The sequence below is a fragment of the Cupriavidus sp. 01L43 genome (assembly GCF_056399925.1).
The window spans coordinates 733,014-787,632 of the sequence record NZ_JBFTSH010000002.1 but is presented as its reverse complement, the minus strand read 5'-3'; the positions used below and the strand labels follow the sequence as shown (position 1 = coordinate 787,632).

At 67.1% G+C, this 54,619-nt stretch carries 58 protein-coding genes (2 of these 58 only partly in view); 25 read left to right on the top strand and 33 right to left on the bottom strand.

Annotation, left to right across the window (positions count from 1 at the left end):
- Positions 1–220, bottom strand: the start of a protein-coding gene (mltB, locus tag AC1DP9_RS06820; RefSeq protein WP_092301901.1) for a lytic murein transglycosylase B. Its footprint begins 887 nt before the window's first position; 220 of the gene's 1,107 nt are visible here — the first part of the coding sequence; it begins with the start codon at positions 218–220; its stop codon lies beyond the left edge, outside the window.
- A 130-nt stretch (positions 221–350) separates the two neighbouring features.
- On the opposite strand from mltB, the gene AC1DP9_RS06815 reads away from it, so the two are divergent.
- The 7 genes from AC1DP9_RS06815 to AC1DP9_RS06785 all read left to right on the top strand — a co-directional run bounded on the left by AC1DP9_RS06815 (position 351) and on the right by AC1DP9_RS06785 (position 7,816).
- A complete protein-coding gene (locus AC1DP9_RS06815; protein WP_092301903.1) occupies positions 351–1,274 on the top strand; it encodes a histone deacetylase family protein in 924 nt (307 codons plus the stop codon).
- 183 nt (positions 1,275–1,457) lie between these two features.
- Positions 1,458–2,492, top strand: coding sequence for a methionine ABC transporter ATP-binding protein (locus tag AC1DP9_RS06810; RefSeq protein WP_477106902.1), 1,035 nt, complete (start codon positions 1,458–1,460; stop codon positions 2,490–2,492).
- Positions 2,482–3,135 (top strand): methionine ABC transporter permease, encoded by a 654-nt coding sequence (locus AC1DP9_RS06805; RefSeq protein WP_092301909.1) that lies wholly within the window; start codon positions 2,482–2,484, stop codon positions 3,133–3,135. The genes AC1DP9_RS06810 and AC1DP9_RS06805 overlap by 11 nt, the downstream gene beginning before the upstream one ends.
- A gap of 39 nt (positions 3,136–3,174) precedes the next feature.
- Complete coding sequence (locus tag AC1DP9_RS06800) at positions 3,175–3,972, top strand: MetQ/NlpA family ABC transporter substrate-binding protein (RefSeq protein WP_092301912.1); 798 nt, start codon at positions 3,175–3,177, stop codon at positions 3,970–3,972.
- 235 nt (positions 3,973–4,207) lie between these two features.
- Positions 4,208–4,957: an electron transfer flavoprotein subunit beta/FixA family protein gene (locus tag AC1DP9_RS06795; RefSeq protein ID WP_092301915.1), complete on the top strand. Its 750-nt coding sequence runs from the start codon at positions 4,208–4,210 to the stop codon at positions 4,955–4,957.
- A gap of 17 nt (positions 4,958–4,974) precedes the next feature.
- A complete protein-coding gene (locus tag AC1DP9_RS06790; protein WP_092301918.1) occupies positions 4,975–5,910 on the top strand; it encodes an electron transfer flavoprotein subunit alpha/FixB family protein in 936 nt (311 codons plus the stop codon).
- A 121-nt stretch (positions 5,911–6,031) separates the two neighbouring features.
- On the top strand, positions 6,032–7,816 hold the full coding sequence (locus AC1DP9_RS06785) for an acyl-CoA dehydrogenase (protein ID WP_477106901.1): 1,785 nt from the start codon (positions 6,032–6,034) through the stop codon (positions 7,814–7,816).
- A 78-nt stretch (positions 7,817–7,894) separates the two neighbouring features.
- Here AC1DP9_RS06785 and AC1DP9_RS06780 read toward each other — a convergent pair whose 3' ends face one another.
- On the bottom strand, positions 7,895–9,199 hold the full coding sequence (locus AC1DP9_RS06780) for a D-amino acid dehydrogenase (protein ID WP_477106900.1): 1,305 nt from the start codon (positions 9,197–9,199) through the stop codon (positions 7,895–7,897).
- Between the two features lie 109 nt (positions 9,200–9,308).
- Here AC1DP9_RS06780 and AC1DP9_RS06775 point away from each other — a divergent pair, with 109 nt between their 5' ends.
- Both AC1DP9_RS06775 and AC1DP9_RS06770 read left to right on the top strand, forming a co-directional pair.
- Entirely contained in the window at positions 9,309–9,803 is a 495-nt protein-coding gene (locus tag AC1DP9_RS06775; RefSeq protein ID WP_092301927.1) for an Lrp/AsnC ligand binding domain-containing protein, read from the top strand.
- A 16-nt stretch (positions 9,804–9,819) separates the two neighbouring features.
- Positions 9,820–10,995, top strand: a complete 1,176-nt coding sequence (locus AC1DP9_RS06770; protein WP_477106899.1) for a PA0069 family radical SAM protein — start codon at positions 9,820–9,822, stop codon at positions 10,993–10,995.
- A gap of 281 nt (positions 10,996–11,276) precedes the next feature.
- Here the strand turns inward: AC1DP9_RS06770 and AC1DP9_RS06765 are convergent, their stop codons facing one another.
- A complete protein-coding gene (locus AC1DP9_RS06765; RefSeq protein WP_477106898.1) occupies positions 11,277–11,771 on the bottom strand; it encodes a TM2 domain-containing protein in 495 nt (164 codons plus the stop codon).
- 310 nt (positions 11,772–12,081) lie between these two features.
- Positions 12,082–12,489: a hypothetical protein gene (locus tag AC1DP9_RS06760; RefSeq protein ID WP_441645051.1), complete on the bottom strand. Its 408-nt coding sequence runs from the start codon at positions 12,487–12,489 to the stop codon at positions 12,082–12,084.
- 327 nt (positions 12,490–12,816) lie between these two features.
- Here AC1DP9_RS06760 and rpsP point away from each other — a divergent pair, with 327 nt between their 5' ends.
- From rpsP to AC1DP9_RS06735, 5 genes are all read left to right on the top strand, one after another.
- The gene (rpsP, locus tag AC1DP9_RS06755; protein ID WP_092301938.1) at positions 12,817–13,068 is read left to right on the top strand and encodes a 30S ribosomal protein S16; all 252 of its coding nucleotides are present in this window, start codon (positions 12,817–12,819) and stop codon (positions 13,066–13,068) included.
- Positions 13,069–13,129: 61 nt separating this feature from the next.
- Positions 13,130–13,807 carry a ribosome maturation factor RimM gene (rimM, locus tag AC1DP9_RS06750; protein WP_092301941.1) on the top strand — a complete coding sequence of 226 codons (678 nt, stop codon included), beginning with the start codon at positions 13,130–13,132 and terminating at the stop codon, positions 13,805–13,807.
- A gap of 28 nt (positions 13,808–13,835) precedes the next feature.
- A complete protein-coding gene (gene trmD, locus AC1DP9_RS06745) occupies positions 13,836–14,618 on the top strand; it encodes a tRNA (guanosine(37)-N1)-methyltransferase TrmD (protein ID WP_092301944.1) in 783 nt (260 codons plus the stop codon).
- Between the two features lie 77 nt (positions 14,619–14,695).
- Complete coding sequence (gene rplS, locus AC1DP9_RS06740; RefSeq protein ID WP_092301947.1) at positions 14,696–15,085, top strand: 50S ribosomal protein L19; 390 nt, start codon at positions 14,696–14,698, stop codon at positions 15,083–15,085.
- Positions 15,086–15,213: 128 nt separating this feature from the next.
- Complete coding sequence (locus AC1DP9_RS06735) at positions 15,214–15,894, top strand: CoA pyrophosphatase (RefSeq protein ID WP_092301950.1); 681 nt, start codon at positions 15,214–15,216, stop codon at positions 15,892–15,894.
- 33 nt (positions 15,895–15,927) lie between these two features.
- Here the strand turns inward: AC1DP9_RS06735 and AC1DP9_RS06730 are convergent, their stop codons facing one another.
- On the bottom strand, positions 15,928–16,776 hold the full coding sequence (locus AC1DP9_RS06730) for a sulfurtransferase (RefSeq protein ID WP_441593610.1): 849 nt from the start codon (positions 16,774–16,776) through the stop codon (positions 15,928–15,930).
- 195 nt (positions 16,777–16,971) lie between these two features.
- Between AC1DP9_RS06730 and dnaE the strand changes: the two genes are divergently transcribed.
- Together dnaE and AC1DP9_RS06720 are read left to right on the top strand one after the other, a co-directional pair.
- Positions 16,972–20,481: a DNA polymerase III subunit alpha gene (dnaE, locus tag AC1DP9_RS06725; RefSeq protein ID WP_477106897.1), complete on the top strand. Its 3,510-nt coding sequence runs from the start codon at positions 16,972–16,974 to the stop codon at positions 20,479–20,481.
- Positions 20,474–21,724 (top strand): glycosyltransferase, encoded by a 1,251-nt coding sequence (locus AC1DP9_RS06720; protein ID WP_477105078.1) that lies wholly within the window; start codon positions 20,474–20,476, stop codon positions 21,722–21,724. Before dnaE ends, AC1DP9_RS06720 begins: the two co-directional genes overlap by 8 nt.
- Here the strand turns inward: AC1DP9_RS06720 and AC1DP9_RS06715 are convergent.
- Positions 21,654–22,439, bottom strand: a complete 786-nt coding sequence (locus AC1DP9_RS06715; RefSeq protein ID WP_477106896.1) for a glycosyltransferase family 2 protein — start codon at positions 22,437–22,439, stop codon at positions 21,654–21,656. The genes AC1DP9_RS06720 and AC1DP9_RS06715 overlap by 71 nt on opposite strands.
- Positions 22,440–22,535: 96 nt before the next feature.
- On the opposite strand from AC1DP9_RS06715, the gene msbA reads away from it, so the two are divergent.
- The gene (msbA, locus tag AC1DP9_RS06710) at positions 22,536–24,302 is read left to right on the top strand and encodes a lipid A export permease/ATP-binding protein MsbA (RefSeq protein WP_092301962.1); all 1,767 of its coding nucleotides are present in this window, start codon (positions 22,536–22,538) and stop codon (positions 24,300–24,302) included.
- Positions 24,303–24,339: 37 nt separating this feature from the next.
- On the opposite strand, the gene AC1DP9_RS06705 is transcribed toward msbA, so the two are convergent.
- From AC1DP9_RS06705 to phnG, 9 genes are all read right to left on the bottom strand, one after another.
- Positions 24,340–24,852 carry a hypothetical protein gene (locus tag AC1DP9_RS06705; protein WP_092301965.1) on the bottom strand — a complete coding sequence of 171 codons (513 nt, stop codon included), beginning with the start codon at positions 24,850–24,852 and terminating at the stop codon, positions 24,340–24,342.
- Positions 24,853–25,026: 174 nt separating this feature from the next.
- A complete protein-coding gene (locus tag AC1DP9_RS06700; protein WP_477106895.1) occupies positions 25,027–25,599 on the bottom strand; it encodes an MOSC domain-containing protein in 573 nt (190 codons plus the stop codon).
- Complete coding sequence (locus AC1DP9_RS06695) at positions 25,599–26,807, bottom strand: alpha-D-ribose 1-methylphosphonate 5-triphosphate diphosphatase (RefSeq protein ID WP_092301971.1); 1,209 nt, start codon at positions 26,805–26,807, stop codon at positions 25,599–25,601. Before AC1DP9_RS06695 ends, AC1DP9_RS06700 begins: the two co-directional genes overlap by 1 nt.
- A 15-nt stretch (positions 26,808–26,822) precedes the next feature.
- Positions 26,823–27,560 carry a phosphonate C-P lyase system protein PhnL gene (gene phnL, locus AC1DP9_RS06690; RefSeq protein ID WP_477106894.1) on the bottom strand — a complete coding sequence of 246 codons (738 nt, stop codon included), beginning with the start codon at positions 27,558–27,560 and terminating at the stop codon, positions 26,823–26,825.
- A 5-nt stretch (positions 27,561–27,565) separates the two neighbouring features.
- A complete protein-coding gene (gene phnK / locus AC1DP9_RS06685) occupies positions 27,566–28,342 on the bottom strand; it encodes a phosphonate C-P lyase system protein PhnK (protein WP_477106893.1) in 777 nt (258 codons plus the stop codon).
- On the bottom strand, positions 28,339–29,235 hold the full coding sequence (locus AC1DP9_RS06680) for an alpha-D-ribose 1-methylphosphonate 5-phosphate C-P-lyase PhnJ (protein ID WP_143093951.1): 897 nt from the start codon (positions 29,233–29,235) through the stop codon (positions 28,339–28,341). Before AC1DP9_RS06680 ends, phnK begins: the two co-directional genes overlap by 4 nt.
- A complete protein-coding gene (locus tag AC1DP9_RS06675) occupies positions 29,232–30,377 on the bottom strand; it encodes a carbon-phosphorus lyase complex subunit (protein ID WP_477106892.1) in 1,146 nt (381 codons plus the stop codon). Before AC1DP9_RS06675 ends, AC1DP9_RS06680 begins: the two co-directional genes overlap by 4 nt.
- Position 30,378: 1 nt before the next feature.
- The gene (phnH, locus tag AC1DP9_RS06670) at positions 30,379–31,014 is read right to left on the bottom strand and encodes a phosphonate C-P lyase system protein PhnH (RefSeq protein WP_477106891.1); all 636 of its coding nucleotides are present in this window, start codon (positions 31,012–31,014) and stop codon (positions 30,379–30,381) included.
- A gap of 1 nt (position 31,015) precedes the next feature.
- A complete protein-coding gene (phnG, locus tag AC1DP9_RS06665) occupies positions 31,016–31,492 on the bottom strand; it encodes a phosphonate C-P lyase system protein PhnG (RefSeq protein ID WP_092301986.1) in 477 nt (158 codons plus the stop codon).
- Between the two features lie 192 nt (positions 31,493–31,684).
- Between phnG and phnF the strand changes: the two genes are divergently transcribed.
- From phnF to phnN, 4 genes are all read left to right on the top strand, one after another.
- Entirely contained in the window at positions 31,685–32,419 is a 735-nt protein-coding gene (gene phnF, locus AC1DP9_RS06660) for a phosphonate metabolism transcriptional regulator PhnF (protein ID WP_092301989.1), read from the top strand.
- Between the two features lie 96 nt (positions 32,420–32,515).
- The gene (locus AC1DP9_RS06655; RefSeq protein ID WP_477106890.1) at positions 32,516–33,748 is read left to right on the top strand and encodes an alpha-D-ribose 1-methylphosphonate 5-triphosphate diphosphatase; all 1,233 of its coding nucleotides are present in this window, start codon (positions 32,516–32,518) and stop codon (positions 33,746–33,748) included.
- Complete coding sequence (locus AC1DP9_RS06650; RefSeq protein WP_477106889.1) at positions 33,745–34,485, top strand: DUF1045 domain-containing protein; 741 nt, start codon at positions 33,745–33,747, stop codon at positions 34,483–34,485. The genes AC1DP9_RS06655 and AC1DP9_RS06650 overlap by 4 nt, the downstream gene beginning before the upstream one ends.
- Entirely contained in the window at positions 34,482–35,081 is a 600-nt protein-coding gene (gene phnN / locus AC1DP9_RS06645; RefSeq protein ID WP_477106888.1) for a phosphonate metabolism protein/1,5-bisphosphokinase (PRPP-forming) PhnN, read from the top strand. The genes AC1DP9_RS06650 and phnN overlap by 4 nt, the downstream gene beginning before the upstream one ends.
- Positions 35,082–35,146: 65 nt before the next feature.
- Here the strand turns inward: phnN and AC1DP9_RS06640 are convergent, their stop codons facing one another.
- The 12 genes from AC1DP9_RS06640 to AC1DP9_RS06585 form a co-directional block, all read right to left on the bottom strand.
- The gene (locus tag AC1DP9_RS06640) at positions 35,147–35,692 is read right to left on the bottom strand and encodes a phosphonate degradation HD-domain oxygenase (RefSeq protein WP_477106887.1); all 546 of its coding nucleotides are present in this window, start codon (positions 35,690–35,692) and stop codon (positions 35,147–35,149) included.
- Complete coding sequence (gene phnE, locus AC1DP9_RS06635) at positions 35,689–36,510, bottom strand: phosphonate ABC transporter, permease protein PhnE (protein WP_092292169.1); 822 nt, start codon at positions 36,508–36,510, stop codon at positions 35,689–35,691. Before phnE ends, AC1DP9_RS06640 begins: the two co-directional genes overlap by 4 nt.
- 78 nt (positions 36,511–36,588) lie before the next feature.
- Positions 36,589–37,569: a phosphonate ABC transporter substrate-binding protein gene (gene phnD / locus AC1DP9_RS06630; RefSeq protein ID WP_092292171.1), complete on the bottom strand. Its 981-nt coding sequence runs from the start codon at positions 37,567–37,569 to the stop codon at positions 36,589–36,591.
- 87 nt (positions 37,570–37,656) lie between these two features.
- On the bottom strand, positions 37,657–38,505 hold the full coding sequence (gene phnC, locus AC1DP9_RS06625; RefSeq protein ID WP_441593618.1) for a phosphonate ABC transporter ATP-binding protein: 849 nt from the start codon (positions 38,503–38,505) through the stop codon (positions 37,657–37,659).
- A 129-nt stretch (positions 38,506–38,634) separates the two neighbouring features.
- Positions 38,635–40,098, bottom strand: coding sequence for a ribonuclease G (gene rng / locus AC1DP9_RS06620; RefSeq protein ID WP_477106886.1), 1,464 nt, complete (start codon positions 40,096–40,098; stop codon positions 38,635–38,637).
- 82 nt (positions 40,099–40,180) lie between these two features.
- A complete protein-coding gene (locus AC1DP9_RS06615; RefSeq protein WP_477106885.1) occupies positions 40,181–40,795 on the bottom strand; it encodes a Maf family protein in 615 nt (204 codons plus the stop codon).
- A gap of 43 nt (positions 40,796–40,838) precedes the next feature.
- On the bottom strand, positions 40,839–41,318 hold the full coding sequence (gene rlmH / locus AC1DP9_RS06610) for a 23S rRNA (pseudouridine(1915)-N(3))-methyltransferase RlmH (protein ID WP_092292181.1): 480 nt from the start codon (positions 41,316–41,318) through the stop codon (positions 40,839–40,841).
- 58 nt (positions 41,319–41,376) lie between these two features.
- Entirely contained in the window at positions 41,377–42,132 is a 756-nt protein-coding gene (gene rsfS, locus AC1DP9_RS06605; protein ID WP_092292183.1) for a ribosome silencing factor, read from the bottom strand.
- Positions 42,133–42,176: 44 nt separating this feature from the next.
- Positions 42,177–42,884, bottom strand: a complete 708-nt coding sequence (locus AC1DP9_RS06600; RefSeq protein WP_092292185.1) for a nicotinate-nucleotide adenylyltransferase — start codon at positions 42,882–42,884, stop codon at positions 42,177–42,179.
- Between the two features lie 11 nt (positions 42,885–42,895).
- Complete coding sequence (gene hemF, locus AC1DP9_RS06595) at positions 42,896–43,807, bottom strand: oxygen-dependent coproporphyrinogen oxidase (protein ID WP_250025105.1); 912 nt, start codon at positions 43,805–43,807, stop codon at positions 42,896–42,898.
- A 136-nt stretch (positions 43,808–43,943) separates the two neighbouring features.
- Entirely contained in the window at positions 43,944–45,212 is a 1,269-nt protein-coding gene (purD, locus tag AC1DP9_RS06590; RefSeq protein ID WP_092292189.1) for a phosphoribosylamine--glycine ligase, read from the bottom strand.
- Between the two features lie 82 nt (positions 45,213–45,294).
- Entirely contained in the window at positions 45,295–46,020 is a 726-nt protein-coding gene (locus tag AC1DP9_RS06585; RefSeq protein ID WP_092292191.1) for a YebC/PmpR family DNA-binding transcriptional regulator, read from the bottom strand.
- A gap of 168 nt (positions 46,021–46,188) precedes the next feature.
- Between AC1DP9_RS06585 and AC1DP9_RS06580 the strand changes: the two genes are divergently transcribed.
- Positions 46,189–47,715 carry a helicase HerA-like C-terminal domain-containing protein gene (locus tag AC1DP9_RS06580; RefSeq protein WP_092292193.1) on the top strand — a complete coding sequence of 509 codons (1,527 nt, stop codon included), beginning with the start codon at positions 46,189–46,191 and terminating at the stop codon, positions 47,713–47,715.
- Between the two features lie 78 nt (positions 47,716–47,793).
- Here AC1DP9_RS06580 and upp read toward each other — a convergent pair whose 3' ends face one another.
- Together upp and AC1DP9_RS06570 are read right to left on the bottom strand one after the other, a co-directional pair.
- Entirely contained in the window at positions 47,794–48,444 is a 651-nt protein-coding gene (upp, locus tag AC1DP9_RS06575; protein ID WP_092292195.1) for a uracil phosphoribosyltransferase, read from the bottom strand.
- A 158-nt stretch (positions 48,445–48,602) separates the two neighbouring features.
- Positions 48,603–49,580 (bottom strand): Bug family tripartite tricarboxylate transporter substrate binding protein, encoded by a 978-nt coding sequence (locus tag AC1DP9_RS06570; protein WP_092292197.1) that lies wholly within the window; start codon positions 49,578–49,580, stop codon positions 48,603–48,605.
- Positions 49,581–49,826: 246 nt separating this feature from the next.
- Here AC1DP9_RS06570 and AC1DP9_RS06565 point away from each other — a divergent pair, with 246 nt between their 5' ends.
- The 3 genes from AC1DP9_RS06565 (at position 49,827) to AC1DP9_RS06555 (ending at position 51,995) form a co-directional block, all read left to right on the top strand.
- A complete protein-coding gene (locus AC1DP9_RS06565; RefSeq protein WP_092293267.1) occupies positions 49,827–50,714 on the top strand; it encodes a DMT family transporter in 888 nt (295 codons plus the stop codon).
- Between the two features lie 76 nt (positions 50,715–50,790).
- A complete protein-coding gene (locus AC1DP9_RS06560; RefSeq protein ID WP_477106884.1) occupies positions 50,791–51,579 on the top strand; it encodes an SDR family oxidoreductase in 789 nt (262 codons plus the stop codon).
- The gene (locus AC1DP9_RS06555) at positions 51,576–51,995 is read left to right on the top strand and encodes a methylglyoxal synthase (RefSeq protein ID WP_092293269.1); all 420 of its coding nucleotides are present in this window, start codon (positions 51,576–51,578) and stop codon (positions 51,993–51,995) included. Before AC1DP9_RS06560 ends, AC1DP9_RS06555 begins: the two co-directional genes overlap by 4 nt.
- Before the next feature lie 19 nt (positions 51,996–52,014).
- On the opposite strand, the gene AC1DP9_RS06550 is transcribed toward AC1DP9_RS06555, so the two are convergent.
- From AC1DP9_RS06550 to AC1DP9_RS06535, 4 genes are all read right to left on the bottom strand, one after another.
- On the bottom strand, positions 52,015–52,308 hold the full coding sequence (locus AC1DP9_RS06550) for a YkvA family protein (protein WP_092292201.1): 294 nt from the start codon (positions 52,306–52,308) through the stop codon (positions 52,015–52,017).
- Positions 52,309–52,455: 147 nt separating this feature from the next.
- Positions 52,456–53,598 (bottom strand): BMP family ABC transporter substrate-binding protein, encoded by a 1,143-nt coding sequence (locus tag AC1DP9_RS06545; RefSeq protein ID WP_092292203.1) that lies wholly within the window; start codon positions 53,596–53,598, stop codon positions 52,456–52,458.
- Positions 53,599–53,670: 72 nt separating this feature from the next.
- Positions 53,671–54,591, bottom strand: coding sequence for an ABC transporter permease (locus AC1DP9_RS06540; protein WP_092292205.1), 921 nt, complete (start codon positions 54,589–54,591; stop codon positions 53,671–53,673).
- Positions 54,592–54,609: 18 nt separating this feature from the next.
- A protein-coding gene (locus AC1DP9_RS06535; RefSeq protein WP_092292207.1) for an ABC transporter permease crosses the window boundary here: on the bottom strand, positions 54,610–54,619 show its 3' end. It continues 1,085 nt past the right edge of the window; the window shows 10 of its 1,095 coding nt (coding positions 1,086–1,095); its start codon lies off the right edge, out of view — the gene reads right to left on this strand; its stop codon occupies positions 54,610–54,612.

The following is a 54,619-nucleotide window of genomic DNA, read 5'->3' as shown; positions in this document are numbered from 1 at the left end:
CCGCGCGCGGGAAGCCGTGGCGGGCCACCATGTCGTCGATGAACGCACGGGTTTGCGGATGATTTCGATAGCGGCCCGGTTCGATTTCTTCTTCCCGGACGGCCACGCGACGCTTGCCGGCAGCCATCAGTCGAGGAGAAACGCCGCACAGGCCCAATGCGGCAGCGGTGAGTGCGGCGCCCAGCAGCGGGCGGCGCATGGAGCGCTGTTTGTCGGTCATGTTGTCCTTTGCAAGTCGCACCGAGTATAGCGGATGCCTCCCGGCGCCAGCGACCCCGCCGGCCCACGGATGATGTGGCACGTCATGTGCTAACGTATCGATTGGAGACAAACTTGACCCGGAAACGACAATGCCAACGGGCTATTACACACATCCCGCATTCCAGCTGCACGAGATGGGACATTTCCATCCGGAATGCCCGGAACGGCTGCAGGCGATCGAGGATCACCTGATCTCGCACGGGCTGGACGGGCTGCTGGACCGCCGCGACGCGCCGGCCGCCACCGAGGAGCAGATCGAGCGCGTGCACCGGCCCGACTACGTCTCCCAGTTGGCGTCCGTGAGCCCCGCGAGCGGCTACCACGCGATCGATCCCGATACCACGATGAACCGCCACACGCTGACCGCCGCCACGCACGCGGCCGGCGCCGCCGTGGCCGCCACCGACGCCGTGATGGCCGGCGAACTGGAAAACGCGTTTTGCTGCGTGCGCCCACCGGGCCACCACGCCGAGCCGGACCGCGCCATGGGCTTCTGCTTCTATAACAACGTGGCGATTGCCGCCCGTCACGCGCTGGTCGCGCATGGTCTGGAGCGCGTGGCCGTGATCGATTTCGATGTCCACCACGGCAACGGCACCGAGGCGGCATTCCGCAACGACCCCCAGGTGCTGATGTGCAGCTTCTTCCAGCACCCGTTCTATCCGTATAGCGGCACGGAGCACATTGCGCCGAACATGTCGAATATCCCGCTGCCCGCCTATACCAACGGCATGGCCGTGCGCGAGGTGGTGGAGACGATCTGGCTGCCACGCCTGAACGAGTTCCGGCCCCAGATGCTGTTCATCTCGGCCGGTTTCGATGCCCACCGTGAGGACGACCTCGGCCAGATGGGCCTGGTCGAGCAGGACTACGCCTGGATGACGGAACGGCTGATGGAAGTGGCGCGCGTGCATGCCAAGGGCCGCATCGTGAGCTGCCTGGAGGGGGGCTACAACCTCAGCGCGCTGGGGCGGAGCGTGCTCGCGCACCTGAAGGTGATGATGGAAGGCTAAAAGTGCCGCGTAATTCGCAAAAATGCGATTGACGGTGCTTCTATATGCTCCCAGCGCATAAGGCGATCGAAAAAATCTCGTTTGAGGTATGAAGCGGATCGCATAAAATGCGAGCTTCAGAAAAATAATGCGCGGCAACAACGCTGGAGACCCCACGCTGTTGCCGTTTTCTTTTCTCTTTCCATGATCGAACTGCAAGGACTCTCGCAGCGATTCCCCGGCGGGTCGGGGGAAGTGCATGCGCTGCGCGATGTCAGCCTCTCCATCGCGCCCGGTGAAGTCTTCGGCATCATCGGCCGAAGCGGGGCCGGCAAGAGCACGCTGGTGCGTGCCATCAATCTGCTGAACCGGCCCAGCGCCGGCCGGGTGATCGTCGACGGCCACGATTTGACTGCGATGGATGCCAGCCGCCTGCGCGCGGCGCGCCGCGAAATCGGCATGATCTTCCAGCATTTCAACCTGCTGTCGTCGCGCACGGTCTATGACAACGTGGCGCTGCCGCTGGAGCTGGCCGGCAAGACCAAGGCCGAGATCGCCGCGACGGTGCTGCCGCTGCTGGACCTCGTGGGCCTGTCGGCGCTGCGCGACCGCCATCCCGCGCAGATCAGCGGCGGGCAGAAGCAGCGCGTGGGCATTGCGCGCGCGCTGGCCAGCAAGCCGAAGGTGCTGCTGTCCGACGAAGCCACCTCCGCGCTGGATCCCGAGACCACGCGCTCGATCCTCGACCTGCTCAAGCAGATCAATCGCGAGCTGGGCCTGACCATCGTCATGATCACGCACCAGATGGAGGTCATCAAGCAGGTCTGCGACCGCTTGGCCGTGCTCGAAGCCGGGCAGGTGGTGGAAAGCGGCCGTGTGATCGACGTCTTCCTGCGCCCGCAGCACGAAGTCACGCGCGCGATGATCGGCGACGTGATTGCCCAGGAACTGCCGGCCAGCGTGCTCAAGCGCGTGGAAAGCCGGCTCGGCAACGGCCGCGACCACGTCTACCGGCTGGCCTTCACGGGCGAGAACGTCGACCAGCCGGTGCTGGCCCAGGCGATCCGCCAGCACGGACTGGACTTCAACATCCTGCACGGCCATATCGACGAGATCCAGGGGCAGGCGTTCGGCTCGCTGGCGATCATGGCCACGGGCGAGCCGGCCGCGGTGCGCGCGGCGATGGAATATTTGCAGACGCAGGGCGTCGTGGTGGAGGAGATCGAACATGTGGTCTGAAATGTTTGACCTGTTCCTGGCGTCGTTCGGCGAGACGCTGTTGATGGTGTCGATCTCGGGCGTGGTGGGCGCGCTGTTCGGCGTGCCGCTGGGCGTGCTGCTGCACCTGACCAACCGGGGCGGCGTGCTGTCGCATCCGCTGTTCAACCGCTCCATCGGCGTGGTCGTGAACGCGGTGCGGTCGATCCCGTTCATCATCCTGCTGGTGGTGGTGATCCCGTTCACGCGCTTTATCGTCGGTTCGTCGATCGGCACGACGGCGGCTGTGGTGCCGCTGACGATCGCGGCGGTGCCGTTCATCGCCCGGCTGGTCGAGGCGGCGCTGCGCGAGGTGGACAAGGGCCTGGTGGAAGCCGCGCAATCGATGGGTGCCACCACGCGCCAGATCGTCTGGAAGGTGCTGCTGCCCGAGGCGATGCCCGGCATCGTGGCCGGCCTGACCATCACCTTCGTGAGCCTGGTCGGCTATTCGGCCATGGCCGGCGCCATCGGCGGCGGCGGGCTGGGCGACCTGGGCATCCGCTACGGCTACCAGCGCTATATCACCGAGGTCATGGTCGCCGTGGTGGTGATCCTGATCGTCTTCGTACAGGCCGTGCAGAGCTTTGGCGACTGGCTCGTGCGCCGCATCAGCCATCGCTGATGGGTTTCAATTCGCAGGGAAACTAGGGGTAAATCAAAAATGCAACGTCGTAATTTGCTGAAGACTGCCGCAGCGGTGGCGCTGGGCCTGGCCGTTTCCACGGGCGCGCTGGCGCAGGAAAAGCCGATCAAGGTTGGCGTGACGGGCGGCCCGCACGCGCAGATCATGGAGCAGGTGAAGAAGGTGGCGGCCAAGGACGGCCTGAACATCCAGGTGGTGGAGTTCAGCGACTACATCCAGCCGAACGCCGCGCTGGCCGCTGGCGACCTCGACGCCAACAGCTACCAGCATCTGCCGTACCTGGAAGCCCAGATCAAGGATCGCGGCTACAAGTTCACGCACGTGGGCTTCACGGTCACGTTCCCGATGGGTGTGTACTCGAAGAAGGTGAAGTCGCTGGACCAGATCAAGCAGGGCGCCCGCGTGGGCGTGCCGAACGATCCGACCAACGGCGGTCGCGGCCTGTTGCTGCTGCAGGCCAAGGGCCTGATCAAGCTGCGTCCGGACGCCGGTCTGAAGGCCACGCCGCTGGACATCGTGGAAAATCCGAAGAAGATCAAGATCGTCGAACTCGACGCCGCCCAGCTGCCGCGCTCGCTCGACGACCTGGACGCCGCCGCGATCAACGGCAACTATGCCGAGTCCGCCGGCCTGTCCCCCACGCGTGATGCAATCGCCACAGAAGGCCCGAAGGGTCCGTACGCGAACCTGATCGCCATCCGCGCGGCGGACAAGGACAAGCCGTGGGTGGCCAAGCTGGTGAAGGCCTACCACTCGGCCGAGGTGAAGCAGTACATCGCCAACACCTACAAGGAGTCGGTGATCACCGCCTGGTAATCATCAATCGGGCGCCGGTCCGGGACGATTTTCGAGGAAATCGTCCAAACCCTGTGCACGCGGGGCATCCTGCGGCACAATGGGCGCAGATTTCTTCAGTTGCCGGGCTAGCCCCGGCAATTCTTTGTCTATAAAATAGTACGATCGTTCGAAAAACTAAAGCTGCGCCACCCCGGTGGTTATAATGGCGAGCGATTCAAATCTTTGGACTATCAGCTATCAGTGGAGTGAGCGCATGAAAGTACTCGTCGCAGTCAAGCGGGTGGTGGACTACAACGTCAAGGTCCGCGTGAAGTCGGATGGCTCGGGCGTCGACCTGGCCAACGTCAAAATGAGCATGAACCCGTTCGACGAAATCGCCGTGGAAGAGGCCGTGCGCCTGAAAGAAGCTGGCGTCGTCACCGAAGTGATCGCCGTGTCGTGCGGCGTCACGCAATGCCAGGAGACCCTGCGCACTGCGATGGCCATCGGCGCCGATCGCGGCATCCTGGTGGAATCGAACGAAGACCTGCAGCCGCTGGCCGTGGCCAAGCTGATCAAGGCACTGATCGACAAGGAACAGCCGCAACTGGTGATCCTGGGCAAGCAGGCCATCGACGATGACTCGAACCAGACCGGCCAGATGGTGGCCGCGCTGGCCGGCCTGCCGCAAGCCACGTTCGCCTCGAAGGTGGTGGTGGCGGATGGCAAGGCATCGGTGACCCGTGAAGTGGATGGCGGTCTGGAAACGCTGTCGGTCAAGCTGCCGGCCGTGGTGACCACGGACCTGCGCCTGAACGAGCCGCGCTACGTGACGCTGCCGAACATCATGAAGGCCAAGAAGAAGCCGCTGGAAACCGTGAAGCCCGAAGACCTCGGTGTGGATGTGGCCCCGCGTCTGTCGACCGTGAAGGTCGTGGAGCCGGCCAAGCGCAGCGCAGGCGTGATGGTGCCCGATGTGGCCACGCTGGTGCAAAAGCTGAAGTCTGAAGCCAAGGTTATCTGAGCGCGGGGAGAGAAAACATGACTGCACTCGTCATTGCTGAACACGACAATCAATCGATCAAGGCCGCCACGCTGAACACCGTGACGGCTGCCGCCCAGTGCGGTGGCGACGTCCACGTGCTGGTAGCCGGCGCCAATGCCAAGGCTGCCGCCGATGCCGCTGCCAAGATCGCCGGTGTGACCAAGGTCCTGCTGGCCGATGCCGCCTATTTCGGCGACGGCCTGGCCGAGAACGTGGCCGAGCAGGCCCTGGCCATCGCCAACGACTACAGCCACATCCTGGCGCCGGCAACGCCGTACGGCAAGAACATCCTGCCGCGCGTGGCCGCCCGCCTGGACGTGGCCCAGATCTCGGAAATCTCCAAGGTCGACGCACCCGACACCTTCGAGCGCCCGATCTACGCTGGTAACGCCATTGCCACCGTGAAGTCGGCCGACAAGATCAAGGTCATCACGGTGCGCGGCACGGCGTTCGACGCGGCTGCCGCCGAAGGTGGCTCGGCCGCTGTCGAGACCCTGCCGGCCGTGGCTGACCTGGGCATCTCGCAATTCGTCTCGCGCGAAGTGGCCAAGAGCGACCGTCCGGAGCTGACCGCTGCCAAGATCATCGTTTCCGGTGGCCGTGGCGTGGGTTCGGGCGAGAACTACACCAAGGTGCTGACGCCGCTGGCGGACAAGCTGGGCGCCGCGCTGGGCGCCTCGCGCGCGGCCGTGGACGCCGGCTTCGTGCCGAACGACTATCAGGTCGGCCAGACCGGCAAGATCGTCGCGCCGCAGCTGTACATCGCGGTCGGTATTTCGGGCGCGATCCAGCATTTGGCCGGCATGAAGGACTCCAAGGTGATCGTCGCGATCAACAAGGACGCCGAAGCCCCGATCTTCTCGGTGGCGGACTACGGCCTGGTGGGCGACCTGAACACCGTGGTGCCTGAGCTGGTGGCAGCACTGGGCTGAGGTCTGGCCCCGCGCCGGCCCGCGTACTGTCTGGTACGGGCGCCGGCGCCACAACAAGAAGAATGAAGCCGTTCCGGGAGCGTCCCGCGAGCGGCTTTTTTACAAGATCCAGGAGACTTCGATGACCTATCGCGCACCGCTCAAGGACATGCTGTTCGTCATGAACGAACTGGCGGACCTGAACGCCGTCAGCCAGATGCCGGGCTATGAGGAAGCCACCCCGGACACGGCGCAGGCCGTGCTTGAGGAAGCGGCCCGGTTCAACGAGGAAGTGGTGGCCCCGCTGAACCGCGCGGGCGATCTCGACCCCAGCAGCTGGAAGGACGGCGTGGTCACCACCACGCCCGGGTTCCGCGACGCGTTCCGCCAGTTCGGCGAGGGCGGCTGGCAGGGCGTGCTGCATCCGAGCGATTTTGGCGGCCAGGGCTTGCCCAAGCTCGTCGCCACGCCGTGCATCGAGATGCTGAACAGCGCCAACCTGTCGTTCGCGCTGTGCCCGCTGCTGACCGATGGCGCCATCGAAGCCCTGCTGACTGCCGGCACCGACGAACAGAAGACGGTCATCCTGCCCAAGCTGATTGCGGGCGAATGGACCGGCACGATGAACCTGACCGAGCCGCAGGCCGGCTCGGACCTGGCCGCCGTGCGCACGCGCGCCGAGCCGCAGGGCGACGGCACGTTCAAGCTGTTCGGCACCAAGATTTTCATCACGTACGGCGAGCACGACATGGCGAAGAACATCGTCCATCTGGTGCTGGCCCGCACGCCGACCGCGCCCGAGGGCGTCAAGGGCATCTCGCTGTTCGTCGTGCCGAAGTTCCTGGTCAACCCGGACGGCACGACCGGTGCGCGCAACGACGTGCACTGCGTGTCGATCGAGCACAAGCTCGGCATCAAGGCCAGCCCGACGGCGGTGCTCCAGTTCGGCGATCACGGCGGCGCCGTCGGCACGCTGGTGGGCGAGGAGAATCGCGGCCTCGAATACATGTTCATCATGATGAATGCGGCGCGCTTCGCGGTGGGCATGCAGGGCATCGCGGTGTCCGAGCGCGCCTACCAGCACGCCGTGGCCTATGCGCGGGACCGCGTGCAGAGCCGGCCGGTCGATGGCTCGGCGCGCGAGGCCGTGACGATCATCCATCACCCCGACGTCAAGCGCATGCTGATGACGATGCGCGCACTGATCGAAGGCGCACGTGCCGTGGCCTACGTGGCCGCCGCGGCCAGCGATGCCGCCCACCAGCATCCGGACGAGGCGACGCGCCGCGAAAACCAGGCGTTCTACGAGTTCATGGTGCCCGTGATCAAGGGCTGGAGCACCGAGCTGTCGATCGACGTGACCAGCCTCGGCGTGCAGGTGCACGGCGGCATGGGCTTCATCGAGGAAACCGGCGCGGCCCAGTACTACCGCGACGCGCGGATCCTGCCGATCTACGAGGGCACCACGGCCATCCAGGCCAATGACCTCGTCGGCCGCAAGACCGTGCGCGATGGCGGTGCCGTGGCGCGCGCGATCTGCGCGAAGATCGCCGAGACCGAGGCCGCGCTCGGCCAGCACAGCTGCGCCTCGTTCCAGGCGGTGCAGGGCCAGTTGAAGCGGGGCCGCGAGGCGCTCGAGGCCGTGGTGGGCTTCGTCGTGGAGAACGCCAAGGGCGATCCGAACGCGGTGTTCGCGGGCAGCGTGCCGTACCTGAAGCTGTGCGGCATTGTGTTCTCGGGCTGGCAACTGGGCCGCGCGATGCTGGCGGCGGATGCCAAGCGTAGCGAAGACCCGGCGTTCTACGAGGCCAAGATCGCCACGGCGCATTTCTTCGGCGAGCACATCCTGTCGCAGGCGTCGTCGCTGCGCGACGCCATCGTGGCCGGCGCCGAGCCGGTCAAGGCGATGTCGGTGGACCAGTTCTGACGCGCAACTTGCGTTGGGGATGAAAAAAGGCGACCCGAAGGTCGCCTTTTTTTCGTCGAAATCCGAGATGAGGATCGATCAAGCCGGCACCGGACGCGGCACGCCGTGCGTGCGCGCGGGCTGGCGGTAGCGGTCCACCGACAGGTCGTCGGCGCGAATCGCTGGCTGCGTGCCCGAGACCAGGTCGGACAGCAGCTTGCCCGAGCCGCAGGCCATGGTCCAGCCGAGCGTGCCGTGGCCGGTGTTGAGCCACAGGCCGCGAATCCCGGCGGGGCCGACCACGGGCGTGCCGTCCGGCGTCATCGGACGCAGGCCAGTCCAGAACGTGGCGCGGCTGACATCGCCGGCGCCGGGGAACAGGTCCGTCACCACGTGTTCGAGCGTGCGGCGCTTGGCCGGATCGAGCGAACGGTCGTAGCCGACGATCTGCGCCATGCCGCCCACGCGGATGCGGTCGTCGAAGCGCGTGATCGCCACCTTGTAGGTCTCGTCGAGCACCGTGGATACCGGGCTGCGCGCGACATCGGTCATCGGCACCGTGATCGAGAAGCCCTTGAGCGGGTACACCGGCAGGTTCGACAGCCCCGGCAGCACATTGCGGACGAACGGCGTGGACCAGCTCCCGAGCGCCACCACCACGGCCTCGGCATACATCGGCTGGCCGCCAACCACGGCACCGGTCACGGCATCGCCCTGGGTCATCAGGCCGTCGATCGAGCGGTTGTAGAGGAACTGCACGCCGAGCGATTCGGCCATGGCTGCCAGCCGTTGGGTAAACAGCTGGCAATCCCCGGTTTCATCGTTCGGCAGGCGCAGGCCGCCGGCCAGCTTGTGGCCTGCGGCGGCCAGCGCCGGTTCGCTCGCGCCGAGTTCCTCGCGCGAAAGCAATTGATAGGGCACGCCCGCTTCCTCGAGCACGGCGATGTCGCGCGCGGCGGCTTCGAGCTGCGCGTCCGTGCGAAACACCTGGAGCGTGCCTTGTTGGCGGCCTTCGTAGGCAATACCGGTCTCGGCCCGCAGCGTGCGGATGCAATCGCGGCTGTACTCGGCCAGTCGCACCATGCGTTCCTTGTTCACGGCATAGCGTGCCGGCGTGCAATTGCGCAGCATCTGCCACATCCACTGGAGCTGGAACAGCGTGCCGTCCGGCTTGATGCTCAGCGGCGCGTGCTCCTGGAACATCCACTTGATGGCCTTGAGCGGCACGCCCGGCGCGGCCCACGGCGACGCGTAGCCCGGCGAGATCTGGCCGGCGTTGGCAAAGCTGGTGCCGAGCGCGGGCGCGGACTCGCGATCCACGACGGTCACTTCATGACCGGCACGGGCCAGGTACCACGCGCTGGTCACGCCAATAACGCCACTGCCAAGCACTAGAACACGCATCTCGATGACTCCGGACCTGCGAAAGAATGGAATAGAAGGATTCGTATCTATACTATTGACTTCAAAGCAGTGTTAGTTACCGATTAAATGAGAAAAACAGGAAAAAGTCATGAGAACGACACGTCAGCCGGTGCGCGGCCTCGATCGGCTGGATCGGAAGATTCTCACGGTGCTCCAGGACGACGGGCGGGTGTCGATGAAAGACCTGGCGGAGCGGGTGGGGCTGACCATCACGCCCTGCATCGAGCGCGTGAAGCGGCTGGAGCGCGACGGTGTCATCATGGGCTACTACGCCCGGCTGAATCCGGGGCTGCTCGGCAGTGCGCTGCTGGTATTTGTGGAGATTTCGCTGGGCAACAAATCGGGCAATATGTTCGAGCAGTTCCGGCGCGAGGTGCTGCGGATTCCCGAGGTGCTGGAATGTCACCTCGTCTCGGGCGACTTCGACTACCTGATCAAGGCGCGGATTCGCGAGATCAGCGAGTACCGCCGTCTGCTCGGCGACATTCTGTTGCAGTTGCCGGGCGCAGCCCAATCTAAAAGCTACGTGGTGATGGAAGAAATCAAGGAGACATTGGCCATCTCGGTGGAAGAGCGCGAGTAAGGCCGTTCGATGCAAGATGGGTGACGAACACGACTTCGGCGGCGACGGAGAGGGCGAGGGCGCCCGCCGTCCGCCCGTGGCCCGCAAGGGGCGCGGCGCCGTCAGCAACCTCCAGGGACGCTTCGAGCGCGACCAGCGCGAGGCGTTCGACGACGGCTGGGCGCCGGCCGACGACGACCCGGCCCCCGCCGATGACGCGCTGCCGCCCAAGCTCGTCACCCAGGTCACGCTCGAGCAGGCCCGCTCGATCCTGTCGCGCAACGCCTCGCCCGACATCCCGTTCGATGTCTCGCTCAATCCTTACCGGGGCTGCGAGCACGGCTGCATCTACTGCTTCGCCCGGCCGACGCACGCCTATCTGGACCTGTCACCGGGGCTCGATTTCGAGACGAAGCTTTATGCCAAGACCAATGCGGCCGAGCGCCTGCGCGAAGAATTGTCCAAGCCGTCGTATCGGTGCGAGACCATCGCGCTGGGCGTGAACACCGACGCCTACCAGCCCATCGAGCGCGAGCAGCGCATCACGCGCAGCCTGCTGGAGGTATTGCACGAGACCGACCACCCGGTGGCGCTGATCACGAAGTCGTCACTGATCGAACGGGATATCGACCTGCTGGCGCCCATGGCCGCCAAGCGGCTCGCGGTGGGGGCTGTGACGATTACGACACTCGACGCCGGCATCGCGCGCACGCTGGAACCGCGCGCAGCCACGCCGGCGCGGCGGCTGCGCACGATTCGTGAACTGACCGATGCGGGGATTCCGGTAGGGGTGAGCGTGGCGCCGATTATCCCGTTCGTCACCGAACCGGACCTCGAGCGCGTGCTGGAAGCCGCCCGGGAGGCCGGGGCGGTCTACGCCAACTACATCGTGCTGCGTCTGCCGTGGGAGGTGAGTCCGCTGTTCCAGGAGTGGCTCGAAGCGCATTTCCCGGACCGTGCCGAGCGGGTCATGAACCGCGTGCGCGAGATGCGGGGCGGCAAGGATTACGATGCCGACTTCGCCTCGCGCATGCGCGGCACGGGGATTTGGGCCGATCTGATGCGTCAGCGGTTCTACAAGACCGCCGAGCGGCTAGGCTTCCGTTACAACCGGTTCGAACTCGATACGTCGCGCTTCAGGCCCCCGCCCAGGCCGACCCGGCCCAACGGGCGTCCGCGCGGTACCGACGACCGGCAGGGTTCGCTGTTCTGAGGCGCCGCCTGCTGATCCTCGATCATGCGGCAGGCCAGCTCCAGCGCGGCCTTCGCACTGGTCGTCGGCAGGCCCGACGACAGGGCCAGCCTGACCGCGATAGCAGCCAGGCGTCCTTCTTCATACGTGGGATGTTCCATCGGGCACTCCTTTGCATCGTCCCGCCATGGCGGGCCATGCTCCATTCCGTGCGTACTCGGACTTACCAGTATGGGTGATTTGCAGAAGCGCGTTTGACCAATGTCATCCCATTGTCAGGTTGCAGCGAAAGTGCGCGCTGACTATTGGGAAAGCGCCTTGGCCGCCTCCACCTGCGACTCGAAGAACGTCTGGAAGCTGATGGCGAGCCCGGCCATGAGCAGGCCGGTGCCGATCAGCAGCGACAGGATGACCAGGATCACCACGGGCCAGCCGGAGCGCGTGGGCTTGCCGTGTGCGTTATAGCGCGCATCCCAGCGGTCGTCGGGGCGTAGCCCGAACACGATGGCGGTCAGGAATGCCGCAATCACCGAGGTGCCGCCCGCCACCGCGAACGTCCAGTTCAACGCGGTGGACCCGGCGCCCGTCACCAGCGACGCAATTCCGATCGCCCCCGCCAGCGTGGCCAGCAGATGCGCCCAGCCGAACTTGTCGGGGAAGCCCTTCAGATAGAAGCGATGCACGCCAAGGCTGCCAAACAGGAACGCCAGGGCGACGGTGATCAGCTTGGACTTGCCCCGGGCCGGGCGGCGCGCATCGGCGCCGAGGGCAGGGGCTTGGCTTGCGGTGGTAGGCATTGTGGAGGCGATGTGGCAGGCACGGAGGCTGACAATCGTCACATTGTACGTGGAGGCTGCGCCCGGTGAGGATATCGGGACAAGACCGGAGTGGCCGGAGCCGGACCAGTGGGTGCCGGGCAGAGGCAGGTCAGTTCGATTGCCGTCTGCGCAACGACGGCACGCTGCGAGGGCGCCGGGGTTGAACCCCGTCTGGAATCGCCGACTGCACCGGGCGGCAGCCTGTGCGGGCACGAGGCCCGCACATCTTGAAAGACCAAGCAAAACGGCCGGAGTTCCGGCCGTTCGAGAAAGGGGAGAGGCGCGGGACTCAGCGCCCGCCATCGCGGCTGCGCGCCTGCCAGCCCGGGCCCATGCCGGATGGACGCATGTCGTTGCTGCGCCCCGGGTTATCATTCACGCTGCTGCGGTCGGACGTCTGCCGTACCGGACGATCCTCGTCGCGGCCCGGCGCACCGGGTGGGCGCCCGCTCAGGCGGTCGTCATTGCGCGCCCGCTGCTCCATGCGTTCGATCTGTGCCCGCACATGATCCCGGCTTTCGGCACGTACGCTCGCCATTTCCCATCCGCCGGCAACGCGGTTGACGCGCGCCGACTGTTCGGCCCGGGCGGTGTGCCAGAAGGCAACTTGCGCGTGGCTGGCGGCAATACTGCCGATCAGGCCCGAGAGGGCCAAGGTACCAGCCACCAGGAGACGCAGGTGGGGGCGGGTAAGCATGCGAGATCCCAAGATCCTTAGCAGGGAAAGAGTCAGGAAGATGGGTTCATGGTACGCAGGCGCCGTGTGACCGCCTATGCCAATCCCGTTACCCGTGTAACCGATTGTTTCGACATTTTTGCCAGCTTTATAACGTCGCGCCGGTGGCGGGGTTTGCGCGGGATTCGCGGTTTACGCGACGGTGCCTGCAGGCCATGTTGCGCCAACGGCGCACCGGTGGCCGCGCCCGGCGCGAATTGCGCGCTAAGTGTTTGTTTGGCATTGGGAACTGGGCTATACTCTTGCGTTTCGTGTTCGCACACCCCCGTTTTTTCGAGGAATAACCCCATGGTCGTAATCCGTCTGGCTCGCGGCGGCAGCAAGAAGCGCCCCTTCTTCAATATCGTTGCCGCTGACTCGCGCAACCGTCGCGATGGCCGTTTCATCGAGCGCGTTGGTTTCTACAACCCGCTCGCCTCCGGCAAGGAAGAAACCCTGCGCCTGGTGCAAGACCGCCTGACGTACTGGCAAGGCGTTGGCGCCCAGCTGTCGCCGACGGTTGCCCGTCTGGTCAAGCAAGCCGCCAAGGCCGCTGCCTGATTGCCGCCAAGGCGCGCGGCCCGTTGTGGCGCGTGCCTGACGCATCGGACGCATCGTCTCAGTGACTGGCAACGCCCCCGGCCGCAAGCCGTTAAATCGGCAAGGTACCGCGGCGCAGGCCGAGGTATCGGGCCAGCCGCCCAAGCCCCGCAAGCTGCCCGCAGCGCTGCTGTTCACCGACAGCCTGCCCGACGATCTCGTCGAAGTGGGCTATGTGGGCGCCGCCTATGGCATCCGTGGCTGGATCAAGGTCCAGCCGCACGCGGACGACGCCTCCGCATTGCTCCACGCCCGCCGCTGGTGGCTGCTTCGTGCGCCGCAGGCCGGCGTGGTGGTGGCGCCGGCACAGCCGGACGAGGCGCTCTGCGTCAAGATTGCCCAGTCGCGCGAGCATAGCGGCACCGTGGTGGCCCAGGCCACCGGCGTAGCGGAACGCAATGTTGCCGAAGCCCTGAAAGGGCGTCGCGTCTGGATCCGGCGCGCGGATTTTCCGCCGCCGGAAGAGAATGAGTTTTACTGGGTCGACCTGATCGGTTGCGCCGTGCTCAACGAACAGGGTGAAACCCTGGGCGAGGTATCCGGCCTGATCGACAATGGTGCCCACCAGATCCTCCAGGTGGCTTACACGCTGCCGGATGGCAAGCCCGGCGAGCGGCTGGTGCCGTTCGTGGACGCGTTCCTGCGCACGGTGGATACCACCACCCGGCGCATCGTGGTGGACTGGGGGCTCGACTACTGAAGTACCGAAGCACACCAAGGGGCCGCGGATGCAGTTCGATGTAATCACGCTGTTTCCCGAGATGTTTCGGGCGCTGACCGACTGGGGCATTACCAGCCGGGCGGCCAAGCAGCAGCGTTACGCGCTGCGCACCTGGAATCCGCGCGACTTTACGGTCGACAATTACCGCACCATCGACGACCGGCCTTACGGCGGTGGTCCTGGCATGGTGATGCTGGCCAAGCCGCTGGACGACGCGATCGACGCGGCGGCCGCGGCGCAGGCGGAAGCCGGTGTGGCAGTCCCGCATGTGGTGCTGATGTCGCCGCAGGGCGCCCCGCTCACGCATGAGAAGGTGATGTCGCTGTCGCAGCGGCCTGGCCTGGTGCTGTTGTGCGGTCGCTATGAGGCGATCGATCAGCGATTGATCGAGCGTCGCGTGGACGAGGAAATCAGCCTCGGCGATTTCGTGCTGTCCGGCGGTGAACTGCCGGCCATGGCGCTGATCGACGCGGTGGTGCGGCATCTGCCCGGCGTGCTGGGTGATGCGCAGTCGGCCGTGCAGGACAGTTTCGTCAACGGCCTGCTCGATTGTCCGCACTACACGCGGCCGGAAGAATATGAAGGTGTGCGGGTGCCCGATATCTTGCTCGGGGGCCATCATGCCGAGATCGAGAAATGGCGGCGCCAGCAGGCGCTGGCCAACACCGCGCGCAAGCGTCCCGATTTGATCGAGGCGGCGCGTGGTCAAGGGTTGTTGTCCAAGGCCGATGAGAAATTTCTGTCGGAGTGGACGGCGAAAGCAGGGCGGGAGTTCGCTCCCGCCAAATGAAAACCCCATCCTCTGCCGGGGCCCGGGACAAGTCCTGGGGCATACAACGCTGGCATGATGGTAATGGAGAAAAAACGATGAACATCATCGAGCAAATCGAGCAGGAAGAGATTGCGCGCCTGACCGCGAACAAGACCATTCCCGCGTTCGCCCCGGGCGACACCGTGATCGTCAACGTGAACGTCGTGGAAGGCACCCGCAAGCGCGTGCAGGCCTACGAAGGCGTCGTGATCGCCAAGCGTAACCGTGGCCTGAACTCGTCCTTCATCGTGCGCAAGATCTCGTCGGGTGAAGGCGTGGAACGTACGTTCCAGCTGTACTCGCCGCTGATCGCCGGCATCGAAGTGAAGCGTCGTGGCGACGTGCGCCGTGCAAAGCTGTACTACCTGCGCGAGCGTTCGGGCAAGTCGGCACGTATTAAGGAAAAGCTGGTCTCGAAGGCTGCGAAGGCTGCTGCCGCCGAGTAAGGCGATGCCGTCCGGCGCCGGGCAACCGGTGCCGTATCGGATTCGGAAAGGACACCTTCGGGTGTCCTTTTTGCTTATATGTGTGCTGCAGCGCGACATGGCGCGCTTCTGTCATACTCAATGGTGTCATGCGCCCCAAATTCGATCCAGAAACCTTGCCGGTCATCGGCACCGACGCCCAACGCGCGCCGCTCTCGGCGCCCCGGATGCGCCCGGACTTTATCCGCCACCGCCTGCTATCGCCGCCAGCCTGGGAACCCGAGCTGACCGATGAGTCGCGCGTCTACGACCGGAGCCGCGGCCTGCGCGAAGCCGCCGTGCTGGTGCCGTTGGTGGACCGCGCCGACGGCCTGACCGTGCTGCTGACCGAACGCAACGCCAACCTCAACGCCCACGCGGGCCAGATCAGCTTTCCGGGCGGCCGGCAGGAGACCTACGATGCGGACCGCATCGCCACAGCGCTGCGTGAGACGAAGGAAGAAATCGGGCTTGATCGGGACTATATCGAGGTGCTCGGCTCGCTCCCTGACTACATCACGGGCACCGGCTATCACGTCAGCCCCATTGTGGGGCTGGTGCGCACCGGCTTCGCGCTGGAGGCCGATGCGGGCGAGGTGGCGGACATCTTCGAGGTGCCGCTCGCCTTCCTGATGGACCCCTCACGCCACGAGCGGCGGCTGCTGCGCTGGGCGGACGGCGAACGTCAGTTTTATTCGATGCCGTACCCGCGCGAGGAAGGCGGCCACCGCTTCATCTGGGGCGCCACCGCGGGCATGCTGCGCAACCTCTATCACCTGCTCGCCGCGTAAGAACTCGGCGTATTACCAGGCGGGACGCAGGCGTCAGGCGGCTGCCTGACCGGCCTGCGTCGCGCAATGCGGGCATTGCTTGCCCACCGCATAGCTGGGCTGTTGCTGTTCCTCAGGCGTAACCACCGCGCGGCAGGCAAAGCACTGCACCGGGCCGGCCGGCTCGAGATTGGGGTTCAGGGCGGTTCGGTAGTCGAACACGAAGCAGTCTCCCTTGTAGTGGCTACCGCCCACTTCCTCGAAGTACTTCAGGATGCCGCCTTCGAGCTGGTAGATGTGCGCCATCCCCACTTCCTGCATGTGGATGGCGGCCTTTTCGCAGCGGATGCCGCCGGTGCAGAATGACACCACCGTCTTGCCCTCCAGCTCGGCCTTGTGGGCGGCGATGGCGGGCGGGAAATCGCTGAATTTCGCAATGTCGTATTCCACCGCGTTCTCGAAGGTGCCCACGGCCACCTCGAACGCATTGCGTGTATCGAGCATCACCACGGGGCGGCCGGCGTCGTCGTGGCCCTGGTCGAGCCAGCGCTTGAGGTCCACGGGCCGCACGGACGGCGCCCGGCCCGCTTCGGGGCGGATCAGCGGCATCTTCATCGTGATGATTTCTTTCTTGGCGCGCACCAGCATCCGCTTGAACGGCTGGTTGTCCGACAGGCTCTCCTTGGGCGCGATGTCCGCAAAGCGGGCGTCGGCGTGGAGCCAGGCCATGAAGGTGTCGATGGCGTCGCGCGGGCCGGCCAGGAACATGTTGATGCCCTCGGGCGCCAGCAGGATCGTGCCCTTGAGGTCCGCCGCCTCGCAGCGCGCGCGCATTTCCGGACGCAGGGTCTCGATGTCGTCCAGCGTGACGAATTTGTAAGCGGAAATATTGACGATCTGCATGGGATGGGTGCTGCCGGACCGCGCGGCGGGCCGCGCGATAACTGCCTGATTGGAAAGGCGAAATTATAGCCGCTTGCGGGCCTGGCCGACACCCTGTTTCCAGGCACTCTGGACCGGGCCAGGCGTCGTCCCAGCCCCTCATTTTCCGAAAAGTCTCAAGTTTTCAGGCGGGGGGAGCCGGTACAATGGCGCCCTATGTCTGCACCCCGCTTCGTACACCTCCGCCTGCATTCCGAATACTCCGTCGTGGACGGCATCGTCCGCCTGGAGGATGCCGTCAAGGCCGCCGCCAAGGATGGCATGGGCGCGCTCGCCCTGACCGACCTTGCCAACGCCTTCGGCCTGATCCGCTTCTACAAGGAAGCGCGCGGAGACGGCGTGAAGCCGGTAGTGGGCGCAGACGTCTGGCTGACCAACGCCGATGACCGCGACAAGCCCGCGCGCATGCTGCTGCTGGTGCAGGACCGCCGTGGCTACCTGAACCTGTGCATGCTGCTGTCGCGCGCGTGGCTGGGCAACCAGCACAAGGGGCGCGCCGAGATCGAGCCGGGCTGGTTCGACGAACCGGGCGAGGAAGGCCTGCCGCTGGCCACCGGCATGATCGCGCTGTCCGGCGCCATGGGCGGCGATATCGGCCAGGCGCTGGCCAATGGCAACGAGGACGGCGCCCGCCGGGCCGCCGAGCACTGGGCGCGCGTGTTCCCGCAGCGGTTCTATATCGAACTGCAACGGGCCGGGCACCCCGGCACCGATGCCTACGTCCAGCAGGCCGTGCAACTGGCCGCCGCAATGCAGCTGCCGGTGGTGGCCACGCACCCGGTGCAGTTCATGACGCCGGACGACTTCACCGCGCATGAGGCCCGCGTCTGCATCGCCGAGGGCGAACTGCTGGCCAATCCGCGCCGCACGCGCAAGTTCACGACCGACCAGTATTTCAAGACGCAGGACGAGATGTGCGCGTTGTTCGCGGACATTCCTTCCGCGTTGCAGAATGCCGTCGAGATCGCGCGGCGCTGCAACCTGACGCTGGAACTGGGGAAGCCGCGCCTGCCGCTGTTCCCCACGCCGGACGGCATGTCGCTCGACGACTACCTGATCCACATGGCGCGCGAGGGCCTCGAGAAGCGTCTGGCCGTGCTGTTCCCGGACGAAGCCACGCGCGAGGCGCAGCGGCCCGAGTACTACGCGCGGCTGGAGTTCGAGACTGGCACCATCATCAAGATGGGCTTCCCGGGCTACTTCCTGATCGTGGCGGACTTCATCAACTGGGCCAAGAACAACGGCGTGCCGGTGGGGCCGGGCCGGGGCTCGGGCGCTGGCTCGCTGGTGGCGTACGCACTGGGCATTACCGACCTGGACCCGCTCAAGTACGCGCTGCTGTTCGAGCGTTTCCTGAATCCGGAACGGGTCTCGATGCCCGACTTCGACATCGACTTCTGCCAGCACGGCCGTGACCGCGTGATCACGTACGTGAAGGAGAAGTACGGCAAGGACGCCGTGTCGCAGATCGCCACGTTCGGCACCATGGCTGCCAAGGCGGCCGTGCGCGACGTGGGCCGCGTGCTGGACCTCGGCTATGGCTTTGTCGACGGCGTGGCCAAGCTGATTCCGTTCAAGCCGGGCAAGCTCGTCACGATCGAGGAAGCCAAGAAGGAAGAGCCGGTCCTGGCCGAGCGCGAGAACAACGAGGAAGAGGTGCGCCAGTTGCTGGAGCTGGCGCAGCGCGTGGAAGGCATGACCCGGAACGTGGGCATGCACGCCGGCGGCGTGCTGATCGCGCCGGGCCGGCTCACCGATTTCTGCCCGCTCTACACCCAGGGTGGCCAGAACGACGGCATGAGCGGCGTGGTGAGCCAGTACGACAAGGACGACGTGGAAGCCGCCGGCCTGGTCAAGTTCGACTTCTTGGGCCTGACCACGCTGACCATCCTCGACTGGGCCGAGCGCTACATCCGCCGGCTGGACCCGAGCAAGGCCGACTGGAATTGCAGCCAGATTCCGCTGGCCGATGGCCCCGCGTTCGACATCCTGAAGACCGCCAACACGGTGGCCGTGTTCCAGCTGGAAAGCCGCGGCATGCAGGGCATGCTGAAGGACGCCAAGCCTGACCGCTTCGAGGACATCATCGCCCTCGTGGCCCTGTATCGCCCCGGTCCGATGGACCTGATCCCGAGCTTCTGCGCCCGTAAGCACGGCCGCGAGAAGGTCGAGTACCCCGATCCGCGCGTGGAACCGGTGCTCAAGGAGACCTACGGCATCATGGTCTACCAGGAGCAGGTGATGCAGATGGCGCAGATCATCGGCGGCTACTCGCTCGGGGGCGCCGACTTGCTGCGCCGCGCCATGGGCAAGAAGAAGGCCGAGGAGATGGCCAAGCACCGCGAGCTGTTCCGCGAGGGTGCTGACAAGAACGGGCTGTCGTCACAGCAGGCCGACGACATCTTCGACCTGATGGAGAAGTTCGCGGGCTACGGCTTCAACAAGTCGCACGCGGCCGCCTATGCGCTGCTGGCGTACTACACGGCGTGGCTCAAGGCGCACCATCCGGCCGAATTCATGGCGGCCAATATGTCGCTGGCCATGGACGATACGGACAAGGTCAAGATCCTCTACGAGGATTGCCGACTGAACGGCATCGCCGTGCTGCCGCCCGATGTCAACGCCAGCGAATACCGCTTCGCCCCGACCGATGCCAAGACCATCCGCTATGGGCTGGGCGGCATCAAGGGCTCGGGGCAGGGCGCCATCGAGGACATCTTGCGTGCCCGCGAGGAAAAGCCGTTCGCGGACCTGTTCGATTTCTGCGAGCGCGTGGACCGCCGGCAGGTCAATCGCCGCACGATCGAGGCACTGATCCGCGCCGGCGCGTTTGACAGCCTTAATGACAACCGTGGCCAGTTGCTGGCCTCGGTGTCCATCGCCATGGAGGCGGCCGAGCAGAAGGCGGAGTCGGCCAACCAGGTGTCGCTGTTCGACCTGATGGGCGACGCCGGCGATGCCCACCGCCCGGAACTGCTCGACGAGCCGCGCTGGAYGGCCAAGCGCACGCTGCAGGAGGAAAAGCAGGCGCTCGGCTACTATTTCTCCGGCCATCTGTTCGATGCGTGGCGCGACGAGGTACGCCGCTTCGTCAAGGGCACGCTGGCCGGGCTCGAAAAGGAAGTACAGGGCAACGGCGGCGGCTATGGCCGCGACGTGCGGGGCAAGATCGTGGCGGGTGTCATCACCGGCATCCGCACGCAGATGACCCAGCGCGGCAAGATGCTGATCGTGCTGCTCGACGACGGCACGGGCCAGATCGAGATGACCGTGTTCAACGAACTGTTCGACGCGAACCGGCACATGTTCCGCGAGGATGAACTGCTGATCGCGCAGGGCAATGCCCGTCACGATACCTTCACCGGCGGCGTGCGGTTCACGGCCGAGTCGGTGATGGACCTCGTGGCCGCGCGCGCCAAGTATGCCGATGCGGTCTGCCTGGGCTTCAACGGCAACGCCTCCACCGAGCGGCTGCGCGAACTGCTGACGCCGTACCTCGCCAACACGGCGCGTACGCCGGGCGTGCCGGTGCGTATCCGCTACGTCAACAAGACCGCGCAGTGCGAGGCCACGTTGGGCGACCAATGGCAGGTCACCCCGTCGGACGACGCCCTGACCACCTTCCGCAATGCGCTGGGCGACAGCGTCCGGATGATCTATGGCTGAGGCGGCGGTGCGATCGATGACGCAGGGCGGCAAGCGGCGCATCCTGTTCCACGTCACCCATCTGCTGCATGGGGGTATCGAGACCGCACTGGTCTCGCTGCTGAACTCGCTGGACCGCGGCCAGTTCGAGATCGGGCTGACCATCACCTATCCGTCGGACGAGCTGGCCTCGCATTTTCTTGAGAGATTGCCGAAGGACGTGAAGGTCCACGTTCTGGCGCCCGAGGCCTGGCTGTCGCACTGCCGGCAGCTCAAGAAGAAGCGCAAGCTCGGGCCGCTCGGCAAGATCTACGAGGAACTGCTACTGCCACCGGTGCGCAAGCCGCTGATGAATCGGCGCTTCCGCAAGATTCTGCAGGGCTATGACCTGGTGGTGGACTACGACATGTCCGTGTCACGGCTGACGGGCAAGCTGCCCGTGCCGATGATGGGCTATCAGCATTTCAGCGTGGCGCACCTTGCGCGCGGGCATGCCCGCAAGCTCCGCAAGCTGCGGCGCCAGTGCCGCGAGCACTACGACGCCGTGGTCGTGCTCAACGACAGCATGCTGCGCGATGCGCAGGCGCTGATTCCCGAGGCTGCGGACCGCTTCGTGCGGCTCTACAACCCGATCGATCTGGACAGTATCCGCGAGAAGGCCCAGGCGCCGGTCGATGCGCCGGCCGGGCCCTTCGTGGTGTCGGTGGGGCGGCTTGAGGAAAGCCAGAAGGACTTCACCACGCTGCTGCACGCCTACGCGCGGCTGGTGGCGGATGGTATCGAGGACCGGCTGGTCATCGTCGGCGATGGCGCCTCCCGCCCGCAGCTTGAGGCGCTGGCCGGGTCGCTCGGCATTGCCGACCGCGTCACGTTCCAGGGTTTCCAGTCGAATCCGTACGCCTGGATCCGGCGCGCGCGCCTGATGGCGTTCAGTTCGAAGATGGAAGGGCTGCCGAACGTCCTGCTGGAGGCGCTGGCGGTGGGTCAGGTCGTGGTCAGTACCGACTGCCCGACCGGGCCGCGCGAGATTCTCGACGAGGGCCGGGCGGGACTGCTGGTGCCTGTCGGGGATGCGCCGGCGCTGGCGGATGCAATCGGGCGCGGCCTGCGAGATGCCTCGCTGCGTGCCGCGCTGCTGGCACACGCGGCGGTCCATATCGAGCAGATGGGCTTCGGGCCCACCGCGCGGGAGTTCAGCGTGGTGGCAAATCGGTTGATGGCGGGGGTGTCTCCGTTGCCTGCCGGTGCAGCAGCCACAGCTTGACGTACTTGTAGTAACTGGCCTGCCCGTTCATCAGCGCCACGCCGAGCCCCTGCGGGCCGTCGAGGAAGCCGCACCGGAACAGGTAGGTCCGCAGGAAGGCCCAGCTGCCATGCAGCAGGGCGCTGGCCGGCGAGGCGGTCTTGCCGCGTGCGAAGGCCTGTTTGGCGCCGAGCGTTGAATATTGATCGATCTTGCGCAGCACCTGCGAGAAGTCGTCGTAGGTGTAGTGCAGCAGCGGTGAGCGCAGGTGCGCCACCGGGGCATCGGTGACCACGTTCTCGTGGACGAGGTCATCGGTGAAGCGGGCCTTGCCCAGCCGGAACAGGCGGGTGAGGCGGTCCGGATACCAGCCGCCGTGGCGGATAAACCGGCCGCAGAACCGCGAGAGCCGGGGCATGTCGTAGGCATCGGCCCGGCCGGAGCTGATGGCGGCCAGGATCTCGTCGCGCAGCGCGGGCGTGACACGCTCGTCGGCGTCGATGGACAGGACCCACTCACTCTGGGCCTTGGAGAGGGCAAGGTTTTTCTGGGGGCCGAAACCGGGCCACGTGGCGGTCTCGTAGACCTCTGCACCCATGGCGCGGGCGGCCTCCACGGTGCCGTCCGTGCTGCCCGAATCCACTATAATCGCGCGGTCGCACCAGGAGACGCTTTCGAGGCACTCCCGGATATTGTGTGCCTCGTTTTTCGTAATCAGTACGACAGAGATTTTCATAGAGATGCTTGCAAGGTTCCCCTTTTGGAACGCCATTCTAGCGGTAGTCGCAGTCTTGGCAGGCACAACCCCCCGTGCGAGCGGGGCGGAGTCATCGTGAACGAAAACAATAAACAAACGCCCCAGGAAGCCGACACCCTCAAGCGGGTCTGGGCTTACCTGAAGCCCGAGATGCGCGTGTTCGCGCTGGCCATCCTCGCCATGGCGCTGGTGGCCGCCAGCGAGGGGATTATCCCCAAGGTTGTCAACGACCTGCTCGACAAGGGGTTTGGCGGCGACTACGCCGGCAAGCTCTGGCATGTGCCCGCGCTGCTGACCGGCGTGGCGCTGGTCCGTGGCGTGGCGCAGTTCGCGTCCGGCTACCTGCTGGCCCAGATCTCGAACCGCGTGCTGTTCAAGATGCGCATGCAGATGTTCGGTCGGATGCTGCAGGCGCCCGCGCTGTTCTTCCACCGCAACACCGCCGCGTCACTGATCAATGCCGTGATCTTCGAGGTCAACCAGGTGATGCAGATCCTGACCGGGGTGTTGATCACGCTGGTGCGCGACTCGCTGACCGTGCTGGCGCTGCTGATCTACCTGTTCTACACGAACTGGCGGCTCACGCTGGTGGTGGCGGTGCTGCTGCCCGTGATCGGCTTCGTCATGTCGAAGGTGAACCGGCGCCTGCGCCGGCTGAACCGTGACCACCAGACGCTGACCAACGAGGCCGCGTACGTGGTCGAGGAAGCCGCCGGCGGCTACAAGGTGGTCAAGCTGCATGGCGGGGAGACCTACGAGCAGTCGCGCTTCGAGGCCATGGCCGAGCGCCTGCGCGGCTACTCGATGCGCATGGCCGTGGCGGGCGGGCTGAACCAGCCGGTCACCGCGTTCCTGGCGTCGCTGGCGCTGTCCGTGATCCTGACCATCGCGATGATCCAGGCCCAGGGCAACCAGACTACGGTCGGCGGCTTTACCGGCTTCGTCATGGCGATGCTGCTGCTGATCTCGCCGCTCAAGCACCTGACCGACCTGAACCAGCCGCTGCAACGCGGGCTGACCGCCGCCGAGATGATCTTCCGGCTCATCGACGAGCCGATCGAGCCGCAGACCGAAGGCCTGCGGCTGGAACGTGCCAAGGGCGATCTGGTGTTCGAGGACGTCGGTTTCCGCTATGGCGACGCCGGCCGGCCGGCGCTCCAGCATGTCAATTTCCGGGTGGCCCCGGGCGAGGTGGTGGCGCTGGTCGGTCCGTCCGGCAGCGGCAAGACCACGCTGGTCAACCTCGTACCCCGCTTCTTCGATCCGACCGACGGCCGGATCCTGCTCGATGGCCAGCCCATCGCCCAGTTCGCGCTGACCGACCTGCGCCGCCAGATCGCGTTCGTGAGCCAGGATGTCGTGCTGTTCAACGACACCGTGGCGGCCAATGTGGCCTACGGCGTGCATCCGCGAGAAGCGATCGATATGGCACGCGTGGAGCGTGCACTTGCGGCGGCCTACCTGACCGATACGGTCAAGGGGCTGCCGGAGGGGCTGGAAACCAATATCGGCGACAACGGCATGAAGCTGTCCGGCGGCCAGCGCCAGCGGCTGGCCATTGCGCGCGCGATCTACAAGGACGCGCCGATCCTGATCCTGGACGAGGCGACTTCCGCGCTCGATTCGGAATCGGAACGGCAGGTGCAGGCGGCGCTGGAGTCGCTGATGGTGGGGCGGACCACGCTCGTGATCGCCCACCGGCTGTCCACGATCGAGAACGCCGACCGCATCGTCGTGCTGGAGCAGGGCCGCGTGGCCGAGCATGGCAGCCATGCCGAACTGCTCGCCGCCAACGGGCTCTACGCGGGCCTGCACCGCATCCAGTTCGCCACCCAGCAGTAACTTCCTCCGATCACCCGAGGGGCGGCGCCGGTCAGATTTACCGGATCTCCGCGCAAGCGCCGCTTTTCGGGTCGAACAGCACCGGCCACGCCTGCTCGTAGATACCCGGCGTGCAGTGCTTCTCGCAGCGGGCATGGGCCAGCGTCACCCGGCGCGGGTCCTGCCACACCATCAGCTTGCAGCCGCTGCCGTCAATTGCATGCAGTTCTATGTGTGGCGTCTGCTGTACCTGCTTGAAATCCTCCAGATCGAACGTGCACGAACCCTTCCGGGACACCCAGAGCTTCCATTTCAGCGTCTGCACGGCATTGCCCGTGACCTTGACCAACGCGTCTTCGCGGAAGCCATCCTCCTCGGTGCGCTTGCAACTGCCAGACAGGTTGATCACGCGCGCCGCGATGGGCGTGGCGCGGCTTTCAGGCGGCGGTGGGTAGGGCTTGGGGGCGGTGGGGCCCTGCATGGGCGCCGAGCGGTCGGCCAGCATCGGCGGCGTGCACGCCGCGCACAAAAAAACAGCCAGCATGGCTGGCAGTGTGGGTTTGAACGGCATGCTGGCTCCTCGGTGCGATCCGGCCGTCATGCATGGCGGCCCGCCTCCCTTATATATATAGAGGACGGCCGCCGGAACGCGAGCGGGAGGGGATCGGGACAAGTCCTGAGGAGCGCGCCGGCTCCGGCAATCTATAGTGAGAGAATGCCCGGCACGTGCCGGGTCTCGTACTTGTCAGACCCGCTCCAGCCGCCTGTGCGGCAGCGGCGGCAGGGTGGTCTCGATACCCTGACCGGGCCGCACCACGCCGCCCGCCACCACCACGCCCATCACGCCAGCCTTGCGCACGATCTCGCCGTGCGCGTCCTTATACACCACCTGACTCAGCAGCCCTTCACGGAAGTGCTCGATCTGCGCACACGGGTTGCGCAGCCCGGTGATCTCGATCTGCGCATCGCCAATCCGCAGGCGAGTGCCGACCGGCAGCCCGAGCAGGTCGATGCCGGCCGTGGTGATGTTCTCGCCCAGTTCCCCATAACCGATGTCGAACCCGGCCGCCGCCAGCGCCGCGTGTAGCTCGGCGTGGATCAGGTGGACCTGACGCAGGTTCGGCTGGGTCGGGTCCACGGCCACGCGCGAGCGATGCTTGACCGTGGTGCCGGCATGGGCGTCGCCTTCCACGCCGATGCCGGGCAGCAGCCGGATGGACGTCTCGCGCGGCTTGCTGAAGCCGTGCACGGGGCTGCGGCTGACCCCCACCACCTGCGCCGGTCCGGCGGCTAACCCGGCGGGAAGTCCGGTCCCCATCAGGCGACCTCGCGCATGGCTTCGCGCGGCACGGCATGCTGCACCGCGCCAGCCGGGTAGCCGGCCGAGAACACCAGCCGGCCCGCCGACCACGTGTGCGTGACCATCGGCTGCCCGGCCACGGTAGCCACGGCGATCAGGTCCGCGCGCAGGCCCGGCACCAGGCGGCCCCGGTCGTCGAGCAGGCAGGCGTCCGCCGGATTGGCGGTGACCAGCGCCAGCGCCTCGTTGAGCGGCAGATCGGCCTGCCGCGCCGCGGCGTAGGCCGAGGCGATCAGCGTGGACGGCTGGTAGTCCGAGCAGAGGATGTTGCCGACCCCGGCCTGGATGGCGTCGATGGCGCGCATCGACCCGCTCTGGCTCTTGCCGCGCAGCACGTTGGGGGCGCCGAGGATGGTCGGCAGCGCATGCGTGTTCGCCGCGCGGGCGGTTTCCAGGTTGATCGGGAACTCGCTCATCCGCACGCCGAGTGCCTGCATCGCGGCAATGCGCTGGGGGCTGTCGTCGTCGTGGCTGGCCGTGGGAATGCCCAGCTCGTGCGCCCGGGCCACCAGCCGGTTCACGCGCTCGTGCGCGCCGTCCAGTTCGGCCGTCTTCTTGGCGGCGGCGTCGGCGGCTTCCTCGCGGCTCATGCCGTGGTTGCCCATCATGTACGAGAGATAGGCGTCCAGCGTCTTGAACTGGCCCTGGCCCGGGGAGTGATCCATCACGGAGAGCAGGTCCACCACGCCTTCGGCCATCAGCATTTCGAGCACGGGCACGGCGGCGGCGTCGGTCACCTCGTAGCGGCAGTGGATGCGGTTGTCGACCAGGCTACTCGCACGGTACGCGGCCACGGTGCGCACCAGCGTGGCGGCCGTCTCGTTGTTGCGCACGCCGAACTGGTTGCTGGCGAACGAGAGCGCGTGGTACGGCGTGGTGATGCCGGCGGCGGCGTTKCGGCGGTCCACCTGCGCAACGGCGAAGTCCAGCGGGAATAGCACATTGGCGCGCGGCTCGGCTTCCTTCTCGATGGCGTCGCAGTGCACATCGATCAGGCCCGGCATGACCGCGTGGCCGCGCAGGTCGATCACGGTGGCGTGGGCCGGCACGGCAGCCGGCGCGGGTTCGATGGCGGCGATGCGGCCATCCTCGATCAGCAGGGCACTGTCTTGCAGCACGCGGTCCGGCAGGACCAGCGTGGCGTGGGTCAGGTAGGTGGTGGTCATGGGGGCGGTCGTCCGTCAGGCGATGGCGGTAGCGGGTTGTAGCGGCAGCAGGCGCGTGGCCACGGCGTCGCGCACGGCTTCGTCGTGGAAGATGCCGATCAGCGCGCGGCCTTCGGCCAGGGCTTCGCGGATCAGGTCGATCACCACGGCGCGGTTGTCGGCGTCGAGCGAGGCGGTGGGCTCGTCCAGCAGCAGGATCGGATGGCCGCCGATCAGCCCGCGCGCGATGTTCACGCGCTGCTGCTCGCCGCCCGAGAAGGTGGCCGGCGGCAGGTCCCAGAGGCGGCGCGGCAGGTTCAGCCGTTCGAGGAGCACGGCGGCGCGGGCGCGGGCTGCCTCGTGCGAGGTGCCACGCTGTTCGAGCGGCTCCGCCACTACGTCGAGCGCCGAGACGCGCGGAATGGCGCGCAGGAACTGGCTGACGTAGCCAATCACATGGCGGCGCAGGTGCAGGATGCGTTGCTCCGGGGCCTGCGTCAGCTCGACCCACGGCGCGCCTTCGGCGCTGGTATCACGCAGGCGGATGGTGCCTTCGGTGGCCAGATAGTTGCCGTAGAGGCAGCGCAGCAGCGTGCTCTTGCCGGTACCGGAGCGGCCGGACAGCACGAGGCATTCGCCGCGCGCGGCGTCGAAGTCGATCGCGCGCAGCACGGGCAGGCGGATGCCGCCCTGGTTGTGCAGCGTGAACATCTTCCCAAGGCCGCGCACCTCGATCAGTCGCTCGGCAGGGGTGTGGAGGTTGTCGGTGGACATCGTCGTCAGCCTTGCAGGATGGAGGAGACCAGCAGCTGGGTGTAGGTGTGCTGGGGGTCGTCGAGGATCTGGTCGGTCAGGCCCTGTTCGACCACGCGGCCGCCCTGCATGACCAGCGTACGGTGGGCCAGCAGGCGGGCCACGGCCAGGTCGTGGGTGACCAGCACGGCGGCGAGGCCGAGATCGGTCACCAGGCGGCGCAGCAGGTCGAGCAGGCGGGCCTGCACGGAGACGTCGAGCGAGGCGGTCGGCTCGTCCATGAAGACCAGGCGCGGATGGGTGACGAGGTTCCGCGCGATCTGCAGGCGCTGCTGCATGCCGCCCGAGAACGTGCCGGGCACGTCGTCCAGCCGGGCCAGATCGATTTCCATCTTCTCGAGCCAGGCGCCGGCCACTTCGCGCAGATTGCCGTAGTGGCGCTCGCCCACGGCCATCAGGCGCTCGGCGATGTTGGCACCGGCGCTGACCTGCATGCGCAGGCCGTCGCGGGCGTGCTGGCGCACGAAGCCCCAGTCGGTGCGCGCCAGCAGCCGCATACGGGCGCTGGAGAGCGTGGCGAGGTCGGTCAGGCCCGATTCGCGCATGTCATAGCTGACGCTGCCGCGCTGCGGCGGCGCCTGCATCGACAGGGCCTGCAGCAGCGTGCTCTTGCCCGAGCCGGATTCGCCGACCACGCAGAGCACTTCGCCCGGATAGAGGTCGAAGCTGACGTCGTGGCAGCCGTGCAGGCCGTCCCAGGTGCGCGTGAGGTGGCGGACGGAAAGAAGCGGCGTGGCGGTCATTGGCACACTCCCGCGGCTTCCACGGCCTGCGCGGCCTGGCGGTCAGCGCAGTACTCGGTGTCGGAGCAGACGAACATGCGGGTGCCGGCGTCGTCGGTAATGATTTCGTCGAGGTAGCTGTCCGTGGCGCCGCACTGGGCGCAGCAGCTCGACCACTTCTCCACCGTGAACGGGTGATCCTTGAAATCGAGGCTCCGGACCGAGGTGTACGGTGGCACGGCGTAGACGCGCTTCTCGCGGCCAGCGCCGAACAGCATCAGCGCGGGGCTGCGGTCGAGCTTGGGGTTGTCGAACTTCGGAATGGGCGACGGACGCATCATGTACCGCTGGTTGACGATCACGGGATAGTCGTAGGTCGTGGCGATATGCCCGTGGTGGGCAATATCCTCGTAAAGCTTCACGTGCATGGCGCCGTACTCGGACAGCGCGTGCATGGTGCGCGTCTCGGTCTCGCTCGGCTCCAGCCAGCGCAGCGGCTCGGGAATGGGCACCTGGTAGACCATGGTCTGGCCTGCGCGCAGTGCCGTTTCCGGAATGCGGTGACGGGTCTGGATGATCGACGCCTCGGCGGTGCGCTCCGTCGTCTGCACGCCGGTCACGCGGCCGAAGAAGCGGCGGATGTTGATGGCGTTCGTCGTGTCGTCGGAACCCTGGTCGATCACCTTCAGCACGTCCTGCTTGCCGATGATGGCGGCCGTCACCTGGATGCCGCCGGTGCCCCAGCCATAGGGCAGCGGCATCTCGCGGCTGCCGAACGGCACCTGGTAGCCCGGAATCGCCACGGCCTTGAGCAGCGCGCGGCGCAGCATGCGCTTGGTGGATTCGTCGAGGTAGCCGAAGTTGTAATGATCGTCGCGGGCGACGGTGGCCGGATGGGCGATGGTCTGTGTCATGCCAGCGTTTCCTCTTGGGTGGCGGCTTGCGCGGCGGCGTGCAGTGCGGCCGGGGCGGCGGCGTTGGGCGCGGCGGCCTCCTGCTCGGCACGCAGGCGGCGCAGCAGTTCCAGGTTGGCCTGGAAGTCGACGTAGTGGGGCAGCTTCAAATGCTGGACGAAGCCCGAGGCCTCCACGTTGTCGCTGTGATAGAGCATGAATTCGATGTCGTTGGCCGGGGCGTCGGCAGCTTCGCCCAACTCCGCCGCGCGCATCGCGCGGTCCGCCAGCGCCATCGACATGGCCTTGCGCTCGTTGTAGCCGAACACGAGGCCGTAGCCGCGCGTGAAGCGGGGCGCCTCGTCGGCGTTGCCGCTGAACTGGCTGACCATCTGGCACTCGGTCAGCTCGACCTCGCCGATCGTCACGGCGAAGCCCAGTTCCTCGACGAACAGTTCCACCTCGGCCGTGCCGTAGCGGATCTCGGCCGCGAACGGGTGCGAGTTGCCGTAGCCGCGCTGGGTCGAGTAACCCATCGACAGCAGGAAGCCCTCGTCACCGCGCGCCAGGTTCTGCAGGCGGGCGGCGCGGTCGGCCGGGAACGTCAGCGGCTCGCGCGTCAGGTCCGGCGGGGCGGGGTCGCCGGGCGGGATGGCGTCGGCTTCGACCAGTTCATCGGCTTCCAGCAGGCCCGTCACGCGCGGCATGCCGGCGGCCAGCGGCTGGGCGGACGGCGGCAGCGGTTCCGGGTCGCGGCCGGCTTCGAGCGAGAAGTCGAGCAGGCGCTGGGTGTAGTCGTAAGTCGGGCCGAGTACCTGGCCGCCCGGCACGTCCTTGAACGTCGACGAAATACGACGTTGCAGGCGCATGGTGCCGGTATCGAGCGGCTGGGTGTAGCCGAAGCGCGCCAGCGTGGTGCGATAGGCGCGCAGCAGGAAGATCGCCTCGATCTGGTCGCCGGCGGCCTGCTTGAGGGCGAGGGCGGCGAGGTGCGGGTCGTAGAGCGAGCCTTCGGCCATCACGCGGGCCACGGCCAGCGGCATCTGCTCGCGGATCTGGGTGAGCGTGAGTTCGGGCACCGACGTATCGCCACGGCGATAGCTGTCGAGCATCTGGTACGAGTTCAGGATGGCGCGTTCGCCTCCCTTCACGGCTACGTACATGTCAGTTCTCCCCGTGCGTCAGGTGCGTGGTGCGCGTCAGTGCGCAGAATTGGTCGCCGCTGGCCAGCAGCAGGTCGACGCCGAGCGGGAAGCCGGCGTTGTTCGCGGCCCAGCTGGCCTGGAAGTCGGCAGGCAGGCCGGTGACGGTCAGCGCCTGCGTGGTCTCGATGCCGGGGCCGCGCAGCGTGAGCGTGTCGCCTTCGGTCAGCGAAGCCACTTCGACGATCAGCGTGGCCGAGCGGTCCGGGTAGGCCGGCTGGCCCTGGGCGCAGTCGGCGAGGGCGGGCGTCGCATGGCCGGCCGGCACGCAGACGAAGGTGGCGGCGTCGAGCTGATCGACCAGCGGGCAGCCGCAGTGGAAGCGCAGGAAGGCGCGCGCCGGGGCGGGGACGTCGGCGGGCAGCCAGACCGGCGTGTCGGGGTCGGCCAGCGTCAGCAGCAGCGCGGCCAGCGCGGGCGAGAGGCCCTCGGGCACGCCGCTGGTGGCCGGCAGCGACGCGAGCCGGCCCGGATGGGCGAAGGCTTCCAGCGTGGCGCGGAACACCTGCTGGGCGTCATCGACCGGATTGTCGAAGCCGGGCAGCAGCGAGGCAGCCGGGGTGCCGAAGGTCGGCAGATTCGATTGCGTGGTGGGCATGTCAGTCCTCTCCGCGTGCCATCGTGAAGAATTCGACGCGCGTCTGCGCGGCGGTGGCGGCCTGCTGCGCCGCGCGGTCGGCAAAGGCCTGCGCCAGCGGGGCCAGGACGAGGTCCGTCACGCGCTGGTGCCAGGCCGGCAACTGGAGCAGGGCGTCCAGCACGGCGGCCTGCTCGGCGTGGCGGGTGCCACGGCCCTGTACATAGGCGACGCCGGCGGTCCCACCGGTTTCGCCATCCTCGATCACCACGGCGCAGCGCGTGACGGTCATCTCGCCCAGATTGAACTGGGCGCCCGTGCCGCCAGCGCGGCCCCGCACCATGGCCATGCCCGACTCCGGCTTGCGCAGCAGGCGGTAGGCCGGCAGCGCTGCTGCCTCGCCAAGCCGCGCGTAGGCCGCTTCCAGCGCGTCAGACCGCGCCAGAGCCAGGGTTCGCAGCCATGCGGCGCGTGCCGCATTGGTTTCGCTTTGCATCATCACCCCTATACGTCTATACGTTTAGATGTAAAATACCACAACACGGCGATACTAGACCACAGCCACATGAAGCTTTCATGACGCGCTGGCCGACCCGGAGCGGATTGATCGGGCACGCCACGCGGGCGCTCCGTGTGAGGCACAATCGCACGGTATTGAATGACGATGAAAGCATGATGAAAGAGGGAAGCGATGTCTGAACGGGAAGTCGAACGTGGCTCCGGCGTGGCCGTGTGGCGCCAGATTGGCGAGGCGTTGGCGGACGACATCCGCAACAAGCTCTATGGCCCCGGCGAGCAGCTGCCGCCTGAACCGGAGCTGGCCACGCGCTTTGCCGTGAACCGCCATACCATCCGGCGCGCCATGGGCGAGCTGGAGTTGAGCGGGCTCGTGCGCATCGAGCAGGGGCGCGGCACCTTCGTGCAGGAGCACGCCATCGACTACGCCATCGGACGCCGCACGCGGTTCTCGCAGAATCTGGCCGCGCAGGGCATGCGCGGGCATATGGAGATCCTGGGCAGCCAGGTGATCCGCGCGCCGGAGGTGGCCAAGCACCTCGGTCTGGCGCGCAATGCCGACGTGCTGCACGTGCAGATGGTGGGCAAGGCCGAGGAGCGGACCATCGACGTGGCCGAGCACTACTTCGACCCCAAGCGCTTCCCGGGCATGGAGGAGCAGGTGCGCGCCAAGCTGTCGATCTCGCGCGCGCTGGCGCATTTCGGCATTGCCGACTACACGCGCAAGTGGTCGCGCATCACCGCCGCCATGCCGAGCGCGCCGGTGGCGCGGCTGCTGAACCAGCCCAAGACGCGGCCGGTGCTCCAGGTGGAAGCGCTCAACGTGGACATCGACGGCGCACCGCTGCAATACAGCATGACCCGCTTTGCTGGAGACTGGGTGCAACTCACCGTCTCCGACAGCGACTGAATCCGGGTGCGCCGCGAGTGCGGCGCTTGCATCGCATTGGTCTAGACATCCGGTGTAGACATGCGAGTGTCATCAACCAGGGGTAGTGTGTTGCCCATGCCTACGACAAACCAAACTCATTCGGCGCGGCTGGCCGGCATCACGGGTCGCCGTGTGCTGGGCGCGGCCGCCATTGGCCCGGCAACGCTGGGCTTCGACCACGGCAGCGTCGCCTCGCAGCAGCAGGCGCCCGAGAGCGGCCCCTGCATCGATGCGGGCGACCTGCTGGTGCTGCCCGGCATCGTCGACATCCATGGCGATGCCTTCGAGCGTGCCGTGATGCCGCGCCCCGGCGTGAGCTTCCCGTACGCGGGCGCGCTGCTCGACGTGGACCGCCAACTGCTGTCGCACGGCATCACGACCGAATTCCACGGCGTGACGCTCTCCTGGGAAGGCGGCCTGCGTGGCGAAGCCTACGCGCTGCGTATGTTCGATGCCCTGGCGCACTTGCAGCCGGTGCTGGGCGCTTCCCACAAGGTGCACCTGCGCTTCGAGGCCTATCACCTCGCCGGCGTGGAGACCGCGCTGTCCTGGATGGCCGATGGCCGCGTCGGCCTGCTCGCCATCAACGATCACCTGCCGATGATGGCGCGCAAGATGGCCAACGACAGCAAGCTGGCCCAGTACGCCGAGCGCGCCGAGTGCGACCCCGAGACCTTCCGTACGCGCCTGCGCACGGCCAGCCGCAACGCGCAGGACGTGCCGGCGGGCGTGTCGAGTCTGATCGCGGCCGCCCGCGCGGCGGGCCTGCCGGTGGCCTCGCACGATGACCCGGACCTCGCCACGCGCCAGCACTATCACCGCCAGGGCTGTCATATCGCCGAGTTCCCGCTGACCATCGAGGTCGCAAAGCTCGCCCGCCAGATCGGCGACGAAACCGTGTTCGGCGCGCCCAACGTGGTGCGCGGCACCAGCCACACCGGCGCCCCCAACGCCACCGAGATGGTGGCGGCGGGCCTGTGCACGGTGCTGGCCTCTGACTATTACTACCCCGCGCCGATCCAGGCCGCGTTCAAGCTCGCGCAGCTTGGCGCGGTCTCGCTGGCGGAGGCGTGGCACCTCGTCTCGCGCAACCCGGCCCGTGCGGCCGGCCTGCGCGACCGGGGCGTGCTCGCGCCGGGGCTGCGCGCCGACGCCATCCTCGTCGATGACAGCGTGCCGGGCCTGCCGCGCGTGTGCGGCACCATCGTCAACGGTGAGCTGAAGCACGCCACGCGCGTGCTGCCGATGATCGACATCGCCAAGGCCCGCTACACGGCGGATGGCGACGAAGGCAGTCTGGCCGCATGACGATGGCCGCACCGCGCTTCGCGATCTACCTGGCGCCGGCCGAGCCGTTCCGCACGTTCGGCGCGCAGTGGCTGGGGCGCGATGCCGATACCGGCGCGCCGCTGCCACTGCCCAAAGGTCTCGGGCCGCGCCCGGATGCCTGGGTGGTGGCGCCCGCCCACTACGGCCTCCACGCCACGCTGAAGCCGCCGTTCCGGCTGGCGGCGGGCACGGATGGCCCGATGCTCGATGCCGCCGCGCGTGACTTCGCGCATGGCGTCGATGCCTTCCACGCCCGGCTGACGCTGCGCGCGCTGCGCGGCTTCCTCGCGTGGTGTCTCGATGACGGCACAGAGAGCCACGAAGGCGCCCGCCAGATGCACGCGCTGGCCGATGGCTGCGTGCTGGCCTTCGAACCGTTCCGCGCGCCGCCCACCGAGGCGGAGCTGCGCAAGCGCAAGCCGGACCAACTGAGCGCCGCCCAGCAGCGCATGCTCGAGGCGTGGGGCTACCCCTACGTGTTCGAGACCTTCACCTTCCATATCACGCTCACCGGCATGCTCGACGCTGCTGCGGAAGCCGCCGCGCTCGCGCAACTCGCGCCGGCCAGCCAGCAGCTCTGCAGCGCGCCGGTGCATGTCGATGGCATCGCCGTGTTCGTGCAGCCCGAGCCCGGCGCCGACTTCCTCGTCGCGCGCCACTATGGCTTTAACGGCAGCACGCGCGATGGCGCCGGTGCAGCCTGGCTCGCATCATGACGATCTATACCCGCGCCAATCCCCACACTGATCCCCACGCGGACGGCCACGGCCTGTTCTACGTGATGGGCCCCTCCGGCAGCGGCAAGGACTCGCTGTTGCGCGCGCTGCGCGAGCGGCTGGGCCCGCAGGACCGCGTGGTGGTGGCCCATCGCTACATCACGCGCGCCGCCGATGCCAACGAGGCCTCGGTGGCGCTGTCCACGGACGAGTTCGCGCGCCGCCGGGCGCTCGGCTGCATGGCGCTGCACTGGCACAGCCATGGGCTGGACTACGGCATCGGCGTGGAGATCGAGGACTGGCTCGCGCGCGGGCTCAAGGTCATCGTCAATGGCTCGCGCGAGTACCTGCCGACGGCCGTCGCCCGCTATCCGGGCCTGTGCGCGGTGCACGTGCGCGTGAAGCCCGAGGCCCTGGCGGCGCGCCTGCGCCAGCGGGGGCGGGAGTCCGAAGCGGCGATCGCGCAACGGCTGGCGCGCGCAGGGCAGGCGTTCGACGTGCCGGCCGGCTGCAAGCTGGTCGAGATCGACAACAGCGGGGCGCTGGATGACTCGGCGGCGTCGTTCGCCCGGTTGATCGGGGTGGGGCACGACTGAGTTGTTGATCGTCGACAGCAAAGAAAAAGCCCGGGACTCCTGGGCTTTTTCCATGGGCGCGTGGCTTACGCGTGCCGTGCGCAGCCGGCGGCGATGTCCAGATAGTGCGCCAGCGCCGGCGTCGGCAAATCCACTACCTTGGCCAGATCGTCGTAGCGGCGCAGCCGCACCGCCGCTTCGGCGTGCGGGCTGGCGATGAAGGCGTCTGCCTGCGCGGCGTCGTACGGGCCGCCCTGCAGGGCCAGGCTGTGGACCGAGGCCGGCGAGAGTGTGGCGAAGTAGGCCGGGTCCACCGCGCACAGGTAGCGCTTGGCGGCCACGTGCAGGCGCACGGGCTCGGTCACGTCCGCGCCGAACAGGTCGGCCAGCGCCTGCGCGGCGGCCTCCTGGTGGCGCATGTCGGTGGTGCTGCTCTCGGCCAGCATCAGATGGCCCACGTCGTGCAGCAGCGCGGCAGCCACCAGCGCCGCCGGCTCGCCGGCCTGCTCGGCCAGCTGCGCGCACTGCAGCGCGTGGGCGGTCTGGCTGATCGCCTCGCCGCCATACCAGTCCTTGCCGTGGTTGACGAAGAGCGTCTCGATGCGTGCCAGGGTCAGGCGGTCCGCGCTCATACCAGCACCTTGCGGATCTGGGCGGACACGATGTCGATGCCGGTGACGAACAGGATGATGATGATCATCACCGCGCAGGTCTGCGCGTACTGGAAGCTGCGGATGATCTCCCAGAGCACGGTGCCGATGCCGCCGGCGCCGACGATGCCGACCACCGACGCCGAGCGCACGTTCGACTCGAATCGGTACAGCGCGAAGGACAGCCACAGCGGCAGCACCTGCGGGATCACGCCGTAGACGATCTCCTCGATCGGGCCGGCGCCGGTGGCGCGCACGCCTTCCACGGGACGCGGGTCGATGGCTTCCACGGCTTCGGCGAACAGCTTGGCCAGCACGCCGGTGGTGTGGATCCAGATCGCCAGCACGCCGGCGAACGGGCCGAGGCCCACGGCCACGATGAACAGCATCGCGAAGACCATCTCGTTGATGGCGCGGCAGGCGTCCATGATGCGGCGCGCCGGCTGGTAGACCCACACCGGCACGATATTGGCGGAGCACAGCAGGCCGAGCGGCACGGCCATGAACACGGCGATGGCGGTACCCCAGAGCGCGATCTGCACGGTCACGAGCATCTCGTCGAGGTAGTTGCGCCAGTCGCGGAAATTGGGCGGGAAGAAGTCGGCGGCGAACTTCGCCATGTTGCCGGAGTCGCGCAGCAGGTCCATCGGGCGCATGTCGGCGCCTTGCCAGGACATGGCGAGCAAGGCCAGCACGATCGCCCAGACCAGCATCATGGACAGCGAGGTGCGCGGCGGGCGGACGTTGCTGTGCGGCGCGGGGGACGGGGGCGGGAGGCCGGGCTTGGCGGTGGCGGTCATGGGGGGCATCGGATGGAATACGGTGAAGATGGCGCAAGGCCGATGGCAGCGCGCCATCGGCCCTGGGCGGGGTACGGCTTACTGGGCGCTGATGGCCTTGTCGATCTCGGCCAGGCGGCGAGACACGTCAGCCAGCTGCTTTTCCTTGTCGGCGGCGGCCAGCGTGGTGTCGGTCTCGATCTTGGACTTCTGCTTGGCCAGCTCGATCTGGCGGATGGGCAGCAGCTGCGCGTCCGACGAGACGCGGAAGCCCTGGTAGGTCAGCGTGGTCAGGATCTGCTTCTCGCGCGCAGCGTCGGCACCCTTGCCGTAGTTGACGAAGAAGTCCTGGATCTTCTTCTTCGTCTCGGCCGGCAGGTCCTTGCGGTAGACCATGGGGTCGGCGGCGATCAGCGGGCTCTTCCAGAGCACGCGCACCTCGTCATAGGCGTTCTTGCCCGTGTTGATGCGATAGCGCTCGAAGTTCTCCGTGTTGTTCACGGCCACGTCCACCTGCTTGTTCAGCACGGAGAGCAGGTTGGTCTCGTGGTTGCTGATGCGCACGGCCTTGAACAGCGTCTTCGGCTCCACCTTGTGGGCGGCCCACAGGTAGTAGCCCGGCACGGCCGTGCCCGAGGTGGAGTTCGGGTCGCCGGCGCCGTAGGAGAGCTCCTTGCCGCGCTTGATCACGTCTTCCACCGTCTTCAGGTCGCTGTCCTTGCGCACGACCAGCAGCGACCAGTAGCCCGGGTTGCCGTCCTTGTCGATCACGGACGCGAACACCTCGCCGTTGGCGCGGTCCACGGCTTCCATGGCCGACTTGTTGCCGAACCAGCCGAGCTGCACCTTGTTGAAGCGCATGCCCTCGATGATGCCGGCGTAGTCGGAGGCGAAGAACGGCTTGACCTGCACGCCGAGCGCCTTGCTCAGGTCGTCGATCAGCGGCTGCCAGGCGGTCTTCAGGTTCGACGACGATTCCGTCGAGATAAAGCCGATGTTCAGGGTCTTGGCGTCCTGGGCGTAAGCGGGCAGGGCCACGACGCCCGAGGCGACCACGGCGAGAAAGGTTCTGCGAAGCATGTGTGACTCCGTTTCGGATGAGTCGTTGTGGATAACGGCAAATGACGGCAATACAGCGGGAAAGCGAAAAGGGGGGCGCGGTGGCGATCAGGCGGCCGCGAGATTCATCGTGACCATGGCCGGCGCCGGCATGCCGCTGGCGGTGTCGGCTTCGTCGGGAACCGAGTCGTGGAGCAGTTCCTCGGCCTCGGTGCCGTACAGGTCGCGCAGCATGCCCGGGGTGAGTGCGGCGGACGGGCCGTCGTAGACCACCTTGCCCTGGCGCAGCGCCACCACACGGGGGCAGTAGCGCATGGCCACGTCCACCTGGTGCAGCGACACCACCACGGCCACCTTGCGGGTGCGGTTGATCTGCGAGAGCAGCGTCATCACGCGGCGCGACGATTCCGGGTCGAGCGAGGCGATCGGTTCGTCGGCCAGGATGACCTTGGCGTTCTGCACCAGCGTCCGTGCGATGGCGGCGCGCTGCTGCTGGCCGCCGGACAGCGTGGAGGCACGCTGAAACGCATAGTCGTCTATACCAACCTGGGCGAGGGCGTCGAGGCCGGCCTGCACTTCATCGGCCCTGAACAGGCGGAACAGGCTGCGCCAGGCCGGGATGCGGGTGAGCATGCCGACGAGGACGTTGGTGATCACCGGCAGGCGGCCCACCAGATTGAACTGCTGGAAAACAAAGCCGATTTCGGCGCGCACCTTGCGCACGTTGCCAGCCAGGCGGCCATGGCGCTGGATGGATCGGCCATTGACCAGGATCTCGCCAGCATCGCCGGACACGAAACCGGCCACATGGCGCAGCAGCGTGGACTTGCCAGAACCCGAGGCGCCCAGCAGGGCCACCATTTCGCCCGGCGCGACGTGCAGCGTGACATCGTCAAGCGCCTTGCGGTCCGCGCGGAACGATTTGCTGAGTCCGCGGACTTCGATTGCATGCGTCATGTCGACTCCCTTGCTTGAATGACTTGGCGCATTCTGGGGGGAGTGGATGACAGAACGATGACGCTGGGCGGGAGAGTGAGGGGTGAATGTCTGCGGGGTGAGGCATTGGGCGAGTGACGCCCAATGCACTTACATCAGGATGATGTCGTACTGTTCCTGATGGAACGTGGATTCCACCTGGAGCGAGATCGGCTTGCCGATGAAGTCGTTGAGCATCGCCAGATGCTGGCTTTCTTCCTCGAGGAACAGATCGATCACTTCCTGGGAGGCCAGGATGCGGAACTCGCGCGGATTGAACTGGCGGGACTCGCGCATGATCTCGCGCAGGATGTCGTAGCAGACCGTGCGCGGCGTCTTGACCTGGCCCTTGCCCGTGCAGACCGGGCACTGCTCGCACAGCACGTGCGCCAGCGACTCGCGCGTGCGCTTGCGGGTCATCTCCACCAGCCCGAGCTGCGAGAAGCTGTTCACGGTGATCCGGGTGCGGTCACGGGACAGCGCGCGCTTCAGCTCGGAGAGCACCGCGTCGCGATGCTCCACGTTCTCCATGTCGATGAAGTCGATGATGATGATGCCGCCGAGGTTGCGCAGCCGCAGTTGCCGGGCGATGGTGTGCGCGGCCTCGAGGTTGGTCTTGAAGATCGTGTCGTCGAAGTTGCGGGCGCCGACGTAACCGCCCGTGTTGACGTCGATCGTCGTCATCGCCTCGGTCTGGTCGATCATCAGGTAGCCGCCGGACTTCAGGTCCACCCGCCGCGACAGCGCCTTCTCGATCTCGGCGTCGATGCTGAACAGGTCGAAGATCGGCCGCTCGCCGGTGTAGTGCGAGAGCCGGGGCAGCACGGCCGGGGTGTACTCCTGGGCGAACTCCACCAGCTTCTGGTAGTTCTCGCGCGAGTCGATCTGGATCACGCCCGTGGCGTCGTTGATGAAGTCGCGCAGCACGCGCTGGGCCAGGTTCAGGTCCTGGTACAGCAGGCTGGGGGCCGGCTGGGTGGTCGCGTTCAGGCGGATCGACGCCCAGATCTTGCGCAGGTAGGCGATGTCGTTGCCGAGCTCGTCGTCGCTGGCTTCCTCGGCGATGGTCCGCACGATAAAGCCGCCACGCTCGTCGCGCGGCACCAGCCCCTGCACGCGGGCGCGCAGCGCCTCGCGGTCCACCTCGCCCTCGATGCGCTGCGAGATGCCGATATGCGGGTCCTGGGGCAGGTACACCAGCGTCCGGCCGGCGATGCTGATCTGCGTGGACAGCCGCGCCCCCTTGGTGCCGATGGGGTCCTTGATGACCTGCACCATCAGGGCCTGGCCCTCGAACAGCGTCTTTTCGATGGCGAGCGGCGGGGCGCCGTTCTTGTCGGGGTCGCGCGGATGCCAGATGTCGGCCACGTGCAGGAAGGCCGCGCGCTCGAGGCCGATGTCGATGAATGCGGATTGCATCCCCGGCAGCACGCGCACGACCTTGCCGAGATAGATATTGCCAACCAGCCCGCGCGTCAGCGTGCGCTCGACATGCAGTTCCTGCACGGCGGCCTGCTGCACGATGGCAACGCGCGTCTCTTGCGGCGTGATGTTGACGAGGATGTCTTCAGTCATAGCGATGGATGCGCGCTGCCGTGTTGTCGGCGGCTTGTTGTTGTCGTTCGGCGCCGGGCGGGATGGCTGCGGGACGGGGCGCTCAGAAGCGCAGCCCGGCCTCGCGCAGCAGGGCCGCGGTCTCGAACAAGGGCAAGCCCATGATACCCGAATAGCTGCCGTCGATTCGTTCGACAAACTCGGCCGCGCGGCCCTGGATGCCGTACGCGCCAGCCTTGCCGAGCGGCTCGCCGCTGGCCACGTAGCGGGCGATCTCGGCGGCGTTCATCGGCCGGAAAGTGACGTGCGAGATCGACAGCGCATGGCGCTGGCCGAGCGTGGAAACCACGGTCACGGCGGTCAGCACGCGGTGGGTGGTGCCGGCGAGCGCGGCCAGCATCGCGGCGGCATCGTCCGGGCCGGCCGGCTTGCCCAGGATGTCGCCACCCCGGCATACCGTGGTGTCGGAGGTCAGAATCGGATGGTCGGGCAGGGCGCGGCGCTCGCGGCGGCGCAGGGCGGCTTCGGCCTTGAGCGCGCAGACGCGCTGCACGTAGGCGTCGGGCGTCTCGCCGGGCAGCACGGCTTCGAGCGCTTCGGCATCCTCGTCGTCATCGGCGAGCAGCAGTTCATGGGAGACGCCGAGCTGCGTCAGCAGTTCGCGGCGGCGCGGGCTTTGGGAGGCGAGGTAGAGGAGGTCGTGGGTCACGGCGCGCATCGGGAAAATCGATGCGGCGATTGTAACCGTCGGCGGCGGGAACTCAGACCCGGTGATACGGGTGGTTTTGCGTGACGGACCAGGCGCGGTAGAGCTGTTCGGCCAGCAGCACGCGCACCATGCCGTGGGGCAGCGTCAGGCTGGAGAGCCGGATCAGGGTGGTGGCGCGTGCCTTGAGGGCCGGGTCGAGCCCGTCCGCGCCGCCGATCAGGAAAGCCACGTCGCCGCCTTCGCGCTGCCAGCCGGTCAGCTGGTCGGCCAGCTGCACCGTGGTGAAGTCGCGCCCGCGTTCATCGAGCGCGACGATCCGGCACTGCTTGGACAGCGAACCGAGCACGGCGTCGATGCGCGCGGCTTCCCGCTGCATCACCGTGGCGGCGTTGTTGCTCGACGAACGGGCTTCCGGCTTGACTTCGCGAAGTTCGATGCGCAGCTCCGGCGGCATGCGCTTGGCATACTCGCCGAAGCCGGTTTCGATCCAGCCGGGCATCTTGTGGCCGACGGCCACGATCACGAGTTGCATGGGCGATCTGGCGATACCGGGTGGATCGGTGCGAACGGCTTAAGTCGACGCAGTCGACTCAGGCCGAGCGCTTGCGCGGCGCGGCGGTCTTGGTCGCAGCCTTCTTGGCGGCCGGCGCCTTGCGTGCGGGGGCCTTGGCGGCAGTCTTGGTCGCCGGCTTGGTGGCCGTCTTGGTCGCCACCTTGCGGGCCGGCGCCTTCACGGCCGGGGACTTGCGGGCCGGCGTCTTGGCAGCCGCCGTCTTGGTGGCGGCGCCGGTGCTGGTCTTGCGCACCGGCTTGCGGATCGTGGCGATGGCGTCCGGATCGGTGTCCTCGTGGCCCATCGGCGGCGAAGGCTCCTTCATGCCTTCCGGCAGCTTGGCCAGCGCCGGGCGCAGGCTCGAGGCACGGCGCGAGCGCGGTGCCGGCGCCGAAGCCTCGGCTTCGTCGTCGTCCATCGGCTCGCTGGCCTTGGCCAGGCTCCTGGCGCCGGTCAGCTTCACGCGCACCGGCTTGTCGCCCCAGATTTCCTCGAGGTTGTAGTACAGGCGCAGTTGCGGCTGGAGGATGTGCACCACGGCGTCGCCGCAGTCCACCAGCACCCACTCGCCCGTCTCCAGGCCCTCGACGGCAATGATATGGCCGCCGGCATCCTTCACCGTATCCCGCACAGAGGCGGCGAGCGCCTTGGTCTGGCGGTTCGAACTACCGCTGGCGATCACCACCCGGTCGAATAGTTCGGTCAGGTGAGTGGTGTCGAACACCTTGATGTCCTGCGCTTTGACATCCTCGAGCCCGTCGACGATGGCGCGTTGCAGTTTACGAATATCCATGGTGTCTTTCTTGTTCAGCTTCGTTCGGGATAGGGGCGAGCCGGTCAGGGATTGCGGTATAACCCGCGACTCGCGATGTAGTGTGCCACGCCGGCAGGCAGTTGGTCATCCGCCGCCTGGCCCTCAGCCAGGCGCTGGCGCAGGCCGGTGGAGGAAAGATCGACGGCAAGGGTCTGGTCGATCCACATCCGGCCGGAGGGCGTGCATTGTATCAGGTGCGTGTCCGCCAGCCGCTGGTTCATCGCCGCGAGCACCGGACCGTCCAGCGCGGCGAGGTCGAAACCGGGGCGGGTGGCGATGCACAGGTGCACTTGTTCGAACAATGCCTCCCAGCCGTGCCAGGTGTGCAGGCGCAGCAATTGGTCGGCGCCCATCAGCCAGGCCATGGAGGTATCCGGGGCGTATTCGTCGCGCAGGTGGCGCACCGTGTCGATGGTATAGCTCGGGCCGGCCCGGTCCACCTCCATGCGACTGACTCGTATCTTGGCGCGCGGGCTGTCCAGCGTGGCGGCGGCCAGCTCGGTCATGGCGAAGCGGTCGGCGGCGGGCGTCACATGGTCGCCCTTCTGCCAGGACTCGCCGGTCGGAATCCAGACCAGCTCGTCGAGCGCCAGATGGTCGATGCAAAGCTGCGCCAGCGAGACATGGCCGCGATGCGGCGGATCGAAAGTGCCGCCCAGGATACCCAGGCGGTACGGGCGGCCGGTGGACGGTGCGGAATCGGTGGTGCGGGAATCTTCGGGAACAGTCATCACACTCGCCGTCAGGCCCACTCGCGTGCCGGCAGGAAGTCGGTGTACAGCGCGGCCTCCGCGCTGCCCGGCTCGGGTTGCCAGTCGTAGCGCCAGGTTACCTGCGGCGGCATCGACATCAGGATGGATTCGGCGCGGCCGCCCGATTGCAGGCCGAACAGCGTGCCGCGGTCGAATACCAGGTTGAATTCCACATAGCGCCCGCGCCGGTAGGCCTGGAAGTCGCGCTCGCGCGCGCCGTAGGGCGTGTCCTTGCGGGTTTCGAGGATAGGGAGGTAGGCGTCGAGGAAGGCGTCGCCGACCGATTGCATCATCGCGAAGCTGCGATCGAAGCCCAGCGCGGCGAAATCGTCGAAGAACACTCCGCCGATGCCGCGTGCCTCGCCCCGGTGGCGCAGGAAGAAATACTCGTCGCACCACTGCTTGAAGCGCGGGTACAGGTCGTCGCCGAACGGTGCCAGCGCGGTCTTGCAGGTGCGGTGGAAGTGCGCGCAGTCATCGGCATGGCCGTAGTACGGCGTCAGGTCCATGCCGCCGCCGAACCACCAGACCGGGTCCGCATCCGGCTTCACGGCCACGAAGCAGCGCACGTTCATGTGCACCGTCGGCACGTACGGATTGCGCGGATGGAACACCAGCGAGACGCCCATGGCCTCGAAGCTGCGCCCGGCCAGTTCGGGCCGGTTGGCGCTGGCCGAGGGGGGCAGGGTGTCGCCGCGCACGTGGGAGAAGCCCACGCCGGCGCGCTCCATCACGGCGCCGCCTTCCAGGATGCGGGTGCGGCCACTGCCGCGCAGGCGCTCGGTCGGCGGCTTTTCCCATTCGTCGGTCAGGAATGGCTGGCCGTCCACGGCGGCGATGGCGTCGGTGATGCGGTCTTGCAAGCCGAGCAGGTAGGCGCGGACTGCCTGGGAGTCGATCATGATGGGCGGAATCGGATGGGCCGGTAGCGCGACGGCCGCCGCCCGGAGGGCGCGGCCGTCATGGCGCTGTCATGATTGTACCGGCTGGACTCCCGCCGCGCCTTGGAACGTGGCACGCGGGTGTCCGGCGCGCGCATCAGCGCTTGATGGCGCGGTAGCCAATGTCGGTGCGGAACTGCGCGCCGTCGAAGCGGATCTGCTCAACGGCCGCGTAGGCGGCGCGCTGCGCGGCCTTGACGGTGTCAGCCAGCCCCACCACGCAGAGTACGCGGCCGCCCGAGGTCAGCAGGGTGCCGTCCTTGAGCGTGGTGCCGGCGTGGAACGTCACGGCCTCGGCCGTCTCGGCGGGAATGCCGGTGATGGCATCGCCCTTGCGGGGCTCTTCCGGGTAGTTATAGGCAGCCATCACCACGCCTAGCGCGGTGCGGCGGTCCCAGTCTAGTTCCACCTGGTCGAGCTTGCCGTCCACGGCCGCTTCCATCACGTCGACGAGGTCGGTCTTCAGGCGCGCCATGATCGGCTGCGTCTCCGGGTCGCCCATGCGGCAGTTGAACTCGAGCGTTTTCGGGTTGCCGTCCTTGTCGATCATCAGGCCGGCGTACAGGAAGCCGGTGTACGTGATGCCATCCTTTTCCATGCCGCGCACGGTCGGCATGATGATCTCGCGCAGCGCGCGGGCGTGCAGCGCCGGCGTGACCACCGGGGCGGGCGAGTAAGCGCCCATGCCACCGGTGTTGGGGCCGGCATCGGCGTCCAGCAGGCGCTTGTGGTCCTGGCTGGTGGCCAGGGCCAGCACGTTCTTGCCGTCCACCAGCACGATGAAGCTGGCTTCCTCGCCTTCCAGGAATTCCTCGACGACCACGCGCGCGCCGGCATCGCCGAGCTTGTTGTCGGCCAGCATCATGTCGACGGCGTCGTGCGCTTCTTCCAGCGTCATCGCCACGACCACGCCCTTGCCGGCGGCCAGGCCATCGGCCTTGATCACTATCGGGGCGCCCTGGGCGTCGATATAGGCGTGCGCGCCGGCCGCATCGGCAAACGTCTGGTAGGCAGCCGTGGGGATGTTGTGGCGATGCATGAACGCCTTGGCGAAGTCCTTGGAGGACTCCAGCTGGGCGGCGGCCTGGGTGGGCCCGAAGATGCGCAGGCCACGGGCGCGGAACACGTCGACGATGCCGGCGGCCAGCGGGGCCTCGGGGCCGACCACGGTGAACGCCACCCCTTCGCGCTCCACGAAGGCGGCGAGCACCTCGGGATCGGTCAGCGGCACGTTCTGCAGGCGCTTGTCGAGCGCCGTGCCGCCGTTACCCGGCGCCACGTACACCACTTGCACCTTGGGGGACTGGGCCATTTTCCACGCCAGCGCGTGCTCACGTCCGCCCGAACCGACAACCAATACTTTCATGATCCACTGCCAGAAAAGAAACGCATGCGAAAAGCGGCAGCTGGCCGGGGCCGGGCTGCCGCCATGGGGCGCGGCGGAGGACTTAGTCCTCGATCACCGCGTTGGTGAAGACTTCCTGTACGTCGTCCAGGTTTTCCAGGGCGTCCAGGAGCTTCTGCATCTTGACCGCGTCGTCGCCGGTGAAGCTCACCTCGTTCTGCGGCTTCATCACCACATCGGCCAGCTCGGCCTTGAAACCGGCCGCTTCGAGGGCGGACTTGACCGTCGAAAAGTCGTTCGGCGGGCAGGTCACTTCGATCGAGCCGTCGTCGTTGGTCAGCACGTCATCGGCGCCGGCTTCGAGCGCGGCATCCATCAGCTTGTCCTCGGGCGTACCCGGCGCGAACAGGAACTGGCCGCAGTGGGTGAACATGAAGGCCACAGAGCCTTCCGTGCCCATGTTGCCGTTGTGCTTCGAGAACGCGTGGCGGACTTCGGCCACGGTACGGGTACGGTTGTCGGTCAGGCAGTCGACGATGATCGCCGCGCCGGCCAGGCCGTAGCCTTCGTAGCGGATTTCCTCGTAGTTCGCGCCTTCCAGGCCACCCACGCCGCGCTGGATCGCGCGCTGGATGTTGTCCTTGGGCATGTTCGCGTCCATGGCCTTGTCGATCGACAGGCGCAGGCGCGGGTTGGAGTCGGCATCACCGCCGCCGAGCTTGGCGGCGACGGTGATTTCCTTGATCAGGCGCGTCCAGATCTTGCCCCGCTTGGCGTCAGCGGCGGCTTTCTTGTGTTTGATATTGGCCCATTTTGAGTGACCGGCCATGATTCTCTCCGAGGCGGAATAGCTGTGGTGCAGCGTGCTGGGTGGCGCTTCTGGCGGCCACGCCATGTGATGGATGTGCCAATTTGCTGGCTATAATCAGCGCAGGATTTTATCACGCGGCCCCCGCCTTCCGATCCCGGATACCGCYGCTATCACCACGAGACCATCATGGCCGACCCCATCCTCATCGCCAAGAACGCCGACTGCGAGCTCGTCCTGCTGCCCGAGATGGGGAATCGGCACGGTCTCATCACCGGCGCCACGGGTACCGGCAAGACCGTCACGCTGCAGACGTTGGCGCAGGGCTTCTCGCGGCTGGGGGTGCCGGTGTTCATGGCGGACGTCAAAGGTGATCTGTCAGGCATATCCCAGGTCGGCAAGCCATCGGACAAGCTTAAGGCCCGCCTGGCGGAACACGGGCTGCCCGAACCGGTCTGGGGCGCCTGCCCGACCACGCTCTGGGATGTCTTCGGCGAAAAGGGGCATCCGGTGCGCGCGACGGTCTCGCACATGGGGCCGCTGCTGCTGTCGCGGATGCTCGAACTCAACGACACCCAGCAGGGCGTGCTGAACCTCGTCTTCCGCATTGCCGATGCCAACGGCCTGCTGCTGCTCGATGCCAAGGACCTGCGCGCGATGCTCCAGCACGTGGGCGACAACGCCAGCCAGTTCACCACCGAGTACGGCAATATCTCGGCGGCTTCCATTGGCGCGATCCAGCGCGGGCTGATCGCGCTGGAGTCGCAGGGCGCGGACAAGTTCTTCGGCGAGCCGATGCTGAACCTGGAGGACTTCATCCAGACCGAGAAGGGGCAGGGCGTCGTCAACATCCTCGCCGCCGACAAGCTGATGAATGCGCCCCGGCTGTACGCTACCTTCCTGCTGTGGATGCTGTCCGAACTGTTCGAGCGGCTGCCCGAAGCCGGTGACCTCGACAAGCCCAAGCTGGTCTTCTTCTTCGACGAGGCGCACCTGCTGTTCAACGACGCCCCCAAGGCGCTGCTGGACAAGATCGAACAGGTGGTGCGGCTCGTGCGGTCCAAGGGTGTCGGCGTGTACTTTGTGACGCAGAACCCCGTAGATATTCCCGATACCGTCCTGGGCCAGCTTGGCAACCGCGTGCAGCACGCGCTGCGCGCGTTCACGCCGCGCGACCAGAAGGCGGTGAAGGTGGCCGCCACGACCATGCGTCCCAATCCGAAGCTCAATCTCGAACAGGCGATTGGCGAACTGGGCGTGGGCGAGGCGTTGGTCTCATGCCTGGACGCCAAGGGGACGCCAGTCGTCACCGAGCGCGCATGGGTGCTGCCCCCGGGCAGCCGCATCGGCCCGGCCACGCCAGACGAGTGCAAGGCCCTGATCGCCAATTCGCTCGTGGCCGGCACCTACGAGAAGACCGTGGACCGGGAATCGGCCTACGAGAAGCTGCGCGGTAGCGTGGCGACCGCCGGCAATGGCCAGACACAGGCACAGAAACCCGGYACTCCCCAGCCGCAGGCCGAGGAGGGCGGTAGCAGCTGGGCCGGCGAAATCTTCGGCTCGCTGACCAAGGGCACCGGCAAGACCGGCCGCGGCGACTCCATCCTCGAATCGATGGCCAAGTCCGCCGGCCGGACGCTCGCCTCGCAAGTCGGCCGGGAACTGGTCCGTGGCGTGCTGGGCAGCCTGCTGGGCGGCGGCGGGCGAAAGAAGTAGGGCCGCTCAGCGCGGCCCATCCTCATTAAATATGGCGCATGAGGCGTATGAGGCGCATCAAGCGCCTCACAATTCACATCAGTTCTTCGTGCCGAACAGCCGGTCTCCGGCATCGCCCAGGCCCGGGATGATGTAGGCGTGCTCGTCCAGATGGCTGTCCAGCGATGCCACGTATAGCCGCACGCCCGGGTGGGCCTTCTGGAACACTTCCACGCCTTCCGGCGCGGCGACCAGTGCCACGAAGGTGATGGCTTCGTCCTTCACGCCGCGCCGCTTGAGCACATCAACCGCGTGCGCGGCCGAATAGCCCGTGGCGACCATCGGGTCGCAGAGGATGAAGCTGCGGTCTTCCACGTCCGGCAGGCGCACCAGGTACTCCACCGGGCGATGCTGTTCGTCTCGGTACACGCCGATATGGCCGATACGGGCCGACGGAATCAGCTCGACCAGGCCATCGCTCATGCCTACGCCGGCGCGCAGCACCGGCACGATGGTCAGCTTCTTGCCGGCGATGACCGGGGCTTCCAGCGGCACCAGCGGGGTCTCGATGCGGCGCGTGGTCAGCGGCAGGTTGCGCGTGATCTCGTAGCCCATCAGCAGCGTGATCTCGCGCAGCAGCTCGCGGAACGTGCGCGTGGACGTGTCCCTGTCGCGCATGTGCGAGAGCTTGTGCTGGATCAGCGGGTGATTGAGGATGAACAGATTGGGGAAACGCGGATCTTGTTTCATGGCGGCGGCAGGCTCGGCGGAGGGTGGTGGGCGCGCGGGCCTGGCAAGGCCGGCGCGGCGCCCGATGCAGCGGGATTGTAATGGATGCCGCCCCGCTCCACGCGGCCATCTCCGCCACCATCCGGGCCGCCGGGCCCCGCCTTTGATCTCGTCCCGCCTTAGTCCACCGTGATGGCCGCCGACTTCGCCACTTTGCCGAAGCGCTCGTACTCGGTCAGCGTCAGCGTCTGGAGTTCGGCCGCGCTCGATCCCTTCGGATTGAAGCCGGCCTGCTGCAGCTTGTCGCGCACCTCGGGGCGGGCCAGCGCCTCCACGAAGGCCGCGTTGAGCGCCTGCACCACCGGCGCCGGCAGGTTAGCCGGGCCGTAGACGCCGAACCACGGCTCCACGGCGTAGCCGGGCAGGCCGGCTTCGGCCAGGGTCGGCACGTTGGGCAGCGACGGCGCGCGGGTCTTGCCGGCCACTGCCAGCGCGCGCAGCTTGCCCGCCTGGATATGGGGCAGCGAGGCGGGCAGGTTATCGAACATCACCTGGATATGGCCGCCAAGCAGGTCGTTGATGGCCGGGCTGCTGCCTTTGTAAGGCACGTGGGTCAGGCCGGTCTGGGTCATCTGGGAGAACATCGCGCCGGCCAGATGCATCGACGTGCCGGTCCCCGCCGTGGCATAAGTCAGCCCCGGGTGCGCCTTGGCATAGGCAATCAGCTCCGGCACGGTCTTCACGGGCAGGCTCTCGCTGACTTCGAGCACGATGGTCGAGGTGCCCAGCAGGCTGATCGCCGTGAAGTCCTTGCGGGGGTCGAACGGCACGTGCTTGTAGATGTGGGGATTGAGCGCGTTCGTCGAAATCGCGCCGAAGCCGATGGTGTAGCCATCGGCAGGCGCCTTGGCCACGGCTTCCATGCCGATGTTGCCGCCTGCGCCGGGGCGGTTCTCCACCACTACCGGCTGGCCGAGCTTCTCGGCTACGCGTTGGCCGACGGTGCGGGCGACGAGGTCCGTGGTGCCGCCGGCGGCGTAGGGCACCACGAAGCGGATCGGCTTGGCGGGGAAGGCATCGGCGGCGCCGGCGGGGGTGGCCGCGGCGGCGAACAGGACGCCGGTGGCAAGGACGGCGCGGGCGAACGGGAAGGGCATGGCTCGGTGTCTCCGTATTTCTCTAGTTTCTTTATATGACAGGGCGCCAGGACGGCGCGGGCCATTGTAGGGGAAAGCCGCTGGTGCCGCGCGCCGCACCCCGGCGCGCCTTGCGCCTTTTGACATACAATCGACGCGTTCCGGCCCCGCGTCTTCCCCGCGTCACCGCCCCGCGACTGCGGCCGGCATCCGAACCCTGCGTCTCCCGTGCCCGCTTCCCAGAAGTCCCTGTCCACGCCCGCCGAACTGCCCGCGCCGCAGCGCTACGGGCTCGCCGTCGCGGCCGTCGGCGCCGTGCTGTTTTCCGCCAAGGCCATCGTGGCCAAGCTGATGTACCGATATAGCGTCGATGCCGTCATGGTCATCACGCTGCGCATGCTGTTCGCGGTGCCGCTGTTCATGGCCATCGGCTGGTGGCAGGCACGCAAGCTGCCGGCGCTGTCCTGGGCCGATCGCGGCCGGGTGGTCTTCCTGGGCTTCATCGGCTATTACCTGTCCAGTTTTCTCGATTTCCTCGGCCTGCAGTACATCACCGCCGGCCTGGAGCGGCTGATCCTGTTCCTGACGCCGTCCTTCGTGCTGCTGACCACCGCGCTGGTGTTCCATCGGCCGATCCACGCCCGGCAGTGGATGTCGCTGCTGCTGGCCTATGCCGGCATCGTGCTGGTGTTCGCCCATGACCTCGACGTGAGCGGCGCGCAAGTCTGGCTTGGCGGCGCGCTGGTGCTGGCCAGCGCCTTGTCGTATGGTGTGTACCTGATCCTGAGCGGCGAGCTGGTCAAGCGCGTCGGCTCGCTGCGGCTGGTGGCCTACGCGATGTGCGTGTCCACGGCCTGCTGCGTGGTGCAGTATGTGGCGCTGGGCCGTCCGCTGGCGGCGCTGGCGCAGCCGGCCCCGGTGATGTGGCTGTCACTCATCAATGCGGTGTTCTGTACCGTGCTGCCGGTGTCGTTGACGATGATCGCGGTGGCGCGCATCGGGGCGCCGATGGCGTCGCAGGCGGGCATGATCGGCCCGGTGTCGACGCTGCTGCTGGCCTTCTGGCTGCTCGGCGAGCCGATCACGGGCTGGCAGATCGCCGGCAGCACGCTGGTGCTGGGCGGCATGTATTTGTTGTCGAGCCGCCGGGCCTGAATATTTTCGAGAGCAACCGGGACGCCGCATCAAGAGCCGGCGCCCGGTTTTAGCAACCAAGGAAGGAGAGCAAGCGATGGATTTCGGACTGCGCGGTAAGCATGCGCTGGTGTGTGGCGCCAGCAAGGGACTCGGGTTTGCGTGCGCCGACGCGCTGGCGGCCGAAGGTGTGGACGTCGTGATCGTGGCGCGCGGCGCCGATGCGCTGGAAAAGGCCGCCGCCGACCTGCGTGCCCGATAYGGCCGCCGCGTGCTGGCCGTGGCCACGGATATCACCACGCCCGAGGGCCGCAAGCTCGCGCTGGACGCCGTGGCCAAGCTCGGCGACCTCGACATCCTCGTGAACAACGCCGGCGGCCCGCCCCCCGGCAATTTCCGCGACTGGGGCCGCGACGCCTGGCTCGCCGCCATCGACGCCAACATGCTGACCCCGATCGAGCTGATCAAGGCCACCGTGGACGGCATGATCGCGCGCAAGTGGGGCCGCATCGTCAACATTACGAGCGGCGCGGTCAAGGCACCGATCGACGTGCTGGGTCTCTCCAACGGCGCACGCTCGGGCCTGACCGGCTTCGTGGCCGGCCTGGCGCGCGAAGTGGCGCAGCACGGCGTGACCGTGAACAACCTGCTGCCCGGCCCGTTCAACACGGACCGCCTGTTCAAGACGATGGAAGGCGGCGCCAAGAAGGCCGGCCTGAGCGTGGAGGAAGTGGCCGCCAAGCGCGCCGCCGCCAACCCCTCGCGCCGTTTTGGCGAGCCGGCCGAGTTCGGCGCGACCTGCGCGTTCCTGTGCAGCAAGCAGGCCGCCTACATGACGGGCCAGAACGTGCTGCTGGACGGCGGCGCGTACCCGGGGACGTTCTGATGGGCAAGCCGCGCATCGCGCTGATCGCCCACGATCACAAGAAGGACGACATCGTCGCCTTTGCCGGCCGTCACCGCGAGATGCTGGCGCGCTGCGACCTGCTGGCCACCGGCACCACCGGTGGGCGCATCGCGGCTGAAACCGGCCTCGAGGTGGAGCGCATGCTGTCCGGCCCGTGGGGCGGCGATCTCCAGATCGGCGCGCAACTGGCCGAGGGCCGGGTGACCGCGGTGATCTTCCTGCGCGATCCGATGACCCCGCAGCCGCATGAACCGGACATCAACGCGCTGGTCCGGGCGTGCGATGTCCACAATGTGCCGTGCGCGACCAACCTCGCCACGGCCGAACTGCTGCTGGTGGAACTCGCGCGGCACTGCTTCGAAGACGAAAAAGCCGCCGGAACGCCGGCGGCTTGAGTCGGGACAGACGTTGCCGTCAGCGCGGCCGGATCGTGGTCGCGGTGGCGCGCATCGTCGCCTGCCGCAGGATGTGCGGCGGCAGCCGCTTCAGGATCAGGTGGACGGCCAGCGGAATCAGCACCACGTCATCGACAATGCCGAGCCCGGCGATGAAATCGGGAATCAGGTCGATCGGGGAGATGGCGTAGAACACCAGCCCCAGCGCGGCGGGTTTGAGCCACGCGGGCGCGTCGGGATGACGCAGCGCGAACCAGAGCAGGCGGCCGTCGCGGCGCACCAGCGTCCACAGGGCCGAAATTCGCTTCCACATATGGGCCTCCTTATCCACACGCAACACGCGCAACACGCGCAGCCAGTGCGCATGCAGGGATAACTTGGGCCGATGCAGGGGGATTCAAGTTCCCCTCCGCCCGAGGCAGCGGACGGAGGGGCGGTCAGTCAGGCCTGAAACCGGCGATCAGCCCGGCACGTTGCCTTCCACGCCTTCCACGTAGAACTTGATGTCGTGCAGGAACTTGTCGTCGGCGACCTGATCCTTGGCCAGCTGTTCCTTGCCGGCGTTGTCCTTGAGCGGACCCTTCCAGATCGGGGCGGTGCCGTCGATCACCCCCTTCTTGCGTTCCTCGACCAGCGCCTTCACGTCATCCGGCACCACGGCGTTGAAACCCTTCAGGTCGATCATGCCTTCCTTGAGGCCCCACCACGTGGTGCTGTTCTTCCACTGCTTGTTCAGCACGTCTTCCACCACCTTGTTGTAGTAGACGCCCCAGCTAATGACGGAGGCGGCCAGGTGGGCCTTTTCGCCGAACTTGCTCATGTCGCTGTCCCAGCCGAACGCGTAGACGCCCTTCTCCTGCGCGGTCTGGACGACGGCGGCGGAGTCGGTGTTCTGCATCAGCATGTCCACGCCCTGGCCGATCAGGGTGGTGGCGGCCTCGCGCTCCTTGCCCGGATCGAACCACTTGTTCACCCACACCACCTTGACGGTGGCCTTGGGGTTCACGCTACGCGCGCCGAGCGCGAACGAGTCGATGTTGCGGATGACCTCGGGAATCGGCACCGACGCCACCACGCCCATCTTGCCCGACTTGCTCATCTTGCCGGCCACCACGCCAGCCAGGTAGGCGCCTTCATAGGTGCGTACGTCGTACTGGGCGAGGTTGTCGGCGGTCTTGAAGCCGGTGGCGTGCTCGAACTTCACGTCCGGGAATTCCTTGGCCACCTTCAGCATCGATTCCTGATAGCCGAACGTGGTGCCGAAGATCAGCTTGTTGCCCTGGCTGGCCAGGTCGCGGAACACGCGCTCGGCGTCCGCGGCGGACTCGGGCACGTTCTCGACGAACGAGGTCTTCACCTTGTCGCCGAACTTGGCTTCCACCGCCTTGCGACCGGTGTCATGGGCGAAGGTCCAGCCGGCGTCGCCCACCGGGCCGATGTAGACGAACGCCACCTTGAGCGGTTCGCTGGCGGCGGCTGCCGGCGCGGAGGCCGGGCCTGCCGTCTCGGCCGGCTTGTCGGCCTCTTTCTTGCCGCAGCCGGCCAGGGCCAGTACGGCGGTGGCGGCCAGGGCTGCCAGGGTGGTCCTGCGTGACACGATCATCGATCTCTCCTTGAAAAACGTCTTGTGATGCGTTTGGTTTTGACTACTGGTTGGCTCGAAAAAACGGAAACATCAGGCATTGCCCGGGCGGAACGGCTTGCCCAGCGAGGCCGGCATATTGAGCCGGATCCACGCCGGGTTCCGCGAAATCAGCGCCAGCACGACGATGGTGGCCGCGTACGGCAACATCGACAGCACCTGCGACGGCACCGACACGCCAATGCCCTGCAAATAGAACTGGAGGATGGTCACGCCGCCGAACAGCCACGCACCCACCAGCACCCGGCCCGGACGCCACGTGGCGAAGGTGGTCAGCGCCAGCGCGATCCAGCCCCGGCCCGAGACGAGGTTCTCCACCCACATCGGCGTATAGACCAGCGACAGGTAGGCGCCCGCCAACCCGCAGCAGGCGCCGCCGAACAGCAGCGCGCCGAAGCGGATCCAGCGCACCGGGTAGCCCAGTGCATGGGCGGACTCCGGGGACTCGCCGATCGCGCGCAGCGTCAGCCCGGCTCGTGTGCGGAACAGGAACCAGGTGATCGCGGCACATAGCAGAATGCTGAAATACACCATCCAGTGATGCTGGAAGAAGGCCGGCCCGACAAACGGGAGGTCGGCCAGGAACGGCACCGACTTGGCCTGCGCGGGCATGGCGTAGCCGACGAAGCGCTGCGCCATGAAGGCCGACAGGCCTGTGCCGAAGATCGACAGCGCCAGGCCCGTGGCCACCTGGTTGGTGGCCAGCACCAGCGCCAGCCACGAGAACAGCGAAGCCATCAGCATGCCGGCCAGCGCGCCAGCCGCGAAGCCGAGCATCGGCGACTGGGTTTGGTAGCCGACCATGAAGCCGAACGCGGCGGCCACCAGCATCATGCCTTCGGCGCCGAGGTTGAGCACGCCGGCGCGCTCGTTGACGAGCAGGCCCAGCGCGGCCAGCAGCAGCGGGGTGCCGGCGTTGATCGCCGTGGCGATCAGGGGAGCGAGTTGTTCCATATTGTTATCGGCTCCGGTTCAGGCGGCC

Excerpts from the sequence above, each read along its gene's own strand:
- AC1DP9_RS06815 (WP_092301903.1), top strand. The coding sequence starts at position 351 with ATGCCAACGGGCTATTACACACATCCCGCATTCCAGCTGCACGAGATG.
- AC1DP9_RS06810 (WP_477106902.1), top strand. The coding sequence starts at position 1,458 with ATGATCGAACTGCAAGGACTCTCGCAGCGATTCCCCGGCGGGTCGGGG.
- AC1DP9_RS06805 (WP_092301909.1), top strand. The coding sequence starts at position 2,482 with ATGTGGTCTGAAATGTTTGACCTGTTCCTGGCGTCGTTCGGCGAGACG.
- AC1DP9_RS06800 (WP_092301912.1), top strand. The coding sequence starts at position 3,175 with ATGCAACGTCGTAATTTGCTGAAGACTGCCGCAGCGGTGGCGCTGGGC.
- AC1DP9_RS06795 (WP_092301915.1), top strand. The coding sequence starts at position 4,208 with ATGAAAGTACTCGTCGCAGTCAAGCGGGTGGTGGACTACAACGTCAAG.
- AC1DP9_RS06790 (WP_092301918.1), top strand. The coding sequence starts at position 4,975 with ATGACTGCACTCGTCATTGCTGAACACGACAATCAATCGATCAAGGCC.
- AC1DP9_RS06785 (WP_477106901.1), top strand. The coding sequence starts at position 6,032 with ATGACCTATCGCGCACCGCTCAAGGACATGCTGTTCGTCATGAACGAA.
- AC1DP9_RS06780 (WP_477106900.1), bottom strand. The coding sequence starts at position 9,199 with ATGCGTGTTCTAGTGCTTGGCAGTGGCGTTATTGGCGTGACCAGCGCG.
- AC1DP9_RS06775 (WP_092301927.1), top strand. The coding sequence starts at position 9,309 with ATGAGAACGACACGTCAGCCGGTGCGCGGCCTCGATCGGCTGGATCGG.
- AC1DP9_RS06770 (WP_477106899.1), top strand. The coding sequence starts at position 9,820 with ATGGGTGACGAACACGACTTCGGCGGCGACGGAGAGGGCGAGGGCGCC.
- AC1DP9_RS06765 (WP_477106898.1), bottom strand. The coding sequence starts at position 11,771 with ATGCCTACCACCGCAAGCCAAGCCCCTGCCCTCGGCGCCGATGCGCGC.
- AC1DP9_RS06760 (WP_441645051.1), bottom strand. The coding sequence starts at position 12,489 with ATGCTTACCCGCCCCCACCTGCGTCTCCTGGTGGCTGGTACCTTGGCC.
- rpsP (WP_092301938.1), top strand. The coding sequence starts at position 12,817 with ATGGTCGTAATCCGTCTGGCTCGCGGCGGCAGCAAGAAGCGCCCCTTC.
- trmD (WP_092301944.1), top strand. The coding sequence starts at position 13,836 with ATGCAGTTCGATGTAATCACGCTGTTTCCCGAGATGTTTCGGGCGCTG.
- rplS (WP_092301947.1), top strand. The coding sequence starts at position 14,696 with ATGAACATCATCGAGCAAATCGAGCAGGAAGAGATTGCGCGCCTGACC.
- AC1DP9_RS06735 (WP_092301950.1), top strand. The coding sequence starts at position 15,214 with ATGCGCCCCAAATTCGATCCAGAAACCTTGCCGGTCATCGGCACCGAC.
- AC1DP9_RS06730 (WP_441593610.1), bottom strand. The coding sequence starts at position 16,776 with ATGCAGATCGTCAATATTTCCGCTTACAAATTCGTCACGCTGGACGAC.
- AC1DP9_RS06720 (WP_477105078.1), top strand. The coding sequence starts at position 20,474 with ATGGCTGAGGCGGCGGTGCGATCGATGACGCAGGGCGGCAAGCGGCGC.
- AC1DP9_RS06715 (WP_477106896.1), bottom strand. The coding sequence starts at position 22,439 with ATGAAAATCTCTGTCGTACTGATTACGAAAAACGAGGCACACAATATC.
- AC1DP9_RS06705 (WP_092301965.1), bottom strand. The coding sequence starts at position 24,852 with ATGCCGTTCAAACCCACACTGCCAGCCATGCTGGCTGTTTTTTTGTGC.
- AC1DP9_RS06700 (WP_477106895.1), bottom strand. The coding sequence starts at position 25,599 with ATGGGGACCGGACTTCCCGCCGGGTTAGCCGCCGGACCGGCGCAGGTG.
- phnL (WP_477106894.1), bottom strand. The coding sequence starts at position 27,560 with ATGTCCACCGACAACCTCCACACCCCTGCCGAGCGACTGATCGAGGTG.
- phnK (WP_477106893.1), bottom strand. The coding sequence starts at position 28,342 with ATGACCGCCACGCCGCTTCTTTCCGTCCGCCACCTCACGCGCACCTGG.
- AC1DP9_RS06680 (WP_143093951.1), bottom strand. The coding sequence starts at position 29,235 with ATGACACAGACCATCGCCCATCCGGCCACCGTCGCCCGCGACGATCAT.
- AC1DP9_RS06675 (WP_477106892.1), bottom strand. The coding sequence starts at position 30,377 with ATGTACGTAGCCGTGAAGGGAGGCGAACGCGCCATCCTGAACTCGTAC.
- phnH (WP_477106891.1), bottom strand. The coding sequence starts at position 31,014 with ATGCCCACCACGCAATCGAATCTGCCGACCTTCGGCACCCCGGCTGCC.
- phnG (WP_092301986.1), bottom strand. The coding sequence starts at position 31,492 with ATGATGCAAAGCGAAACCAATGCGGCACGCGCCGCATGGCTGCGAACC.
- phnF (WP_092301989.1), top strand. The coding sequence starts at position 31,685 with ATGTCTGAACGGGAAGTCGAACGTGGCTCCGGCGTGGCCGTGTGGCGC.
- AC1DP9_RS06655 (WP_477106890.1), top strand. The coding sequence starts at position 32,516 with ATGCCTACGACAAACCAAACTCATTCGGCGCGGCTGGCCGGCATCACG.
- AC1DP9_RS06650 (WP_477106889.1), top strand. The coding sequence starts at position 33,745 with ATGACGATGGCCGCACCGCGCTTCGCGATCTACCTGGCGCCGGCCGAG.
- phnN (WP_477106888.1), top strand. The coding sequence starts at position 34,482 with ATGACGATCTATACCCGCGCCAATCCCCACACTGATCCCCACGCGGAC.
- AC1DP9_RS06640 (WP_477106887.1), bottom strand. The coding sequence starts at position 35,692 with ATGAGCGCGGACCGCCTGACCCTGGCACGCATCGAGACGCTCTTCGTC.
- phnE (WP_092292169.1), bottom strand. The coding sequence starts at position 36,510 with ATGACCGCCACCGCCAAGCCCGGCCTCCCGCCCCCGTCCCCCGCGCCG.
- phnD (WP_092292171.1), bottom strand. The coding sequence starts at position 37,569 with ATGCTTCGCAGAACCTTTCTCGCCGTGGTCGCCTCGGGCGTCGTGGCC.
- phnC (WP_441593618.1), bottom strand. The coding sequence starts at position 38,505 with ATGACGCATGCAATCGAAGTCCGCGGACTCAGCAAATCGTTCCGCGCG.
- rng (WP_477106886.1), bottom strand. The coding sequence starts at position 40,098 with ATGACTGAAGACATCCTCGTCAACATCACGCCGCAAGAGACGCGCGTT.
- AC1DP9_RS06615 (WP_477106885.1), bottom strand. The coding sequence starts at position 40,795 with ATGCGCGCCGTGACCCACGACCTCCTCTACCTCGCCTCCCAAAGCCCG.
- rlmH (WP_092292181.1), bottom strand. The coding sequence starts at position 41,318 with ATGCAACTCGTGATCGTGGCCGTCGGCCACAAGATGCCCGGCTGGATC.
- rsfS (WP_092292183.1), bottom strand. The coding sequence starts at position 42,132 with ATGGATATTCGTAAACTGCAACGCGCCATCGTCGACGGGCTCGAGGAT.
- AC1DP9_RS06600 (WP_092292185.1), bottom strand. The coding sequence starts at position 42,884 with ATGACTGTTCCCGAAGATTCCCGCACCACCGATTCCGCACCGTCCACC.
- hemF (WP_250025105.1), bottom strand. The coding sequence starts at position 43,807 with ATGATCGACTCCCAGGCAGTCCGCGCCTACCTGCTCGGCTTGCAAGAC.
- purD (WP_092292189.1), bottom strand. The coding sequence starts at position 45,212 with ATGAAAGTATTGGTTGTCGGTTCGGGCGGACGTGAGCACGCGCTGGCG.
- AC1DP9_RS06585 (WP_092292191.1), bottom strand. The coding sequence starts at position 46,020 with ATGGCCGGTCACTCAAAATGGGCCAATATCAAACACAAGAAAGCCGCC.
- upp (WP_092292195.1), bottom strand. The coding sequence starts at position 48,444 with ATGAAACAAGATCCGCGTTTCCCCAATCTGTTCATCCTCAATCACCCG.
- AC1DP9_RS06570 (WP_092292197.1), bottom strand. The coding sequence starts at position 49,580 with ATGCCCTTCCCGTTCGCCCGCGCCGTCCTTGCCACCGGCGTCCTGTTC.
- AC1DP9_RS06550 (WP_092292201.1), bottom strand. The coding sequence starts at position 52,308 with ATGTGGAAGCGAATTTCGGCCCTGTGGACGCTGGTGCGCCGCGACGGC.
- AC1DP9_RS06545 (WP_092292203.1), bottom strand. The coding sequence starts at position 53,598 with ATGATCGTGTCACGCAGGACCACCCTGGCAGCCCTGGCCGCCACCGCC.
- AC1DP9_RS06540 (WP_092292205.1), bottom strand. The coding sequence starts at position 54,591 with ATGGAACAACTCGCTCCCCTGATCGCCACGGCGATCAACGCCGGCACC.